Here is a 55,858-nt window from a genome sequence, read left to right on the forward strand (position 1 = left end):
TATTGCCTTCGTTCGCCGGGTAGCTCACTTCACGTCGGTCGAGCCGACCTCTGGGCGCGGCGACTCCGAGGCCGGCACTCGAACCTATCGTGTGCGTGGCGAACTCTTCTTCGCGTCGAGCAATGACCTTGTCCACCAATTCGATTACGCCAACGACCCCGACGATGTGGTGATCGACATGTCGCGCGCGGTCGTTTGGGACGCATCCTCGGTGGCCGCCCTCGACGCGATCCGTCACAAATACACGTCCCGAGGCAAATCTGTTCGTCTGACTGGCCTCGACAACGCGAGCCTGGAACGGCTGGGCAGGCTGTCGGGTCTGCTGCGAATCTGAAGGGTGTGTAGTGCCTAACTCGGATCGCAGATGACGACCGGGATCACCCGGTCGGTCCAGGATTTGTAGTCGTCGAATGACGGATACATGGCCGCCAACTTCGGCCAGTACTCTTCGCGCTCCGCTTCGGTGGCGTCGCGCGCCTGCAACTGCAGCACCTCGTCTTTAATCTGCACCGTCACTTTGGGATTGGCCTTGAGGTTGAGGTACCACAGCGGGTGCTTGTCGCTGCCGCCCCGGGAAGCAACCAGTAGCACGCGATTGCCCTCGCGCAGATAGAGCAGAGGGCTCACCCGGGGTTCGCCGGTCTTGCGGCCGGTGGTGGTCAGCAGCGCGACCGGAGCCTTCTGGAAAGTGCCGCCGAGTTTCCCGTTGCTGCGCCGGTAGATCCAGGTATTGCCCTTGGACATCCACTTGATGAAGAAGCCGACCACAGGTGAATTGAGAGATTTTGGTTTTTCCATGACGTGTCCCTAGCGCTGAATGAACGGGTGAAACCGAACCTTGATGTGGTGGATTTCTGCTTGCCCGCTTGGACTTTCGGCGGGGATCACGAATGTCTCGTCAACCCGCGCGGCCAGACGCCGGGTGCCGAACGCCACCTTGGTCAGCACCGCGTAGGCGGCATGCACCTCGTCGCCGGTGATCGAAAACTCCGGCGGCGTCGTCTCGGCAAGGAGCCGGTACTGGGGTCCGCGATTGAGGCCGCGCCGCAGATGGTTTCCGGAAAACCCGTTCTTGATCCCCTGCTCGACCCGGGTGCACCCGACCGCGAAGGGCACGCCATCACCCTGATGGCTGACAAGCGCATCGATATATGCCTGCGCCGCGGCGACGCGGCTCTCCTCGGAGACGAGCACCGCTTGCGCTAGATCCGCTCGATGATGGTGCCGGTGGACAGCGCGCCGCCGGCGCACATGGTGATCAGTGCGGTGCTCTGATCGGTGCGCTCCAGCTCGTGCAGCGCGGTGGTGATCAACCGGCTCCCGGTGCTGCCCACCGGGTGTCCGAGGGCGATCGCGCCGCCGTTCACGTTCACCCGGGACATGTCGGCCTCGTGCACCCGCGCCCAGGACAACACCACCGACGCAAACGCCTCATTGATCTCGACGAGGTCGATGTCGCCCATCTTCATCCCGGCCTTCTCCAGCACCTTCGCCGTCGACTGGACCGGACCGTCCAAGTGGTAGTAGGGCTCCGCACCGACCAGCGCCTGGCTGATGATTCGGGCCCGCGGCTTGAGCCCCAGTGCCTTGGCCTTGTCCTCGTCCATCCACAAGACTGCTGCCGCGCCGTCGGAGATTTGCGACGACGTTCCCGCGGTGTGGATCCCACCCTCCAGCACGGGCTTGAGCGATGCGAGGCCCTCGAGCGTGGTGTCCCGCAGGCCCTGGTCGCGCGTGACGACGTGACGGTCGCTGGTGGGCTGCTTCTGCTCGTCGAGCACGGGTGCCTCGATGCCGCTGATCTCGCGGTCGAACCGCCCTTCGGCCCACGCCTGCTTGGCCTTGCGTTGCGAGTCGAAGCCGAACTGGTCGATGTCTTCGCGGGTGATGCCGCGACGCTTGGCGATCCGCTCGGCGGCCGTGAACTGGTCGGGCAGATCGATGTCCCACGACGCGGGGCGCAGGATGCCGCGATCGGGGCCGGCGTTGGCGCCGAGGCCGACCCGGCTCATGGCCTCGATGCCGCAGGCGATGCCGACGTCGATGGCGCCCGCGGCGATCAGGCCGGCGATCAGGCCGTTGGCCTGTTGGCTGCTGCCGCACTGGCAGTCCACCGTCGCGGCGCCAACGTGTTCGGGTAACCCGGCGACCAGCCAGCTGACCCGAGTGATGTTGTTGGACTGCTCGCCGAACTGCGTGACGCAGCCGCCGATGACCTGCTCGACATCGCCGGCGTCGATGCCGGCCTTCTCCACGACAGCTCTCTGCGTGGCCCCCAGTAACTCGGTGGCATGCAGACCGGACAGCCATCCGTTTCGCTTACCGATGGGGCTACGTGTGGCTTCAACGATGACAGGGTTACCCATTCCGTCAGGCTAGAACACGTTTCATTACTCTGACAAGCGAGGATGGTGACCTGCCTTTTATCTGCGCAGAGGTCGTGTTTTACTGGAACTAGAACACGTTGCAATTGAGGAGCGCATACACATGGCACCCCCCAACATTCCTGCCGACTTCGACTTCCTGGATCCGGATGTCAACCTCGCTGGGCTGCCCGTCGCGGAGCTCGCCGAGCTGCGCCAGGCGGAGCCCGTTCACTGGGTCGACATCCCGGGTGGCTCGGGTGGCTTCGAGGACGACGGATACTGGCTCGTCACCAAGCATGCCGATGTCAAGGAGGTGTCGCGCCGCAGCGACGTCTTCTCGAGCTGGCAGAACGGCGCCATCCCGACCTGGCCGCCGGAGATGAAGCGCGAGCAGGTCGAGCTGCAGCGCAGCGTCATGCTCAACATGGACGCACCGCATCACACCCGGCTGCGCAAGATCATCTCGCGCGGCTTCACGCCGCGGGCCATCGGGCGGCTGGAGGCCGAACTCGCCGAACGCGCTGAGAACATCGCCAAAACCGCGGCGGCGGAGGGCTCCGGCGACTTCGTCGAACAGGTCTCGTGCGAGCTGCCGCTGCAAGCGATCGCGGGCCTGCTCGGTGTTCCCCAGGAGGACCGCGACAAGCTCTTCCGCTGGTCCAACGAGATGACCGGTGGCACCGACCCCGAGTACGCCACCGTCGATCCCGCGCAGTCGTCGATGGAACTGATCATGTACGCGATGGCTATGGCCGACGAGCGGGGGAAGAACCCCACCGACGACATCGTCACGACCTTGATCGAGGCCGACATCGACGGCGAGAAGCTCTCCGACGACGAGTTCGGCTTCTTCGTGGTGATGCTCGCGGTGGCAGGCAACGAGACGACGCGCAACTCGATCACCCACGGCATGATCGCGTTCGCGAACAACCCCGATCAATGGGAGCTCTTCAAGAAGGAGCGCCCAGTCACCACGGCCGACGAGATCATCCGGTGGGCCACCCCGGTATCGGCGTTCCAGCGCACGGCCAATGAGGACATCGAATTGAACGGCGTAGCGATCAAGACGGGGCAGCGGGCGGTGATGTCCTACCGGTCGGCCAACTTCGACGAAGAGGTCTTCGAAGATCCGCACTCGTTCAACATCCTGCGTGACCCGAATCCCCACGTCGGGTTCGGCGGCACCGGCGCCCACTACTGCATCGGCGCGAACCTGGCCCGCATGACCATCAACCTGATCTTCAACGCCGTCGCCGATCACATGCCGGACCTCAAGTCGATCGGCGAGCCCGAGCGGCTACGGTCAGGGTGGCTCAACGGCATCAAGCACTGGCAGGTCGACTACACGGGAAAGAGCGTGGTTAAGTCCTGATGGATTTCGATCTCACTGCGACACAACAAGCTGTCGCGGATGTGGCCACGTCCGTACTCGACCGGGACAACTCCTGGAAGGCTCTGGTCGAAGGTGGGGTGACGGCGCTGCCGGTGCCCGAACGCCTCGGCGGCGACGGTGTCGGACTTCCCGAGGTCGCCACGGTCCTGACCGAAGCGGGCCGCCACGGCGCCATCACGCCGGCGCTCGCCACGCTGGGCTTCGGCGTTCTGCCGTTGGTGGATTTGGCATCCGATGACCAACAGGACCGGTTCCTGGCCGGCGTCGCCAAGGGCGGGGTGCTGACCGCAGCGCTCAACGAACCCGGTGCCGCGCTGCCCGACCGGCCCGCCACCACCTTCGCCGATGGTCGGTTGTCGGGCACCAAAGTCGGTGTCGCCTATGCCGAACAAGCGGAGTGGATCATCGTGACGGCCGACACTGCCGTCGTCGTGGTGTCGCCGAAGACCGATGGTGTGGAGCTGGTTCGCACGCCGACGTCGAATGCTTCGGAGGAGTACACGGTCACGTTCGCCGCGGTCGCGGTTCCCGACACCGATGTGCTGGCTGGCGCCACCGCGCGCCGGGTCAATGAATTGGCCTTGGCGGCGATCGGCGCCTTCACCGACGGGCTGGTGGCCGGGGCGCTGCGGCTGACCGCCGATTACGTGGCCGGGCGCAAGCAGTTCGGCAAGCCGTTGTCGACCTTCCAGACCGTGGCGGCGCAGCTGGCCGAGGTCTACATCGCCTCGCGCACCATCGATTTGGCGGCGAAGTCGGTGGTCTGGCGCCTGTCCGAAGGCCGGGACGCCGACGACGATCTGGACGTGCTCGGGTATTGGATCACTTCGCAGGCCCCGCGGATGATGCAGATCTGCCACCACCTGCACGGCGGCATGGGGATGGACATCACCTACCCGATGCACCGGTACTACTCGACGATCAAGGACGTGACCCGGCTGTTGGGCGGGCCATCTCATCGTCTCGACCTGGTGGGAGCGCAATGTTCATAGAACTGACTCCAGAGCAGCGTCAGCTGCAAGCGGAGCTACGCGAATACTTTTCGAATCTGATTTCGTCTGACGAGGCGAAAGCGATGGAGTCCGACCGTCACAACGAGGCCTATCGCGCGGTGATCCGGCGGATGGGCCAGGACGGCAAGCTCGGGGTGGGGTGGCCAAAGGAGTTCGGCGGCCACGGCTTCGGGCCGATCGAGCAGTCGATCTTCGTCAACGAGGCGCATCGGGCCGACGTGCCACTGCCCGCGGTGACGCTGCAGACGGTCGGCCCGACCCTGCAGCGCTTCGGCAGCGAGCTGCAGAAGAAGAAATTCCTGCCGTCGATTCTGGCCGGCGAGGTGCACTTCGCCATCGGCTACACCGAGCCGGAGGCCGGCACCGACCTGGCGTCGCTGCGCACCACGGCCGTGCGCCACGGCGACGAGTACATCGTCAACGGCCAGAAGGTTTTCACCACCGGCGCCCACGATGCCGACTACATCTGGCTCGCCTGCCGCACCGACCCGGAAGCTGTGAAGCACAAGGGCATTTCGATCCTGATCGTCGACACCAAGGATCCCGGCTATTCCTGGACGCCGATCATCCTGTCCGATGGCGCCCACCACACCAACGCCACCTACTACAACGATGTGCGGGTTCCCGCCGACATGCTGGTCGGCGAGGAGAACGGCGGATGGCGGCTGATCACCACACAGCTCAACAACGAGCGGGTGATGCTCGGCCCGGCGGGCCGTACTGCCGGCATCTACGACCGGTTGCACGCGTGGGCGTCCAAGCCCGGGGGCGATGGTGTCACGCCCATCGATCACTCCGATGTCAAGCGCGCACTCGGCGAGATCTACTCGATGTGGCGGATCAACGAGCTGCTCAACTGGCAGGTCGCAGCCGCCGGCGAGGACATCAACGTGGCCGACGCTGCGTCGACGAAAGTCTTTGGTACCGAGAGTATTCAGTACATCGGCCGGCTCGCCGAGGAGATCGTCGGCAAATATGGCAACCCGGCCGAATCGGACACCGCCGAGTTGCTCGACTGGCTCGACTCGCAGACCAAGCGCAATCTGGTGATTACCTTCGGTGGAGGTGTGAACGAAGTGATGCGTGAGATGATCGCTGCGGCCGGCCTCAAAGTGCCGAGGGTGCCTCGATGACCGACATCCGGGAGTCAATCGCGGAAATCACGTCCACTGTCGTCGCCAAGCAACGCGACGCCAGGGATCCGGTGAACGAGCCGACGATCAAGACCTGGGTGGAAGCTCTCGGGGACCGCAACCCCATCTACACCGATGAGGCCGCCGCCCGCGCGGCCGGACATCCGGGACTTGTCGCCCCCCCGGCCATGATTCAGGTGTGGACCATGTTCGGCCTGAGCGGCGAGCGTCCAACCGACGATCCCATGGGTCCGCTGATGGAGCTGTTCGACGGCGCCGGGTACGTCGGCGTGGTGGCCACCAATTGCGAGCAGACCTACCATCGGTATCTGCGGCCCGGCGAGCAAGTCAGCATCGCCTCCGAGATGCGCGACGTGGTCGGACCGAAGCAGACCGCGCTCGGCGAGGGCTGGTTCATCAACCAGCACATCACCTGGCGTGTCGGTGACGAGGATGTCGCTGAGATGGCTTGGCGCATACTGAAATTCAAGCCCCGCGAGTCCGGTGCTGTTGGGGCCGCAGCCGTGCCCGCAGATCTGGACTCCGACGCGATGATGCGCCCCGCGTTGTCGCGGGACACCGCCTTCTTCTGGGAGGGCGTCGCGGCACACGAACTGCGTATCCAGCGGCGACCCGACGGCACCCTGCAGCATCCGCCGGTGCCCGCGGTATGGCAGGACAAGGAACAGCCGGTCGACTATCTCGTCGCCGGCGGCAAGGGCACGGTGTACAGCTTCGTGGTGCACCACGCGCCCAAGGTGCCGGGCCGCACCCTGCCCTTCGTCATCGCCTTGGTCGAGCTCGAAGAAGGCGTACGCATGCTGGGTGAGCTGCGCAACGTCGATCACGCCGACGTGACGATCGGAATGCCGGTTCACGCAACCTATATCGACTTCCCGGCCGGTGACTCCGGACCGGAGTGGACACTGTACGCCTGGGAGCCTGAGGCATGAGCGCACCGGCCATCGAAGTGGGCACGACACTGCCCGAACTCAAGATCTACGGCGACCCCACCTTCATCATCTCGACGGCCATTGCGACCCGGGACTACCAGGATGTGCACCACGACCGGGACAAGGCGCAGGCCAAGGGATCCAAGGACATCTTCGTCAACATCCTCACCGACACCGGTCTGGTGGAGCGCTTTATCACCGACTGGGCCGGGCCGTCGGCGCTGATCAAGTCGATCGGGCTGCGCCTGGGGGTGCCGTGGTACGCCTACGACACGATCACCTTCTCCGGTGAGGTGACCGCCGTGGAGAACGGGCTGATCACGGTGAAAGTGTTCGGCCGCAACAGTCTCGGCGATCACGTCATCGCGACTGCCACGCTCACGATTGGGGACAATTGATGCTGTCGGGTAAGGCGGCGATCGTCGGCATAGGTGCCACCGACTTCTCGAAGAACTCCGGCCGAAGCGAGCTGCGGCTGGCCGCCGAAGCGGTGCGTGCCGCTCTCGACGACGCGGGCCTGAGCCCTTCCGACGTCGATGGCTTGACCACCTTCACGATGGACACCAACAACGAGACCGCGGTGGCGCGGGCGGCCGGCATCGGGGACCTGAAGTTCTTCGCCCAGACCGGATACGGCGGGGGTGCCGCGTGCGGGACCGTGTTGCACGCGGCGATGGCCGTCGCGACCGGTGTGGCCGACGTCGTGGTCGCGTACCGCGCGTTCAACGAGCGGTCCGGTATGCGGTTCGGCCAGGTGCAGACCCGCTTGGCGGGAAGTGCTGGCGTGCAGGCTGATTCGACGGCGGCCGACAATTCCTTCTCGTATCCGCATGGGCTGTCGACGCCGGCGGCGCAGGTCGCGATGATCGCTCAGCGTTACATGCACTGGTCGGGTGCGACCAGCCGCGACTTCGGTGCCATTTCGGTGGCCGATCGCAAGCACGCCGCCAAGAACCCCAAGGCTTACTTTTACGAGAAGCCGATAACGATTGAGGAACACCAGAATTCGCGGTGGATTGCCGAGCCGCTGCGGCTGCTGGACTGCTGCCAGGAGACCGACGGCGCGGTCGCGATTGTGGTGACGTCGGTGGAGCGGGCGAAGGATCTCAAGCAACGCCCCGCGGTCATCGAGGCGGCGTCGCAGGGCTCCAGCCCCGACCAGTACACGATGGTCAGCTACTACCGCCCCGAACTGGGCCTGCCCGAAATGGGTGTGGTGGGTCAGCAGCTGTGGCAGCAGTCGGGTCTTTCGCCGGCCGATATCCAGACCGCCGTGATCTACGACCACTTCACACCGTTCACCCTGATTCAGTTGGAGGAGTTGGGTTTCTGCGGCAAGGGTGAAGCCAAGGATTTCATTGCCGACGGTGCTGTCGAGATTGGCGGACGGCTGCCCATCAACACACATGGCGGTCAACTCGGCGAGGCCTACATCCACGGCATGAACGGCATCGCGGAGGGTGTACGGCAACTGCGGGGCACCTCGGTGAACCCAGTGCCCGACGTCGAGCACGTACTCGTCACCGCCGGAACCGGCGTGCCCACCTCCGGCCTGATCCTCGGCTAGCTCTCCGCCCTCCTTCCTTTTCCTTTCCGCCGAGCGTGCGGCCTGCCGCGCACTCGGCGATCTGTGCACGGCTGAAGTGACGGCGTCCGCGCAGCCTGAGACGCTGCCGTCGTGCGAGAACCGTTCATCGGTAGCGAGGCCATCGCCACCGGCATATTGACCAAGGCCCAGTTGGCGTCGCGGTGCCGCCGACTGTTTCCGGACGTCTACGTGCAACGTGGTGTCGGCGTCGATGCCGAATCGCGGGCAAAGGCCGGATGGCTATGGACTCGGCGCCGAGGTGTGATCGCGGGCTTCGCCGCGGCCGCTCTGCATGGCAGCAAGTGGGCCGGTGACGCGCCCGTCGTTGACCTGATTCACGACAATCGGCGCAGCGCGCCAGGAATCCAGACGCATCGAGACGTGATCGCGGACGACGAGATCGAGATGACTGCCGGTATGCCAATCACCTCGCCAGTCAGGACGGCATTGGACTTCGGCTGTTGGTACCCAACCACGACTGCTGTCGCGGCTATCGACGCGCTGGCAAGAGCAACGGAAATCAAAGCGGCCGATGTCGAGCTGCTCGCTGGCAGATATGCCGGGCGCAGGTTCATCGCGCGGGCACGCCAAGCTGCGGACCTGTTCGATGCGGGCGCTCAGTCACCCAAGGAGTCTTGGCTGCGGGTCATCTTGATCCAGGCGGGCCTGCCGCGGCCGCAGACACAGATTCCGGTGCTGAACGAATTCGGCAATGCGATCGCGTATCTCGACATGGGCTGGGAGGACGTCAGAGTCGCCGTCGAGTACGACGGTGAGCAGCACCGCCGTGATCGTCGGCAATACACCTGGGACGTGAGGCGATTGGAGATGCTGGAGCGAATCGGCTGGATCGTGATTCGAGTGGTCGCGGGGGACCCGCCCGCCGATATCATTCACCGCGTGCGTGCGGCATTCGCCCGGCGAGTGTGCGGCTAGCCGCACCCTGGGCCGCGAATGTGCGGCTGGCCGCACACTCGGCGCAAAGAATGGCCGACGCCTAGGCGGGGACGAGCTCGACGCCGCTGAGCACCACGGCGTTGTCCCGCGACGGCGCGACAACGCTGGCCAGGAAACGGCCATCTTCCTTCCACACGTTGACTTGCAACGTCTCACCGGGATACGCGACACCGGCAAAGCGCGCGCCATAGGCGGCCACAGCTGTCGCGTCGCCGTCCAGCAGCGCGTCGGTGATCGCCTTACACGTCATGCCATAGGTGCACAGGCCATGCAGAATCGGCCGGGAAAATCCTGCGGCAGCAGCGAATTCGGGATCCGAATGCAATGGATTGCGATCGCCGCACAGCCGATACAGCAGTGCCTGTTGCGGCAGGATCGGCACGTCGACCTCGAGGTCTGGAGCCCGGTCGGGTGCACCGTCCGACGATGACGGCCCGCGCTCGCCGCCGAATCCGCCTTCACCGCGAGCGAAGATCGACCGCCGCTGCGTCCACAACAGGGTGCCGTCCGGCGCGGTCGCCGTCGTCTCGCTCCAGATCACCGCGGCCTTGCCCTTGTCCCAGATATCCGTGAACCGGGTGACCGCCGTGGCGGAACCCGACGGTGGTAGCGGCGAGGGCACTTCGATCCGCTCACTGGCGTGCAGCACCTTGCTCAGCTCGATGTCGATGCCGGGGAACTGGACCGTCGGCGGCTTGGTCATGTGAAAGGAGGCCGCGACATTGCCGAACGTCGGCAGCACCTGCGGGGTGTCGTCGATCAGGTAGCGCAACTCGCGCTGATCCATCGGGTCTTTCCCGGCGCCCAGCCCAAGATGGTAGAGCTGGATATCGCTGCTGCTCCAAGAGAATTCGAGGGGTTCAAGCTCAGCGGCCAGCGCCACTTCCACATCGATCGGCATATCAGTTCCTCCCGGCCTGATCGGCAATGTGCAGCGCGGCGAGGTATCCGAAGGTCATCGCCGGTCCAATCGTGCCGCCCGGACCCGGATAGGTGTGCCCCATCACCGGTGCGCTGACGTTGCCCGCGGCGTAAAGGCCGTCGATGATGCTGCCGTCGTCACGCAGCGCCCGGCCGTGGACATCGGTACGGATGCCGCCCTTGGTACCCAGATCGCCGGGCACCATCTTGGCGGCGTAATACGGTCCATGGCTGAGCTCGCCGAGATTCGGATTGGGCTTGTTGGTGGGGTCGCCGTAATACCTGTCGTAGGCGCTCTCACCGCGGTGGAAGTCCTCGTCGACACCCGAGCGGGCGAAGCCGTTGAACCGCGCCACGGTTGCGGTGAACTCGGCGACCGGCAGGCCGGCGGTGTCGGCCAACTCCTCGAGCGTGTCGGCCCGGATGATGACGCCGGACTCCATCCATTTGCGCGGAATACGCTGTCCGGGTTGCAGTCCCGCGAAGATGTAGCGGTCGCGATACTGCTGGTCGAAGACCAGCCACGCCGGGATGTTCTCACCCGGACCCGGTCCCTGGCCGTGGTCGCCGCCATACATGTGGTGGCAGGCCTCGACGTAAGGCATCGATTCGTTCATGAACCGCTTCCCGGACATGTTCACGATGATCGACCCCGGCGAGTTGCGCTCCGACAACGCGAACCACGGTGCGCCGACCAGCGGCACCGTCGGGCCCCACCAGGCGTCCTCCATGACATCCAATGCGGCACCGAGCTTTTCACCCGCGATAATGCCGTCGCCGGTGTTCGCCTTGGCGCCGACGGTCCATTCGGCGGTGATCGGGGCGCGCTGGTATTTAACCCGCATCTGCTCGTTTCGTTCGAAACCGCCCGAAGCCAGGATCACCCCACGGCGGGCCCGGACCAGCTGCGGCTCAGCGGATTCCGGTGCGCCGGTGTCGTGGACATAAACCCCGCGCACGACGCCGTCCTCGACGTACAGGTCGGTAAGCGCGGTGTTCAGCGTAACCGGAACGCCGGCCCGCTGCAGCCCGAGCCGTAACGGCCCAATCAGGGCCCGGCCCATGCCGACGAGGTTCTTGCCGGTGGCCTTCGCCCACATGGTGCGGGCGCCGACCTTCAAGCTGCGCAGCACTCCCCGCGGGTGCCGCTTCAGCATGTTCAGTCGCACGTAGTCCTGCTGCATCACAACGACGTTGAGCGGCACTTTGCCGTAGGCCGGCTCCAGCCCGGACTCGTCGGGACCGAGCTTGCGCGCATTGAACGGCTTGGGCTCGATCGAACGCCCCTCCGCGCGGCCGCCCGGCGCCTCCGGGTAGTAGTCGGAGTAACGCGGCACCCAGCACATCTTCAATGGCGTGTGCTTCAGCACGAACGACAGCATCTCGGGACCGCGGTCGAGGTAGGTGTCGATGCGCTCCGGCGGGACGACATTGCCGACGATCCCGTGCAGGTAGGTGCGGGCCGCCTCAGCAGTGTCGCGCACGCCGTCGCGCTTGAGGACCTCGTTGTTCGGAATCCAGACGCCGCCGCCCGACCGCGCAGTGGAGCCGCCGAAATGCGGGGCCTTTTCGATGACTACTGTCGAAAGGCCCCGGTGCGCGGCAGCCAGGGCAGCAACCATGCCGGCTGCGCCGCTTCCGACCACGACGACGTCGTACTCCTGCGCTGTCATGTAGAACACGTTATAGAATTGCCCAGGCTGGGCGCTACCGGCCCGGTCAAACGAACGAGGGGACTTCGGTAAATGCTCAGTGTGGCGATCCGCGACGAGCTGGCTGCCGACCTGGCCCAAGCCGAGCGCAGCCGTGAGCCGATCGCCCCGCTGACGTCCGCTCACCCGGATATCGACGTCGTCGACGCCTATGAGATCCAGCTGATCAACATCCGGCAGCGGATCGCCGAGGGCGCCCGGGTACTGGGCCACAAGGTGGGCCTGTCGAGCAAAGCGATGCAGCAGATGATGGGGGTCGACGAGCCGGACTACGGGCATCTTCTCGACGAGATGCAGGTGTTCGAGGACACCCCGGTCCCGGCGGGCAGATACCTGTACCCGCGGGTGGAGGTCGAAGTGGGCTTCATCCTGTCCGCCGACCTGCCGGGCGCCGGCTGCACCGAAGATGACGTGCTGGCGGCCACCGAAGCCTTGGTGCCCTCGATCGAGTTGATCGACACCAGGATCGCCGACTGGAAGATCGCGCTGTGCGACACCATCGCCGATAACGCCTCTTCGGCGGGTTTCGTGCTGGGTAAGGCCAGGGTGTCGCCGGGCGACATCGATGTGAAGACGATCGACGCGGTCCTCACGCGCAACGGCGAGGTCATCGCCGAGGGCCGCAGCGACGCCGTATTGGGAAACCCGGTGACCGCGGTGGCCTGGCTGGCCCGCAAGGTCGAGAGTTTCGGAGTACGGCTGCGAAAAGGTGACGTGGTGCTTCCCGGATCGTGCACCAGAGCGATCGACGCCCGCGCCGGTGATGAGTTCGTCGCCGACTTCACGGGGCTGGGTTCGGTCCATTTGTCGTTCGAATAGGCTCGCATTACTTTTGAATTAGTCAATATTGAGAGGCTTCGAAAAGGAGCATCATGCCGTCAAAGGCGAGTGTGGCGATTGTCGGGTCGGGAAATATCAGCACCGACTTGCTTTACAAACTACTGCGGTCCGAGTGGCTGGAACCGCGCTGGATGGTGGGCATCGACCCCGAGAGCGAAGGCCTGGCACGGGCCCGCAAGCTGGGTTTGGAGACCACCCACGAAGGCGTCGACTGGTTGCTGGCTCAGTCCGAAAAGCCCGACCTGGTGTTCGAGGCGACCAGCGCCTACGTGCACCGGGACGCGGCACCCAAGTACGAGGCTGCCGGGATCCGCGCCATCGACCTGACGCCGGCCGCGGTGGGCCCGGCGGTCATTCCGCCGGCGAACCTGCGCGCGCATCTGGATGCGCCGAACGTCAACATGATCACCTGTGGCGGCCAGGCGACCATCCCGATCGTGTACGCGGTCAGTCGCGCGTTGGTCGACAAAGGGGGAGTGCCCTACGCCGAGATCGTGGCGTCGGTGGCGTCGGTGTCCGCCGGCCCGGGTACCAGGGCGAATATCGACGAGTTCACCAAGACCACCAGCAAGGGCGTCGAGACCATCGGTGGGGCCGCACGCGGCAAGGCGATCATCATCCTGAACCCGGCCGATCCGCCGATGATCATGCGCGACACCATCTTCTGTGGCATCCCCGAGGACGCCGACCGCGATGCGATCGCCAAATCCATCCACGACGTGGTGGCCGAGGTGCAGACCTACGTCCCCGGATACCGGCTGCTCAACGAGCCGCAATTCGACGAACCGTCGATGCACTCCGGTGGGCAGGCGCTGGTCACGACGTTCGTCGAGGTCGAGGGAGCCGGCGATTACCTGCCGCCGTACGCGGGCAATCTGGACATCATGACCGCGGCGGCCACCAAGGTTGGCGAGGAAATCGCCAAAGAGACGCTGTCGGTCGCAGGAGGAACGCGATGACCACCGACATCTTCTTCAACCCGGTCTGGGACATCCGGATCACGGACACGTCGCTGCGCGACGGCTCACACCACAAACGCCACCAATTCACCAAGGATGAGGTCCAGGCGATCGTCTCGGCTCTCGACGCGGCCGGGGTGCCGGTGATCGAGGTGACCCACGGCGACGGGCTGGGCGGCTCATCGTTCAACTACGGCTTCTCCAAAACCCCCGAGCAAGAGCTGATCAAACTCGCGGCCGAGACGGCAAAAGAAGCCAAGATCGCGTTTCTGATGCTGCCCGGCGTCGGCACCAAAGAGGACATCAAAGAGGCACAGGACAACGGCGGGTCGATCTGCCGGATCGCCACGCATTGCACCGAAGCCGACGTTTCGATCCAGCACTTCGGTCTGGCCCGCGAGCTGGGCCTGGAAACCGTCGGGTTTTTGATGATGGCGCACACCATTCCGCCGGAGAAACTGGCCGCCCAGGCCCGCATCATGGCCGATGCCGGCTGCCAGTGCGTCTACGTCGTGGACTCCGCCGGCGCCCTGGTGCTCGACGGCGTGGCCGACCGCGTCTCGGCCCTGATCGCCGAACTCGGCGACGACGCTCAGGTCGGCTTCCACGGGCACGAGAACCTCGGACTCGGCGTGGCCAATTCGGTCGAGGCGGTGCGCGCGGGTGCCAAGCAGATCGACGGCAGCGTGCGCCGGTTCGGTGCGGGCGCGGGTAACGCGCCGGTCGAGGCGCTGATCGGGGTGTTCGACAAGATCGGCGTCAAGACGGGTATCGATTTCTTCGATATCGCCGATGCCGCCGAGGACGTGGTGCGCCCGGCCATGCCCGCCGAATGCATACTCGACCGCAACGCGCTGATCATGGGGTACTCCGGGGTCTACTCGAGCTTCCTCAAGCACGCCGTGCGTCAGGGCGAGCGCTATGGCGTCCCGGCTCACGAGCTGTTGCACCGCGCCGGCCAGCGCAAACTGATCGGCGGCCAGGAAGACCAGCTCATCGACATCGCGCTGGAGATCAAGCGTGAGCGGGACAGCGGTGCCGCGGTAACGCCCTGATTCCGCTGCTATTGCAGGCTGCTCTCGAACACAGTCAGGGCACAGCCCGGGCATAGCTGGCGCGGGTAACCTGGCCCGCATGAGCACATCCAACACACGCGGCCGCCCTGGCCGCAGGCTGTACGGCCTGCTCGCCGGGGGGCTACTGACTGCAACCGCCGCGACGGTGATCGCGCTGCCCGTGGCGGGCACAGCCAATGCTGATCCCTGCAATCAGACCGTCGGTGATTCCATCAACGCGTACCTAACCCGGCATCCCGACGTCAAGGCGTCGCTGTCCGCCAAGTCTCAGGCGGAGGGCGGCGGCCCCAACGTCATGGACTACCTGAGTCGGCATCCGGATGTCCGGCAGCACCTGATCGACCTGTCCCAGCAGTGCACCTCCTAGCGAGCGGGCCTCGTTAGCAAACGGCAGCGGCGACGCGCGGGAATGTTCGCCATTGACGAAAAAGTAGAACACGTTCTAGCGTCTAGGCGTGTTCTCTGATCCCCTTGCCTCCGCGATCGCCGAGGCCGAGCAGTTAGTCGCCGCCGCTCCCTTCATCGAGACCGAAGCCGATCTGCTCGAAGGACTGCAGTATCTGGCCGGTGGTATCTCGGCCTGCATCCATATGGCCGTCGACTACGACCGTGACCATCCCTTCCTGCAGTCGGGCACCGGGCCGTTCACCAAGATGGGCCTGGACAACCCCGACACCCTGTACTTCGGCACCCGATTGCACGCCAACCACGACTACGTCGTCACCGGTAGGCGTGGCACCACCACCGACTTGAGCTTCCAGCTGCTCGGCGGCGAGTACACCGACGACTTCGTTCCGGTCAGCCAGGCCGCGTTCGACGACCGTGAACTCGAGATCGCCGCGGACGGCAGCTTCGAGTGGCGGGTGCGCCCGACGAGCAACGGTCAGCTGGTGATGCGCGAGGTGTACGGTGACTGGTCCGCGCAGCGCGGCACGCTGGCGATCTCGCGGCTGGACACCGCCGGCACCGCGCCGCCGCCGCTGACCCGCCAGACCATCGAAAGGCGTTATGCCACAGCGGGAAAGCAGCTTGTGCAGCGAATCAAGACCTGGCTGCAGTTCCCGCAGTGGTTCTACGACAATCTCCCGGTCAACACCATGGTGGCGCCGCGGCTGACCCCGGGCGGGCTGTCGACCCAGTACTCGTCGGTCGGGCATTGGGATTTGCGGCCCGATCAGGCGCTGGTGATCACGATCCCGGTATCGGATGCGCCTTACCTCGGCTTCCAGCTCGGCAGCCTGTGGTACATCTCGCTGGACTACATCAACCACCAGACCTCGTTGAACAACACTCAGGCTCAAGCGGACCCGGACGGCAAGGTCCGCATCGTCGTCGCCGACGGGAATCCGGGGGTCACCAACTGGGTCGAGACGCTCGGCCATCGCCGTGGCTATCTGCAGTTCCGGTGGCAACGGGTGTCGCGTGAGCTCATCGACGCCGACGGTCCGACCGTCGAACTGGTCGACCTCGACGCGGTGGCGAGCAAGTTGCCCTATTTCGAGCAGAACAAAATTTCCGAGGACGACTGGCGCGAGCGAATTGCACTGCGCCACCAACAAATTCAGGCGAGGATGCTGGGATGACGAAGTTGCTTGACGGCAAGGTTGTGGTGATCAGTGGTGTTGGCCCGGGTCTGGGGACGACGCTGGCACACCGATGCACCCGGGAGGGTGCCGATCTGGTGCTGGCGGCTCGCACCCCGGAGCGTCTGGACGACGTCGCCAAGCAGATCGCCGACGTCGGGGGCCGCGCCACGACGGTGCGCGCCGACATCACCGACGATGACCAGGTGAGCAACCTCGTCGCGCAGACGTTGGAGGCCTATGGCAGGGTCGATGTGCTGATCAACAATGCCTTCCGGGTGCCATCGTTGAAGCCGTTCTCGGGCACTAGCTTTCAGCACATTCGCGACGCGATCGAACTCAGCGCGCTGGGCGCATTACGGTTGATCCAGGGCTTCACGCCGGCGCTGGCCGAGTCCAAGGGTTCGGTCGTCAACGTCAACTCCATGGTGATTCGGCACTCTCAGGCCAAATACGGCGCCTACAAGATGGCCAAGTCCGCGCTGCTCGCGATGTCGCATTCGCTGGCCACGGAACTGGGCGAGCAGGGGATCCGGGTCAATTCCGTTGCACCGGGCTACATCTGGGGTGAGACGCTGCAGGGCTACTTCAATCACCAGGCCGGCAAGTACGGCACTTCGGCAGAGCAGATCTACCAGGCCACCGCGGCCGACTCCGACCTCAAGCGGCTGCCCACCGAAGACGAGGTGGCATCGGCCATTCTGTTCATGGCCAGCGACCTGTCCAGCGGCATCACCGGGCAGACCCTGGACGTCAACTGCGGGGAGTACCACACCTGATGACAGAGCGCACCGACGTCGGCACCGTCGAGGATATGCACGCGTCAGCGACCAAGCTGGTCGGGCTCGACGATTTCGGCGTCGACGACGACAACTATCGCGAAGCGCTGGGCGTGCTGCTGGACTCCTACCAGCGCGACGCGGGCCTGACTTCGTTGGGCAGCAAGATGAATCGGTTCTTCCTGCGCGGCGCGCTGGTGGCCAGGCTGTTCTCCGAGTCCGCGTGGAAGCAGTACCCACAACACGCCGACGTCGCCATCGAGCAACCGATCTTCGTCACCGGGCTGCCGCGCACCGGCACCACGATCTTGCACCGGCTGCTGGGCGCCGACCCGGTGCACCAGGGTCTGCACTTGTGGCTGGCCGAGTTCCCGCAGCCGCGCCCGCCCCGCGACACCTGGGAATCCAACCCGTGGTACAGCACGCTGGACGCGCAGTTCACCCAGCATCACCAAGAGAACCCGGAGTACACCGGCCTGCACTTCATGGCCGCCTACGAGCTCGAGGAATGCTGGCAGCTGCTGCGGCAGTCGCTGCATTCGGTGTCCTACGAAACGCTGTCGCACTTACCCACCTACTCACAGTGGCTGTCGCGACAGGACTGGACCCCGTCATATCGCCGGCACCGCAAGAATCTTCAGTTGATCGGTCTCAACGACGCTGAAAAGCGTTGGGTGCTCAAGAATCCCAGCCATCTGTTTGCGCTGGATGCGCTGATGGAGACTTATCCCGATGCGCTGGTGATCCAGACCCACCGACCGGTGGAGACGATCCTGGCCTCGATGTGCTCGTTGGCTCAGCACACCGCCGAGGGATGGTCTACGACCTTTGAAGGCGCCGAGATCGGTGCTGACGCAATGGAAACCTGGTCGCGCGGGCTGGAGCGGTTCAACACCGTACGCGCCAAGCACAATCCGGCCCAGTTCTGCGATGTCGACTACCACGATTTGATCGCCGATCCGCTCGGAACGGTCGCCAACGTGTACCGCCACTACGGCCTGGCGCTGACTGACGAGGCTCGAAAGGCCATGGAGGACAGCCATGCTGAGAGTCAGACCGGCGCCCGGGCGCCGAAGCACAAGTACTCACTGGCCGATTACGGGCTTACCGCTGAAGAGGTCAAAGAGCGCTTCGCGGGGCTGTAAACCTAGTCCTCGACCGGACGCTCGAGGTAGCCTTCGGCGACCGCATGTTCGATGCTGTCACTAAGCCTTGGGCAAGACCTGGTCCGTGCCGTGTCCCCGCCGGACTCACGCACTTCGGCGAAGTGGGCACACCGCTGCGACGCCCCCGCATTCCATTGCACCGCAGTGTGTCCGGGCCCCAGTCTCCGGACGTTCACCGTGACATGGCAGAAGCGGCAATCCACCGGCTGCAGGCCCGACGAGAGGTAGCGTTCCCGGTCGGCGCGACTGGCCTCACGGACCGAGGCAGCGCGTTGCGGGTCGTCGGCGAAATCTCTCGACTTCGACCAGGATCCAGACCCGCCGTTGCGGGCGGGTTTGTCCTCGTGGTCGTGCCCGTCACCATGCAGCAGTAGCATCGACCGGGCGAGCCGATCGACGTCGGGAAGCGCCGACTGATCATCAGACATGGCGTCAGTGTTGTTCGGCTGGAACTTCTTCGGCCGCAGGGGCTTCGGCATCCTGTGCCTTCAGGTTCTGTTCGACCTCGGTGTTCCAGTATTCGTTGGCGCGGCTGGTGTCCACCTCGATCTCGAAGCGTTCCACCATCTCCGGCTCTACGTCGGCGGCGTCGACGTAGAACTGCTGATACCAGCGGCGGAGCTGATAGACGGCACCGTCCTCCTCGACCAGCAGCGGGTTGTCGATCCTGGTCTTGTGCTTCCAGATCTCGACGTCCTGCAGAAAGCCCTTGCTGACCCCTTCGGTGAAGACTCGGGACAGCTTCTCGGTCATCTTTTCGTCCATGCCCTTGGGCTTTTCGACGATGACGCCCCACTGCAGGAGGAACGAGTTCTGGGTGACCGGGTAATGGCAGTTGATCAGGATCGACTCGGCCTTGAAGCCGCCGTAGCTGTTGTGCAGCCAGTTGATCATGAACGACGGCCCGAAGTAGGACGCCTCGGAATCCAGGTGTGCCTCGCCGTAGGACGTTCCCAGGTCGTTGACGTCGGGGCGGCCCACGTTGTGCAGATACTGCGAGGCAACGTGGCCCTCGAAGACGTTCTTGAAGTACGTCGGCAACCCGAAATGGATGTAGAAGAAGTGCGCCATATCGGTGACGTTGTCGATGATGTCGCGGCAGTTGGAACCCTCGATGAGGATGCTGTTCCACCGCCACTCGGTCCACTCATCGCTGGCGACTTCGGGGATCTCGGGGATCTGGACCGCGGGGTCAGGGGGATTGCCCTCGTGGTCGTGCCAGACGAACAGCAGGCCGCCGCGCACGTCGGTCGTCCAGGCGCGGGTGCGAGCCGTCTTCGGCGTGCGCTTGGCGTACGGCACCAGCTTGCACCGGCCATCGCCGCCCCAGCGCCAGTCGTGGAACGGGCAGGCGACCTCGTCGCCCTTGATGGTGCCCTCAGACAGGTCGCCGCCCATGTGCCGGCAGTACCCGTCGAGCACCTTCAGGTCGCCGTTCGAATCGGCGAAAACCACCAGCTTGGTGCCGAACGCCTGAATCGAGTGCGGGTTGCCGTCCCGGAAGTCCTGCGCGACGCCCAGGCAGTGCCAGCCCCGGGCATATCTGGTCGGTAAGGCGCCGGGATCGATTTCCCGGATGCCGACCGTTTTGGTGTCGGTACTCACCTGTCACCTCCAACTTCTAGCCCTCTAACTAGAACACGTTACAGTTTTTTGCTACGTGCGCGCAACGACAGCGGGTCTAACCACGGGATATTCCTGCTGGGGTATATCTAGACGATGCCACTGTTCGCTTTCGAGGGTCGAGCGCCACGGATCGATCCGACAGCCTTCGTGGCGCCGACCGCGACCCTGATCGGCGACGTCACGGTCGAGGCCGGGGCGTCGGTGTGGTTCAACGCCGTACTGCGCGGCGACTACGGGCCGATCGTCGTGCGGGAAGGCGCCAATGTGCAGGACGGATCGGTGTTGCACGCCCCGCCAGGGATTCCCGTCGATATCGGACCCGGTGCGACGGTGGCGCACATGTGCGTCATTCACGGGGTTCACGTCGGTGCCGAGGCACTGATCGCCAACCACGCCACTGTTCTCGACGGCGCGGTAATCGGTGCGCGCAGCTTGATCGCGGCCCATTCTCTGGTGACGGCCGGCACGCAGATTCCGGCCGGGGTGCTCGTCGTCGGGTCGCCGGCTCAGATCAAGGGCCCGATCGCGGGGACCGGCGCGGAGATGTGGATCAAACTCAACCCGCAGGCCTACCGCGAACTGGCGCAGCGCCATCTCGCCGGGCTGGAGCCGATCTAGACCTTCCGGGTATTGGCGGCCGCGCGGTCCATCTCCCAATATGCGCGTAGCGCGACCAGTTTGCCCTCGTCGTTGGCCTTATAGGTGAACACGCCCTCGGCGGTGGTGAGGTAGTCGCCCGTCGTGATCAGGATGTGCCCGACGTTGGCTTCCTCGTTGCCGCACTGATAGGTGTCGCGGAAGACGAACTCGATCTTGGCGGTGGGGGCGATGGCCTGGTCCCAGAACGCCGAGATCGCGTCGCGGCCCCGGTGTCCCTTGCCTTCGGGGTCGAACGCCGACGGTCCGATGGGGTCCTCAACAATGGCGTCGTCGGTGAACACCGCCAGCCAGGCTTCTTTGTCCCTGGCGATCACCGCCTCGCGCGAGCGACGGCCGGCCTCGTGGGCCGGGCGCTCAGTCATGCGTCTACTTTTGTGGGCTTGTCAGCGCCGACCACCCACATGGAGTAGTACTGCGAACCACCACCGTAGGCATGTCCCAACGCTTTTCGGGCGCCGGGCACCTGGTGGTCGCCGCCCTTGTTCATCACCTGGATGGCCGACTCGGCGAAGCGAATCAGGCCCGAGGCGCCGATCGGGTTCGACGAGAGCACGCCGCCCGAGGGGTTCACCGGGAGCTTTCCGCCTATTGCGGTCTCGCCGGCTTCGGTGAGCTTCCAGCCTTCACCTTCGGCGGCAAACCCCAGGTTCTCCAACCACATTGGCTCGAACCAGGAGAACGGCACGTAAATTTCGGCGACATCGATCTCGTCGATGGGGCTGGTGATACCGGCGCCCTTCCATAAAGCCGCGGCCGCGTCGCGGCCGGCCTGCGGGCTGACCTGATCGCGTCCGGAGAACTGTAGGGGCTCGGTGCGCAGCGCGGTGGCATGGATCCACGCCACTGGACGTCCTTCGGCCAGTTGGGCATCGGCGATTTCCTCGTTGCCGATCACTATCGCGGCCGCGCCATCGGAGGATGGGCAGGTTTCGTCGTAGCGAATCGGATCCCACAGCATGGGGGATTGCATCACCTTCTCAACGGTGATGTCGGCTTGCTGCAGGTGCGCCAACGGGTTACGGCTGCCATTGAGCCGGTCCTTGGTCGCCACGATGGCACCGATGTTGAGTGGCGCGCCCGAGCGTCGGATGTACGACCGTACGTGCGGCGCAAAGTAGCCGCCCGCTCCGGCACCGACCGGCTTGATGAAGGGGATCGGAATCGACAACGCCCACATGGCATTCGACTCCGACTGCTTCTCCCAGGCCATGGCCAGCACGCGCCGGTACTTCCCGGACTGCACCAGGCTGGCGGCCACCACCGCGGTGGACCCGCCGACCGAACCCGCGGTGTGTACCCGGATGAGCGGCTTGCCGGTGGCGCCCATGGCATCGGCCATGAACAGCTCCGGCATCATGACGCCCTCGAAGAAGTCCGGCGCCTTGCCGACCACGACCGCGTCGATGTCGTCGAAGGTGCTACCCGAGTCGGCCAGCGCACGATCGATAGATTCGCGCACCAGGCCATTCATCGAAACGTCTTTGCGCTTCGCGACATACTTGGTCTGCCCGGTACCCAGTACCGCCGCGAGGTGCGCTCCTGCACCGGCCATCAGTTCTTCCCTTCCATGACCGCGACCAGGTTCTGTTGCAGCGCAGGCCCGCTGGTGGCGTGTGCCAGCACCCGCTCGGCTGATCCGCTCCAGATGTGTTGTGCTGCAAAGCCGATACGCTCCAGACCGGCGACGAACATCGGGTTGGCCGACAGTGCACCGCCGGACGGATTGACTTTCGTCTTGTCCGGGACCCCGATGGCCTCGGCCAGGATCAAATGCTGGTGAGTGAAGGGCGCATGAATCTCGGCGACGTCGAGGGTGCCGCTGTTGCCTCCGGCCGCCTTGGCTGAAGCTGCCGTCGACGGCGACTCGGCGAGGTTGCGTGCACCGAGCACCGGGGTTTCGATGCGGTGCTCGATTCCGGTGATCCAGGCCGGGTTCTCGCGCATCTCGCGGGCGCGGGCGTCGGCCGCGAGCACGATCGCTGCCGCACCGTCGGTGATCGGCGCGATGTCGTGACGCCTCAGCGGGTCGTTGAAGAACGGCCGGGCCAGCAGCTCGTCGATGCTCTTGGCCGGCTTCTCGGAGTCGGTGCGCTCGGACTGGGCGAACGATTCGAGGGCGACCTGGGCCATCTGCTCGTGCGTCCACTTGCCGGAGTCCAGACCGATGCGGGCCTGCAGCCCGGCGATCGACACCGAGTCCGGCCACAGCGGCGCGACGGTGTAGGGATCGGTCTGCCGGGACAGGATCTGACGCAGGATTCCGGCCGAGGACTTGCCGAAGCCGTACACCAGCGCGGTGTCGACCTCGCCGGTCAGAATCTTGATGTAGGCCTCGTAGAGGGCCCAAGCCGCGTCCATCTCGACGTGCGACTCGTTGATCGGCGGAACGGCGCCAATGGAGTCGATGGCCGAGATGAACGAAAAGGCCCGTCCGGCAAGGTAATCAGACGATCCGGAACACCAGAAGCCGATGTCGGTCCTGGTGATGCCCAGCTCCTCGTACAGCTCGGCGAAGCACGGTATCAACATCTCGACGCCGTTGGTGGTGCCGTCGGTGCGGCGGACATGCGGGGCGTGGGCAAAGCCGACCACCGCAACATTGCGTTCGCTCATGTGCAGGTAAACCCTTTACAGGTGGTGCTTGTAGGTGTCGTACTCGGCGTCCGGCTCGCCGGTAGGCCGGAAGTACTCGATGTTGTCGATGCCAAAATCCCACTCCTCGCGGGGCCGCCAAATCGCTTCCACCCGCATGCCCATCCGCACCTCGTGCGCGTCGATGTCGGCCACCAGATGCAGGAAGGGGATGTCGGCCCCGTCGAGCAGCACGTAGGCCGCGACATACGGCGGCTTGATGCGCTGACCCTGGAACGGAATGTTGATGATCGCGAACGTCGTCACGGTGCCCTTGTCGGGCAGCTCGAGGAACTCGGTGGTGGGCTGGCCGGTGGCCGGGTCCGCACCATGCGGCGGGAAGTAGACCTTGCCGTTCTCGCCGGTCTTCGCGCCCAGCAGCTTGCCTTCGGCAATGGCGCGCAGGTAGGCGCTTTCCTCGTGCGAGGCGGTGTGCTGAATGGTCAGCGAAATCGGCGTGACGATCATGGTCACCGGATCCTGATCGCTGGCGGATCCCTCGGGTTCGGCGTCCTCGCCGATCGCGAAGTACGCGATGTCGGTGATAGCGCCGACCGTTTCGTCGGCCCAGTGCACATGCACCCGCGCGCCGGAGCGGATCGCCTCGGGCGTGCCGGCGTCGACCGCGTGGATCAAGGGGGTGTCGGCGCCGTCCAGTGTGATCAGCGCCCAGGCGAACGGCCGGTCCAGCGGCTGGCCCTCCAGCGGCTCGGGCTGCCAGGTCCAGGAGACCACGGTGCCGACGGCCGATACCGGTACCATTTCGCCCAGCGGTTCGTAGGTAACCGGGTCGTATTCCGCCGGTGGCACATGCACTCGGCCATCCGATCCGCGCACCCCGAGGACGCGGCGTTCACGCAATGCGGTGAAGAACTTACCTAGCGTGGAACCAACTGAACGGGTGTAGTCGAAGGACAGAGTTAACGGCGCGGAGAGGGGCGGCTCGGAGTGATCGATCGTGGTCGGGCCGCTCGAAGTGGCTGTCACGCCTTCGAGTAGAACAGGTTCTAAGAACCGTTTCAATATCGGGTCCGGTTCAGCCGGGAAAGGCAGAGAAATGAAGCTGGGTTTGCAGCTGGGATATTGGGGCGCTCACCCGCCGGAGAACGCCGGAGAACTCGTTGCCGAGGCGGAGGCCGCCGGATTCGACGCGGTGTTCACCGCCGAGGCGTGGGGTTCCGACGCCTACACGCCGCTGGCCTGGTGGGGTTCCTCGACGCAGCGGGTGCGGCTGGGCACCTCGGTGGTTCAGCTCTCGGCGCGGACGCCGACGGCGTGTGCGATGGCCGCGCTGACCCTCGACCACCTCAGCGGAGGCCGGCACATTCTCGGACTCGGGGTGTCCGGACCGCAGGTCGTGGAGGGCTGGTACGGCCAGTCGTTTCCCAAGCCGTTGGCCCGGACCCGCGAATACATCGACATCATCCGGCAGGTGTGGACCCGTGAAAAGCCGGTGACCAGCGATGGCCCCCACTACCCGCTGCCGCGGACCGGGGAGGGCACCAGCGGCCTGGGCAAGCCACTCAAGCCCATCACGCATCCGCTGCGGGCGGACATCCCGATCATGCTGGGCGCCGAAGGGCCGAAGAACATCGCGCTGGCCGCCGAGATCTGCGACGGCTGGCTGCCCATCTTCTACACGCCGCGGATGGCCGACATGTACAACGAATGGCTCGACGAGGGGTTCGCCCGGCCCGGCGCCCGGCGCAGCCGCGAGGACTTCGAGATCTGCGCGACCGCGCAGGTCGTGGTCACCGAGGACCGGGCGGCCGCGCACGCCGCGATCAAGCCCCATCTGGCGCTGTACATGGGCGGCATGGGCGCCGAAGACACCAATTTCCATGCCGACGTCTATCGCCGGATGGGCTACGCGCAGGTGGTCGACGACGTCACTCAGCTGTTCCGCAGCAACCAGAAGGACAAGGCCGCCGAGATCATCCCGGACGAGCTCGTCGACGACGCCATGATCGTCGGCGACATTGACTACGTCCGTAAGCAGATCGCCGCGTGGGAAGCCTCCGGCGTCACGATGATGGTAGTGTCCGGTCGCACTCCGCAGCAGGTCCGGGACCTCGCCGCGCTGATCTAGGCCGGGGCTTGCCCCGTCGATAGAACGCGTTCTAGATTGGCCCGATGACAGCATCGCAGCACACCATCGCCGGCACGGTGATCACGATGCCGGTGCAGATTCGCAAGGCAAATCAGCACATGGCGATGTTCTCGGTGGACGCCGACGCCGCCCAGCACCTGATCGACTACAGCGGCCTGCAGGTCTGCCGTTACCTGCCCGGGGGCGCGATCGTGGTCCTGATGCTGATGCACTACATCGACGGCGACCTGGGCCAGTACTACGAGTTCGGCACCAGCGTGATGGTCAACCCACCGGGCACAGCGCCCGGATCAAAGGCGAGCCCGCGCGCCCTGCAGTCGGCCGGCGCCTTCATCCACCACCTGCCCGTCGACCAGCCGTTCACGCTGGAGGCGGGCACCAAGATCTGGGGCTACCCGAAAGTCATGGCGGACTTCACCATTCGAGAGGGCCGCTCGTTCGGGTTCGACTGCGTGATAGACGGGCAACTGGTGATCGGCATGGACTTTCGTCCTGGTCTGCCGATTCGGCTGACGCCGCGCCAGCAGGCGCAGCGCAGCTACTCGCACCGCGACGGCGTCACCCGCGAGACCGCCTTCGAGCACACGCTGGACGGTGTGCGGAACCGGCTTGGCGGCGTGCGCGTCCGGTTGGGCGATCATCCTTACGCGAAAGAGTTAGCGTCGCTTGGTCTTCCGAAGCGCGCGATGCTGTCCAGCTCTGCTGAGCAGGTACAAATGACATTCGGCGACGCCCAGGAGATCTCATGACGATGACCAGACCAGACGTCGACCTGACTGACGGCGCTTTTTACGCGGATCGTCCCGCGGCCCGCGAAGCCTACCGCTGGATGCGAGAGAACGAGCCGGTGTTCCGCGACCACAACGGGTTGGCCGCGGCGACGACGTATGCGGCCGTTATCGATGCCGAGCGGAACCCCGAGTTGTTCTCGAACGCAGGCGGCATCCGCCCCGACCAGGATGCCCTGCCGATGATGATCGACATGGATGATCCCGCACATCTGTTGCGCCGCAAGCTCGTTAACGCCGGCTTCACGCGAAAGCGTTTGAAGGTCCAAGATGCGTCCATCGGCGCGTTGTGCGACGTGCTCATCGACGCCGTATGCGAGCGCGGCGAATGTGATCTGGTCAGAGACCTTGCGGCACCGCTGCCGATGGCGGTCATCGGCGACATGCTTGGCGTGCTCCCGGACGAGCGAGAGTTGTTCCTGAAGTGGTCCGACGAAATGATGGTCGGCCTCAGTTCCACTGTGTCCGAGGCTGATATTCAGGTCACGATGGATGCCTTTGTTGCGTACAACGACTACACCCGCAGCAAGATGGAACAGCGTCGCTCCGAGCCGACCGAGGACCTGATCAGCGTCCTGGTGCACTCGGAGGTCGATGGTCAACGGCTGACCGACGACGACATCCTTCAGGAGACGCTGCTGATCCTCGTCGGCGGCGACGAGACAACGCGTCACACGATATCCGGTGGAATCGAGCAGCTGATACGGAACCGCGACCAGTGGGATCTGCTGCGGAACGACTCCGACCTGCTCCCGGGCGCAATCGAGGAGATGCTGCGCTGGACGTCGCCGCTGAAGAACATGTGCCGCAGGCTGACCGCAGACACCGAATTCCATGGCACCCAGTTACGTCAGGGCGAGAAGATCATGCTGATGTTCGAATCGGCGAACTTCGACGAAGCCGTCTTCGGAGACCCGGACAACTTCAATATTCAGCGAGATCCGAACAGCCACTTAGCGTTCGGGTTCGGCACACACTTCTGCCTCGGTAATCAGTTGGCCCGAATCGAGCTCATAAACATGACGGGCCGGGTGCTGCAGCGGCTGCCTGATCTGCGGCTTGCCGACGGCGCGGACTTGCCGCTGCGGCCGGCGAACTTCGTGTCCGGCCTTGAGAAGATGCCGGTGGCATTCACGCCGACCGCGCCGTTGGGGTAAAGGCTGTTCCGCCTTTTCTTACTCTTCGCCGAACGTGAACCCACTGCGAAAAATCGATTGAAAACTCGCAGTCACTTCACGTTCGGCATGCCCACGCCGCGCCCACCCGTCGCAGGATGCCGCCCGGCACGTCTTCGACCGTGACGCGCACGATGATCCAACCAAGTTCGGTCAGCGCTTCGAATCGGGCGATGTCTCGATTGAATTGTCTGCGGTCCGTCCGATGGTGATCACCCTCGTACTCCACCGCGACTTTGATGTCCTCCCAACCCATATCGACGATCGCGACTAACGCGCCGAACTGGTCGCGGACCGTGATCTGAGTCTGCGGCCGTGGATAACCCGCCTTGATGAGGACTAGACGTAACCAAGTTTCGCGGGGTGATTCGGCTCCGGCGTCGACCAAATGCAAGGCGCTCCGGGCGCGCCTGATGTTGCGATGTCCTTTGTAGCGTTCGGTGAGCGGTTCGACGTCGGTGACATTGAGCCTCGTGGCTCTTGCCAGCGCGTCGATGGCGGCCACGGCCGTGCCGAGGGGATTGCGACAAGCGAGGTCGAACGCAGTACGTGCCGGTGTTGTCGCCAGCACATCCCCAATCATTTCGACCTCGTCGTCAGCAACCTGATCCGACCAGGTACGAATCCCCTTCGGGGGCCGACGGTGCTGGTAAATCAGTTGGGCCGGCGCCCTATCGTCGACCCACTTGGCGCCATGCAATGCCGATGCAGACTGCCCCGCCACAACGCCACGGCGTCGCGACCACAGCCAAGCGGCACGAGCGCGCGACGTGGCGGTGAGGTCCGTGCCGAGCGGCAGGTAGACGTCGCGATGTACCGCAACGCATCGGCTTCGCAGCCGATAGGCCGTCAACGCTCCGGATTTGATGGCTTCAGTGCCGAGGAATGGTTCTCCCACGGACGAAGTGTGGCGCGGCGGTCTGACAACGACGCCGAGTGTGAACCCACTGCGAAAAATCGATTGAAAACTCGCAGTCACTTCACGTTCGGCGAGGGAAGGGGGGAGGGAGGGAAGGGGAGGGAGGGAAGGGGGAGGCGAGGGGAAGGGGGACGCGAGGGACCCGGGGTTACTTGTTCTGGAAGCTGGGCTTGCGCTTTTCGGCGAACGCCCGCGGGCCTTCCTTGGCGTCGTCGGACAAGAACACCTTGATACCGATCTGTGTGTCGATCTTGAAGGCATCGTTCTCGTTCATGCCCTCGGTTTCGCGAATTGCCCGCAGGATCGCCTGCACGGCGAGCGGCCCGTTGTTCTCGATCAGCTCGGCGATCTCGAGCGCCTTGGTCAGGGCCTGGCCGTCGGGCACCAGGTACCCGATCAGGCCGATCTCCTTGGCCTCGGCGGCGGTGATGTGCCGGCCGGTGAGCAGTAGGTCGCAGGCGACCGTGTAGGGGATCTGGCGCACCAGGCGCACGGCCGAGCCGCCCATCGGGTACAGGCTCCACTTGGCTTCGGAGATGCCGAACTTGGCGCTTTCGCCGGCGACCCGGATGTCGGTGCCCTGCAAAATCTCGGTGCCCCCGGCGATCGCGGGCCCTTCGACGGCAGCGATCAGCGGCTTGGTCAGCCGGCGGCCCTTCAACAGCGCGTCGATCCGCGACGGGTCGTAGCTGCCGTCTTTGAAAGAATCGCCCGGCGGCTTCTTGGTTGCTGACTTGAGGTCCATGCCCGCGCAGAAGTAGCCACCGGCCCCGGTCAGGATGCAGCACCGGATGTCGTCGTCGTTGTCGACGCGGTCCCAGGCCTGCACCATGATTTCCATCATTTCGGTGCTCAGCGCGTTGCGGGCGTGCGGCCGGTTCAGGGTGACGATAAGCGTGTGACCGCGCTGCTCGACGAGAGCGTCCGGTCCGGATTCCACGTTTGCTGGAGCCTCGACCACGGCCATTGTCCTTCCCTCGTCATCGAGCATGAACTTGTCAAGAAATGTAACACGTTCTAATTTGGTGGCCGTGGCCCTGAATATTGCTGACCTCGCCGAGCACGCCATCGACGCCGTGCCTGACCGTGTAGCCCTCATCTGCGGCGATCAGCAGCTGACCTACGCCGAACTCGAGGAGAAGGCCAACCGGTTAGCGCACTACCTGATCGAACAGGGCGTGCAGAAGGACGACAAGGTCGGACTCTACTGCCGCAATCGCATCGAGATCGTCATCGCCATGCTCGGCATCATCAAGGCCGGCGCAATCCTGGTGAACGTCAACTATCGCTACGTCGAGGGCGAGCTCCGCTACCTCTTTGACAACTCCGACATGGTCGCGCTGGTCCACGAGCGCCAGTACTCGGACCGGGTCGCCAACGTGCTGCCCGACACTCCGAACGTCAAGACGATCCTCGTCGTGGAGGACGGCTCGGATGTTCCAGACAACGCTTTCCAGCGCTACGGCGGCGCCGAGTTCTACTCCGCGATCGCCCAGAGCTCACCCGAGCGTGACTTCGGCGAACGCAGCTCCGACGACATCTACCTGCTCTACACCGGCGGCACCACCGGATTCCCGAAGGGCGTGATGTGGCGCCACGAGGACATCTACCGCGTGCTGTTCGGTGGGACCGACTTCGCGACGGGCGCATTCATCGAGGACGAGCACGACCTGGCCAAGGCCGCCGCGGCTAACCCGCCGATGGTCCGCCACCCGATTCCGCCGATGATCCACGGCGCCACCCAATCGGCCACCTGGATGTCGATCTTCTCAGGCCAAACCACCGTTCTCGCACCGGAATTCAACGCCGACGAGGTGTGGCGCACGATTCACGACCACAAGGTGAACCTGCTGTTCTTCACCGGCGACGCGATGGCGCGACCTTTGCTGGATGCGCTGCTGGCACACCAGGACAAGGGCAACGAGTACGACCTGTCGTCGCTGTTCCTGCTCGCCTCCACCGCGGCACTGTTCTCACCGAGCATCAAGGAGAAGTTCCTCGAGCTGCTGCCCAACCGGGTCATCACCGATTCCATCGGATCTTCGGAAACCGGGTTCGGCGGCACCAGCATCGTTGCCAAGGATGCGCCGCACAGCGGCGGCCCGCGCGTGACGATCGACCACCGCACCGTCGTCCTCGACGACGACGGCAACGAGGTCCAGCCAGGCTCCGGAGTCCGCGGCTTCATCGCGAAGAAGGGCAACATTCCCGTCGGCTACTACAAGGACGAGAAGAAGACCGCCGAGACGTTCAAGACCATCAACGGCGTCCGCTACGCCATCCCCGGCGACTACGCCACGGTCGAGGCGGACGGGACGGTCACGATGCTGGGCCGCGGTTCGGTCTCGATCAACAGCGGCGGTGAAAAGATCTACCCCGAGGAGGTCGAAGCCGCGCTCAAGGGGCACCCCGACGTCTTCGACGCTTTGGTGGTTGGCGTGCCCGATGCCCGCTACGGCCAGCATGTGGCCGCCGTCGTGCAGGCGCGGCCCGGGACCCGTCCGTCGCTGTCGGACCTGGATACCTTTGTGCGTTCCGAGATCGCGGGATACAAAGTCCCGCGCAGCCTTTGGCTGGTCGACGAGGTGAAGCGCTCGCCGGCCGGGAAGCCCGACTACCGGTGGGCCAAGGAGCAGACCGAGGCGCGGCCCGCCGACGATGTGCATGCGGCTCACGCGACGGCCTGACGCCCCGGCTGTGTGACCGACTTCGTCAAACACCACCCGGGCGCGCCCGCCGGCTTCTTCGAGTGGGAGGCCGCCGGGCTGCGCTGGCTCTCCGATGTCGACGACGGCGTGCCGTGTGCGCAGGTCGTCTCTGTTGACGCCACCAGCCTCACGCTGCGGCGGCTCGACTCGGTGGCTCCGAGTTCGGAGGCGGCGGACGCGTTCGGCCGCCGGCTTGCCGTCACGCACGACGCCGGCGCCGCGGATTTCGGCGCGGGGCCCGACGGCTGGGGCGGACCCGGATTCTTCGGGCCGCTGGCGCAGCCACTGCCGATGTCGTTGCGGACCCACCCGCGCTGGGGCGATTTTTACGCCGCCGAGCGGCTGAGCCCGATGGCCGAGCTCGCGGCGGCCCGGCTCGACGCGCAGACCCGTGCCGCGATCGATTCGGTTGCGGCCCGGTGCCGCGCGGGTGACTTCGACGACGGTGACCACCCGGCGCGGCTGCACGGCGATCTGTGGAGCGGCAACGTGATGTGGACGGCCGACGGCGTGGTGCTGATCGACCCGGCCGCGCACGCCGGCCACCGCGAGACCGACCTGGCGATGCTCGCGCTGTTCGGCTGCCCGCACTACGACGCCGTCCTCGCCGGCTACCAGCGGGTGCGATCGCTGAACCCCGGCTGGCGCAACCGCATCGGCCTGCACCAGCTTTTTCCGCTGCTGGCCCATGTCGTGCTGTTCGGCGGCGGTTATGCGGCGCAGACGCATGCTGCCGCGCGCGCCGCGCTGGCCGCCTGACCTCAAGCGAGGTCTAGAGTCGAAGCGCGATGACGATCGATGTGTGGATGCAGCATCCGACTGCGCGGTTTCTGCGCAGCGACATGTTGGCTTCGCTGCGACGCTGGACCGGCGGGTCGATACCGGACGCCGACATCCCGATCGAGGCGACGATCGCAGCGATGGATGCGGCCGACGTCGAGCTGGGCCTGCTGAGCGCATGGCACGGCCCTAACGGTCAGGACCTCATTTCCAATGACGAGGTAGCGCAGTGGATTGCGTCGCATCCGAAGCGATTCGCCGGCCTGGCCACCGTCGATCTGGACCGTCCGATGCAGGCGGTCCGTGAGCTACGGCGCCGGGTCGCCGAGGGATTCGTCGGCCTGCGGATAGTGCCCTGGCTGTGGAACGCGCCGCCCACCGATCGCCGCTACTATCCGCTTTTCGCCGAGTGCGTCGAGGCCGCCGTTCCGTTCTGCACGCAGGTCGGTCACACCGGTCCACTGCGGCCCTCGGAGACCGGACGCCCTATTCCCTACATCGACCAGGTGGCCCTGGACTTTCCCGAGCTGGTGATCGTGTGCGGACATGTCGGCTACCCGTGGACCGAGGAGATGGTGGCCGTCGCGCGCAAACATGAAAATGTCTACATCGATACGTCGGCCTACACTGTGCGACGGCTGCCGGAAGAATTGATCCGGTTCATGAAAACCGGTACCGGACAACGCAAAGTCTTGTTCGGTACCAACTACCCGATGATCACTCACGCGCACACTTTGGCCGGTCTCGACGAACTCGGGCTCGACGACGAGGCCCGCCATGATTTTCTGCACGGCAATGCCGAACGCGTGTTCAGACTGGAGGCAAACAGGTGAACGGTGCTCAGGCTCTGATCAACACGCTGGTCGATGGTGGGGTGGACGTGTGCTTCGCCAACCCCGGCACGTCGGAGATGCACTTCGTGGCCGCGCTGGACACTGTTCCGGAAATGCGTGGCGTGCTAGCCCTTTTCGAGGGTGTCGCCACCGGAGCGGCCGACGGATATGCCCGCATCGCCGATCGACCGGCCGCGGTGCTGCTACATCTGGGACCCGGATTGGGCAACGGCCTGGCCAATCTGCACAACGCGCGCCGGGCGCACGTGCCGATGGTGGTCGTCGTCGGCGACCACGCCACCTATCACAAAAAGTACGACGCCCCACTGGAATCCGATATCGACGCGCTTGCGGGCACCGTGTCGGGATGGGTGCGCCGCACGGGGGCCGCCGCCGACGTCGCACTCGACGCCGCCGAGGCGATCGCCGCGAGCCGGGCCGGCTCGCAGATCTCCACGCTGATCCTGCCCGCCGACGCATCCTGGTCGGACGGCGCCCAGCCCGTGGCCGCGACGCCTGCGCGGCCGGCGGGCGCCGACTCGATGCTGGCGCCCGAGGTGATGGAGGTACTGCGATCGGGCGAGCCCACGGTGATCATGGTCGGCGGCGACGCCACCCGCGCCCGCGGTCTGGCCGCGGCGGCGCGGATCGCCGAGGCGACGGGGGCCCGCTGGCTCTGTGAGACATTCCCGACGCGTCTGGAGCGAGGTGCCGGTGTCCCCGCCGTCGAGCGGTTGGCGTACTTCGCCGAGGCCGCCGCGGCCCAGCTGGACGGCGCCAAGCATTTGGTGCTGGTCGGCGCCAAATCACCGGTGTCCTTCTTCGCCTACCCGAACATGGCCAGCGATTTGGTTCCGGCCGGCTGCGAGGTGCACGTGCTCGCCGAGCACCACGGTGCCGCCGACGCGCTCGAGGCATTGGCCGACGAGATCGCGCCCGGCACGGTTGCCCCGCTGGCCGTCGAGTCGCGCCCGCAATTGCCGACCGGCGCGCTGACCTCCGCCTCGGCAGCCGACGTGATCGGCGCGCTGATGCCCGAACGGGCGATCGTCGTCGACGAGTCGAACACCTCCGGTCTGCTGCTGGCGCAAGCCACCGCCGGGGCGCCGGCCCACGACTGGTTGACCCTGACCGGCGGGGCGATCGGCTATGGCATCCCCGCCGCGGTGGGTGCCGCGGTGGCCGCCCCGGATCGTCCGGTGCTCTGTCTGGAATCCGACGGGTCGGCGATGTACACGATTTCGGGACTGTGGACCCAGGCGCGCGAGAACCTCAACGTGACGACCGTGGTGTACGACAACAGCGCCTACGACATCCTGCGGATTGAGTTGCAACGTGTCGGCGCCGGGTCCGCTCCCGGCCCCAAGGCGCTGGATCTGCTCGACTTATCACGTCCCACAATGGATTTCGTCAAGATCGCGGAAGGCATGGGGGTGCCGGCCCGGCGCGTGAACACTACCGAGGAGTTAGCTGATGCGCTGCGCCACGCGTTTAGCGAACCCGGACCGCATCTGATCGACGCGGTAGTGCCGTCAATCGTGGGCTAGACAGTGCGGATTCGACGATGTGTGGCGTTCTTTCGCATGCAGCATCTTCTGCTCCGGCAAATCGGCAATACACAGCAGCACGTTTGCCAGCGCTGTCGGCCTGGAAAGAAATGGCGAGTGACCGCCGGGAAGTTCGACGATATCGGCGTGAAGCCGTTCGCGAGCGACACGTCTGGACCACTCCGGCCCGACCAACCGATCGTCAGCGCAAATCACGGAAGTAGACCTCACCGAAGGGAATTGACTGAGCGGGAACGCAACGTTGATCGGATGGTGGGCTTGCGGGCGAAGTCGATCGATCGCACGCTCCGCTGTGGCGTCGTCACAGTCACCGAAGAGCATCTCTTTCGCGAGAGCGCGATCGACCCACGCTTGTGCACCTTGTGTATCGAACTCGCCCATCCCAGCCGTCCACGCGAAATCGGTCATACCCATTTCGGTCGTAAACTGCTCCTGCAGACTCTTGCCGAGGGCGGGTGTCAAGGCGCAGAGGTACACCAGGTGCCGTACCGGCCGACGAGCCGCGGCCAAGGCGGCCGCGGAAGCGTTCAGCGAGTGCCCCACCAGCACAACGTCGTCATCGCAGCCGTCGATGGCGGCACACACCAAGTCGGCATAGGTGTCAAACGTTGCCGATCCATCTCCGGCGGGCAGATCCATTGCCACCACATGGTGGCCGGCCTCCTCGAGCAGGGGGGTCAACAACTCCCAACACCACGCGCCGTGCCAGCCGCCGTGTACCAACGCGAACGTTGTCATCGCAGCCCCCTATCCGTGTAAAACCTCGGAAATCTAAGTGGCGCAGTCAATTCTACGTACCACGCGATCACTATGGCCCACGCTGGCCTGCGATTTTCGAAATCACATCGGTCGTTGTCAACGCGTGCCGAAACCCGTACCGAATCGGCCCCGATCAATAGCGGGCCAGCACCGGAACCCGGCTGATGAGCCAGTCCACCACCGTGTTGACGACCTCGACTCCGCTTTCGAAGCCGCCATCGCGAACTTCGGCCGCCACTGCGACGCCCCACTGCCCCGAAGGAGTGGGCAAGATTCCGAATTGCCGGACCAGGTACTCGCCGTTTACTCCCGGCCCCCAACCGCCTTTTGCCGCAGAGCCATTGGTGGCCAGCCCCCATCGATGATCGGGAGTGAGATCGTGCATGAGCTCGATCACGTCCGCCGCGCCGGGGACTAAAGACAACTCCGCGGCAAACCGCGCTTGCCGCTGCAAAGTCCACTCCGTTTGGCCAAATGCGGTGTAGCCACGACGAAGCCGGCGCGATTCGACCACCGTGGCGGTGTCGCCACCTTCAGCCACGACGCCCTGCACCTTGCGTGCCGCGTCCGCCGGCTCGCCCAGCAGTGACCACAACTGCTCGGACGCGTGATTGTCGGATTCGGTGATGGCCTTGGCGACCAGTTCGCGGGCGCTGAGCCAATCGCTGCGCAGTGCCGCGATCGCCAGGGGCACTTTGATCGTCGACCAGGCGACGCCAGACCACCACCGGCCCAGCGAATAGGTGCGGTCCGGACGGGCTATCGCAACACCAATGTTGGCCGGTACCAGGTCGGAAAGCTGTTCAAAGCTTGCTTCCAGCGCTAGCTCAAGGGGTCGGGACGTCATCGAGTTACCGGGGTATCGGCCATACCCGATCATCGCAGTCGACACCTTCGGCCGCCAACTGCCGCTTGAGCACCTTGAATGTCACCGTCCGCGGGAGTTCCGCGCTGATCCTGACGTACGACGGCCATTGTTTGGCCCCCAGGTCGGGCTGCTCGGCCAGGAAGGCCCGAAATTTCTCGGTATCGAACTCCGTGCCCGGCGTCACCACCAACGCGGCCATCACCTGGTCGCCGACCACAGGATCGGGGATCGGATACACCGCAACCTCGGCCGCGTCGGGGTATCGCAGCAACACCCGCTCGATCGGGGCGGCGCCAAGATTCTCGCCGTCGACCCGCATCCAATCGCCAAGTCGCCCGGCGAAGTACGCGTACCCGGCCTCATCTCGATAGGCGAGATCGCCGCTGTGGTAGACCCCGCCCGCCATTCGCTCGGCTTCGGCGGCCGCGTCGTTGTAGTACCCCTCGAAACGGCCTGGCCCGGCGGTATTCACCAGCTCGCCGACCACTCCCACCGGGCAGGGTTTGCCGGTATCGGGGTCGACGATCTCGAGCCCTTCAGTCAGCGGCCCCAAGGCGCCGGGCGATGTATCGGGGGTGCGGGCGATCGCGACCCCGCCTTCGGTCGACCCGAACCCGTCCTGGACGGCGCACCCGAATCTGCGCCCAAAACGTTCGATGTCGGCGGGCACACCCTCGTTGCCGTACACCGCCCGTAACGGGTTGTCCGCGTCGTCGGGTTGTTCCGGCGTGGCCAGCACATAGGACAGTGGCTTGCCCACGTAGTTGGCGTAGGTGGCGCGGTAACGGCGCACATCCACCAGGAAGTTCGATGCTGAGAACTTACGCCGCAACGCCAATGAGCCTTGGCACGCCGCTGCCACGGCCCAGCCGACCAGAACCGCGTTGGAGTGAAACAACGGCATCGACACGTAGCAGACGTCGTCGCTACCGAGGTCGAACCGCTGTGCCATCGTCGTTCCGGCGGTCGCGACCTTGCCGTGGCTGCACTTCACCGCCTTCGGCTCACCGCTGGTGCCCGACGTGAAGATCAGCATGAAAAGGTCTTCGGCCGACGCGTGCTGGAAACGCAGCTCGGCGTCGCGATGTGCGTCGACTTCACCTGCCCATTGCGCGGAATCGACATTCAGGTGGTCGATATCGTCCAGTGTCGCAGCCGATTTCGCGTCGGCCAGTACCAGCTGGCAGTCGGCCCGGTCGATGTCGCGGGCCAGCGCCTCGCCGCGGCGCACCGGGTTGAGGCCGACCGGCACGATTCCTGACAGCCCGGCCGCCACCAACATCGCCGAAAAGAACGGGGTGTTTTCCAGCAGCACGCCGACGTGCGGTGGCCGGCTCGGGTCGAGACGCTCGCGCAGCGCCGCCGCAATCGCGGCGCCGTGTTGCAGGTGATCGCGCCAACTGGTGAACGAATCCTCGAAGTAGACGCCCCGGTCGTCGATCTCAGCCAATGGCCCCAGCAGTTTGGTGACGGTGGGGTCCGGAGGAAGCACGAAGCTAGGCAGGGGTTTCCGCCAGCTCACGACCGATCCGGCGGAGCTGCCCGGTGGCACCGCCCAGCGCGAACTCGATCTCCTTGGCGGCCAGGAAGTAGCGGTGCGCCGGGTGGTCGGTGTCGACGCCGACGCCGCCGTGCACGTGCACGATGGTGTGCGCGACCCGATGCCCGGCATCAGCGGCCCAGAATGCCGCACTGGCTACGTCGATTTCGGCAGCAATGTCCTCGGAGACCTTCCAGGCTGCCTGGGTGAGCGTCAGCCGCAACCCCTTGACGTCGATGTAGCCATCGGCCAGCCGCTGCGACACCGCCTGGAAACTACCGATCGGACGGTCGAATTGCTCACGCTCGCGGGCGTATTCGGCAGTCATCCGCAACCCTCGATCGAGCACCCCGAGTTGATACGCGGTGCGTCCCAAGGTGCCGAGCGTGCCGAGCCAGGCGGCGACTTCGATTCCGCCGACCCGGCGCGCGTCGTCGACCGCAACACCGTCCAGCGCCAGGTGCCCGATGCTGCCCAAGCCGGTGGTTCCCAGCGCGGTCAGTTTGACACCAGGATCATCGGCGGCAACCAGGAAAACTGCTGTGCCGGAATCGGTTTCGGCAGGAACCAGGAAAGCGTATGCCACCGGGCCGAAGCCGACCTGGGTGCGGGTTCCGGTCAGCCGATAGCCGTCACCGGCGCGGGCGGCCTGTACGGGCCCCTCACCCATCTCGCCGTCGAGGGCGACCGTCAGGATCTTCTCGCCGTTGACCGCCGGTACGCCCCAGCCCTGCTGCAGTTCCTCGGAACCGAACCGGGCCAGCACTCCGGCACCCAACATCACCGACTCCAGATACGGCACGGCGGCAAGCTGATGGCCCAGCGCAACTAAGATCGCGACCTGTTCGAGGGCACCGAAACCGTCGCCGCCCAGTGCGGAAGCCGATGCGCTGGTGAGGATGTCAGCATCGACGAGCTTGCGCCACAGGTCGCGGTCGAACCGTTGCTCGAGCCCGTCGAGTTCCCGTTGATGCTCCGGCGTGCACACCGAGTCCACGATCGTATCGACCAGGCCGCCGAGGTCGTGTGCCGCTTCGGTTGTCGTGAAATCCATGGATGTTCGTCCTTTGAGATAAGAGAGATGCTCAGCGGTTCCGGGGCAGGCCCAGCGCGACCATGCCGATGATGTCGCGCTGCACTTCGTTGGTGCCGCCGCCGAAGGTCAGGATCAGGCAGGCCCGGTGCATCCGCTCGACCCGGCCGCGCAGCAATGCGCCCGGCGAATCCTGGCGCACCGTCGCCGCCGTACCCAACACCTCCATCAGCAGCCGGTAGGCCTCGGTGGCCAGCTCGGTGCCGAACACCTTGGCCGCCGACGCATCCGCGGGCGACAGGGCCTCACTTGCCGCCGACGCCAGTTCCCAGTTGATCAGCTTGAGAACCTCGACCTTCGCATGCACCCGCGCCAGGTTCAGCTGTACCCACTCCGAGTCGATCAGCCGGGCACCGCTGGAGTCCTTGGTGTTCTGCGCCCACTCGCGAACCTCGCGCAAGGCCAGGAAGATCGGTTGCGCCGACACCAGGGCAACCCGCTCGTGGTTGAGCTGGTTAGTCACCAGCTTCCAGCCGCCGTTCTCCTCGCCGATCAGGTTGGTCACCGGGACTCGCACGTCGGAGTAATAGGTGGCGCTGGTGTCCACACCGGCCATGGTATGCACCGGCGTCCAGGAGAAACCCTCCGCGGTGGTCGGCACGGCCAGCATCGAAATGCCGCGGTGCTTCTTGGCTTCCGGGTTGGTGCGCACCGCCAGCCAGACCCAGTCCGCGTACGCGATCAAGCTGGTCCACATCTTTTGGCCATTGATGACGTAGTCGTCACCGTCGCGGACCGCGGTGGTGCGTAGGTTCGCCAGGTCGGTGCCGGCGCTGGGCTCGGAGTAGCCGATGGAGAAGTGCAGTTCGCCCGCCGCGATCTTGGGCAGGAAGAACTTCTTCTGCTCGTCGGTGCCGAAGGCCATGATGGTCGGCGCCACGCTGTTGATCGTGAGGAACGGCACCGGCACGCCGGCGAGCGCGGCCTCGTCGGTGAAGATCAGCGAGTCCATCGGGGAGCGGTCCTGGCCGCCGTACTCCTTGGGCCAATTCAGGGTGAGCCACCCGTCCTTGCCCATCTGCGCGACGGTGTCGCGATACGCGTTGCCGGTCCCGACCTCGCCCTGGGTCGAGGTCAGTGCTGCCCGCCGCTCGGGGGTCATGAGCGTGGTGAAGTACGACCGCAGCTCGCGACGCAGCTCCTCCTGTTCCGGGGTGTAACTGATGCGCATTCCGGCCGTCCTTTGGTTAACGTGGCACGCTGTAACTCGACCAACGGCTACCCGTTCGCCTTCCCGGTTGTAACACGTTCTAGTCTGGGAATCCAGCGACCGTTTCCTCAGACGTACCGGGGCCCTATGGTGGAGCTACATTCTGATGGGACATGGGGCCAAATCCAGGGCCGGCTTCGAGGAGGATGTTGTGCGGGTGATTGTCGATCGTGACCGGTGCGAAGGCAACGCGGTGTGCTTGGGAATCGCTCCGGATATCTTCGACCTGGACGATGAAGACTATGCCGTCGTGAAGATCGATCCGATTCCGTCCGACCAAGAAGATCTCGCCGAGCAGGCGATCGCCGAGTGCCCGCGCGCGGCGTTGCTGCGCGAAGACTAGCGGCGAGGGTCCCCGAAACTAGAGGTATTCATAAATTGACTAGCAGCACGAACGCGTCCGATCTATCCGGAAAGGTCGCGGTGGTGACCGGCGCGGCCGCAGGACTTGGGCGCGCCGAGGCCCTCGGACTGGCCCGCCGCGGCGCCACCGTCGTCGTCAACGACATCGCCGCCGCGCTCGACGCCTCGGACGTCATCGATGAGATCGGGGCCCTCGGCGCCAAAGCGGTGGCGGTCACCGGCGACATCAGCGAGCGGGCCACCGCCGACGAACTGGTGTCCTGCGCCGACGGGCTCGGCGGCCTGAACATCGTGGTGAACAATGCCGGCATCACCCGCGACCGGATGCTGTTCAACATGTCCGACGAGGAGTGGGACCAGGTCATCGCCGTACATCTGCGCGGGCACTTCCTGCTCACCCGCAACGCCGCGACCTACTGGCGCAGTAAGGCCAAAGACGCCGGGGGATCGATCTTCGGCCGGATCGTCAACACGGCGTCCGAAGCCGGGCTGGTGGGCCCGGTGGGGCAGGCCAACTACGGCGCCGCCAAGGCGGGCATCATCTCGCTCACCCTGACGGCCGCTCGAGCGCTGGGTCGCTACGGCGTGTGTGCCAACGCGATCTGCCCCCGCGCGCGCACCGCGATGACGGCCGACGTGTTCGGCAGCGCGCCAGATATAGAGGAAGGCGGCGTCGACCCGCTGTCGCCCGAACACGTTGTGAACCTGGTGCAGTTCCTGTCGTCTCCGGCAGCCGCAGAGGTCAACGGCCAGGTGTTCATCGTTTACGGTCCTCAGGTGACATTGGTCTCAGCCCCGACCGCCGAGCACAAGTTCACCGCGGACGGCGCCGCGTGGGAGTCGACTCAACTCAGCAGCACGTTGCAGAACTACTTTGCTGGTCGCGATCCGGAACGCAACTTTTCCGCGTCCGCTTTAATGGAACAATAGCGGCATAAAACGGCTTCTCGGGAGGGGAATCAGCCAGTAGAACGTGTGTCAGATTGGCAATACCGCAAGGGCGCTGACCAGGACAATTAGCGCTTTAGATAGAGATAACCTGTTCATTGACACGGTGAACTTCTTCTGAGTTAATATGATCCGGCTCACACGGAGCCGGGTGCGACCGAAGGCAACGCAAAGGCGACGCACTGGGCTTCGCCGTGAGCAGCAAGGGGGGTACCGAGTTTGCTTCAACAACTTGCGGTTCCGGCCCGTGCTGTCGGTGGGTTTTTCGAAATGATGATCGATACGGCCCGTGCAGCTTTCCGGAGGCCGTTTCAATTCCGCGAGTTCCTGGATCAGACATGGATGATCGCACGCGTGTCCTTGGTTCCGACGCTTCTGGTGTCCATCCCCTTCACCGTTCTGGTGGCATTCACCCTCAACATTTTGCTGCGCGAAATCGGCGCGGCTGACTTGTCCGGTGCCGGAACGGCGTTCGGCACTATCACCCAGCTGGGCCCGGTGGTGACGGTGCTCGTCGTCGCGGGGGCAGGCGCCACCGCGATCTGCGCCGACCTTGGTGCGCGCACCATCCGCGAAGAAATCGACGCGATGCGGGTGCTCGGCATCGACCCGATCCACCGGCTGGTGGTACCCCGCGTTCTGGCGTCGACCGTTGTGGCACTGCTGCTCAACGGTTTGGTGTGCGCCATCGGCTTGTCCGGCGGCTACGTGTTCTCCGTCTTTCTTCAGGGCGTCAACCCGGGTGCATTCATCAACGGGTTGACCGTATTGACCGGACTGCGCGAGTTGATGCTTGCGGAAGTCAAGGCGCTGCTGTTCGGCGTGATGGCCGGGCTCGTGGGGTGTTACCGCGGCCTCACCGTCAAGGGTGGGCCCAAGGGCGTCGGCAACGCGGTCAACGAAACAGTCGTCTACGCGTTCATCTGTCTGTTCGTCATCAACGTGGTGATGACCGCCATCGGCGTACGGTTCTCGACGAAGTGACGACGCGATGAGTTACGACGTCACCTACCGGTTCCGCAATATCGCGGCAAGACTCCAAGGCCCGATTGACGACTTCGGCGAGCAGGCACTGTTCTACGGCCAGACCATTCGCTACGTCCCCAACGCGCTTACCCGATATCGCAAGGAGACGATCCGGCTCATTGCCGAGATGACGCTGGGCGCAGGAGCGCTCGTCATGATCGGGGGCACGGTCGGCGTTGCGGCGTTCCTGACGCTGGCCTCCGGTGGGGTCATCGCCGTCCAGGGTTACTCGTCACTGGGCAACATCGGTATCGAGGCTTTGACCGGCTTCCTGTCGGCATTCCTGAATGTGCGCGTCGTCGCGCCGGTCATTGCCGGCATCGCGCTGGCGGCGACGATCGGTGCCGGTGCCACCGCCCAGTTGGGTGCCATGCGGGTGTCCGAGGAAATCGACGCCGTGGAATGCATGGCGGTGCACTCGGTGTCCTACCTGGTGTCGACGCGGCTGATCGCCGGCCTGGTCGCGATCATTCCGTTGTATTCGCTGTCGGTGCTCGCCGCGTTTTTCGCGGCCCGCTTCACCACGGTGTTCATCAACGGGCAGTCGGCTGGCCTCTACGACCACTACTTCAATACCTTCCTCATCCCGTCGGACCTACTTTGGTCGTTCCTGCAGGCCATCGTGATGTCCGTCGCGGTGATGCTGGTCCATACCTATTACGGTTACAACACCAGCGGCGGGCCGGTCGGCGTGGGCATCGCCGTCGGTCAGGCCGTGCGGACCTCGCTGATCGTCGTGGTCGTCATTACTTTGTTCATCTCGCTGGCGGTCTACGGCGCATCCGGTAACTTCAACCTCTCTGGGTAAGGGGATCGCTTAAAAACATGGCAGAGGGCGGAGCACGACGTTCAACAGTCCGGCTGGCAGCGGCGCTGCTGGCCAGTTTGTTGGTGGCGTTTTCCGTGTTGACTTACCTGTCCTACACAGCGGCTTTCACCTCCACCGACACGGTTACCGTGTCGTCGCCGCGGGCCGGGCTGGTGATGGACTTGGGCGCCAAGGTCAAGTTCCGCGGCATCCAGATCGGCAAGGTCACCGACATCAGCTACAGCCGCGATCAGGCGCGGCTGACGCTGGCGATCAACAGCGATGCCATGCACTACATCCCCTCCAACGCGGCGGTGCATATCGCGGGCAACACGATCTTCGGCGCGAAGTCGGTGGAATTCCTTCCGCCCCAGACACCGTCGCCGACGTCGCTGCGTCCGGATGCGCACGTTGAGGCCTCAGCGGTGCAGCTGGAAGTCAATACCCTGTTTCAATCGCTGATGGATCTGCTGCACAAGGTCGATCCGGTCGAATTGAACGGCACGTTGAGTGCGCTGTCCGAAGGCCTGCGGGGTCATGGCGACGACCTGGGCGCTCTGTTCTCAGGGCTGAATACCCTGACGCGACAGGCGAATCCGAAGCTGCCCGCCCTGCAGGAGGATTTCCGCAAGACCGCGGTCGTGACCAACATCTACGCCGATGCCGCCCCGGACCTGAACACGATCTTCGACAACCTGCCGACCATCAGCAAAACCGTCGTGGACGAGCAGAAAAACCTCAACGACACGCTGTTGGCCACGATCGGCCTCTCCAACAACGCCTATGAGACGTTGGCGCCGGCCGAGCAGGACCTCATCGACGCCATCAACAGGCTGCGGGCCCCGGTCAAGGTGGCCGCCGATTACTCACCGGAATTCGGCTGCTTGTTCGCGGGAATCGAGCGTGGCATCAAGGAGTTTGCCCCGTTGCTCGGTGTCCGCAAAGCGGGCCTGTTCACGTCGTCGAGCTTCGTCTTGGGCTCGCCGGCGTACACGTATCCGGAGTCCCTGCCGCAGGTCAACGCCTCCGGCGGACCGAACTGCCGAGGATTGCCCGACATCCCGACCAAGCAGACGGGCGGGTCGTTTTTCCGCTCGCCATTCCTGGTCACCGATAACGCCAACATCCCGTACGAGCCGTTCACCGAACTGCAGTTTGACGCGCCGTCGACGTTGCAGTTCTTGTTCCACGGCTCTTTCGCGGAACGGGACGACTTCTGATGGCCAGCTCGGAGTTGCCGTCGCACCGGTCGATGGTGATCAAGGTCAGCATCTTCGCGGTGGCGATGCTGCTGGTGGCCGCGGGCCTCGTGGTGGTCTTCGGCGACTTTCGGTTCGGGCCTGAAAGTACTTACCACGCAACGTTTATCAACGCGTCTCGGTTAAAGTCCGGCCAAAAGGTCCGCATCTCCGGGGTGCCGGTCGGCGCGGTGTCCGGTATCAAACTCAACTCGGACAACAGCGTCGACGTGGCGTTCGGAATCGACAGCCGCTACACGCTGTACTCGTCGACCCGCGCGGTCATCCGCTACGAAAACCTGGTCGGTGATCGGTTCCTGGAGATCACGTCGGGACCAGGCGAGCTGCGCAAGCTGGCGCCGGGCGGGACGATCAACGCCCAACATACCCAGCCCGCACTGGATCTGGATGCGTTACTGGGCGGACTACGGCCCGTGCTCAAGGGCTTGGACGCCGACAAGGTCAACACGATCAGCAGCGCGGTCATCGAGTTATTGCAGGGCCAGGGTGGAGCGTTGTCGAACGTGCTGGCCGACACCAGCGCGTTCTCGACGGCGCTGGGCCAGCGCGACCAGCTCATCGGTGACACGATCACCAACCTGAACACGGTGCTGGGCACCATCGACCAACGCAGCGCGCAATTCTCGGCCAGCGTCGACCAGCTGCAGCAATTGATCAGCGGGCTGGCCAAGAACAAGGACTCGATCGCGGGAGCCATTCCGCCGCTGGCGTCGACAACGGCGGATCTCACAGAGCTGCTGAAGAATTCACGCCGGCCGCTGCAGGGCATCCTGGAGAACACTCGGCCGCTGGCCACCGAGCTGGATAACCGTAAGGCCGAGGTGAACAACGACGTCGAGCAGCTGGGCGAGGACTATCTGCGCCTGGCCGCACTCGGTGCCTACGGGTCGTTCTTCAACATCTACTTCTGCTCGGTGACGATCAAGATCAACGGACCGGCCGGCGGCGACATCCTCTTGCCCCTCGGCGGCCAGGTGGATCCCAGCCAAGGGAGGTGCGCTTTTGTCAAGTAATCCCAAGCGCGAACGCGACCCGCTGCGCACCGGGGTCTTCGGTGTGGTGCTAGTCGTCTGCGTCGTGCTGATCGCCTTCGGCTACTCCGGTTTGCCGTTCTACCCACAGGGAAAGACGTACGACGCGTACTTCACCGACGCCGGCGGCATCTCGCCCGGCAACTCCGTGTACGTGTCGGGCTTCAAGGTCGGCAAAGTGCAGTCCGTCGGCCTGGCCGGAGACAGTGCCAAGGTGACCTTCTCCGTGGATCGGCACGTCGCGGTCGGTGACCAGTCGTTGGCCGCGATCCGCACCGACACCATCCTCGGCGAGCGCTCCATTGCGGTGTCTCCGGCGGGTCACGGCAAGGCGACCACCATTCCGCTCAGCCGCACGACCACGCCGTACACGCTGGCCGGCGCGCTCGAGGATCTGGGTCAAAACGCGAACAATCTGGACAAGCCGCAGTTCGAACAAGCCTTGAACGTCCTCACCGACACGCTGCACGATGCCACCCCGGAGCTGCGCGGCGCGCTGGACGGAGTGACGTCGCTGTCGCGCACTCTGAACCGGCGTGATGAGGCACTGCAAAGCCTTCTGGCCCATGCGAAGTCGGTGACATCGGTGCTGTCTGATCGCGCCAACCAGGTGAACAAGTTGGTCGACGACGGGAACGAGTTGTTCGCTGCGCTCGACGAGCGCCGCGCCGCGCTGAGCCAGCTGATCGGGGGCATCGACGATGTCTCCACACAGATCTCCGGCTTCGTCGCCGACAATCGCAAGGAGTTCGGCCCCGCACTGAGCAAGCTCAACGATGTACTGAGCAATCTCAATGAGCGCCGCGACTACATCACCGAGGCACTCAAACGGCTGCCCACCTATGCGACCGAGCTCGGCGAGGTTGTTGGTTCCGGACCCGGATTCAATGTCAACGTCTACGGCGTGATACCGGCGCCGTTGCTTGCGGCGATGTTCGACTTCTTCTACCAACCGGGCAAGCTGCCGGCCAGCCTTTCCGACTACCTGCGCGGGTTGATCCAGGAACGCTGGATCATCAGGCCGAAGTCACCATGATGCGGAATCTCGATGATTAAGCGGACTTTCGGCGGCCCGGGGCTGCGTAACGTCACCATCATCGCGCTGGTCGCGGTGCTGATCGGTGGTGTGTACGCGCTGTCCTCGTCCAACGGCGGCGGCCGAAAAGTCATCGGCTACTTCACGTCTGCTGTCGGGCTGTACCCCGGAGATCAGGTCCGCATCCTGGGGGTCCCCGTCGGCACGATCGACTCGATCGAGCCGCGGCCTTCCGACGTCAAAATCACCATGTCGGTGTCCAGCGACGTGAAGATCCCGAAGGACGCCAAGGCCGTCATCATGTCGCCAAACCTGGTGTCGGCCCGTTTCATTCAGCTCACGCCGACATACAGTGGCGGAGCGGTGCTGCCGGACGGCGGCAGCATCGATCTGGCCCGTACCGCGGTTCCGGTGGAATGGGATGAGGTAAAAGAAGCACTGACCCAACTGGCCGTCCAGCTGGGTCCGGCGACCGGATCGATGCAGGGCGCATTGGGCGCGGCGATCAACCAGGCCGCGGACACGTTCGACGGCAAGGGCGAGTCGTTCCACAACGCGTTGCGTGAGTTGTCGCAAGTTGCTGGGCGACTGGGGGATTCGCGCGGTGACATCTTCGGTACGGTCAAGAACCTGCAGGTTCTGGTCAACGCACTGTCGGCGAGTAACGAACAGATCGTGCAGTTCGCCGGAAACGTCGCGTCGGTATCGCAGGTGCTGGCCGACAGCTCGCGGCATCTCGACGGCACACTGGGCACCCTCAACAAGGCGCTCACGGACATCCGAGGGTTCCTGCATGAAAACAACTCGACGTTGGTCGATACCGTCAACCAGCTCAACGACTTCGCCAAGACGCTGAGCGACCAAAGCGACAACATCGAGCAGGTACTGCACGTCGCTGGCCCCGGTATCGCCAACTTCTACAACATCTATGACCCGGCGCAGGGCACGCTGAACGGCCTGTTGTCGATACCTGAATTCGCCAACCCTGTGCAATTCATCTGCGGTGGTTCCTTCGAAACCGCCGGCGGCCCACGTGCACCCGACTACTACCGGCGCGCCGAGCTCTGTCGTGAGCGGCTGGGGCCGGTGCTGCGCCGGCTGGCGGTGAATTACCCGCCGATCATGTTCCACCCACTCAACACGATCACGGCGTACAAGGGTCAGATCATCTACGACACCCCGGCCACCCAAGCCAAGGCGCAGACGCCGATTCCGCAGCTGACCTGGATACCGGCCAACGGTGTGCCAGCGCCGGCCACCCAGAATCCCGCGGACCTGCAGGCCCTACTTGTCCCGACCGCACCGCAGGCTGTGCCTGCACCGGGATCGCCGGCTGGAGGCCCCGCGCCTGCCCCGGGTCCCGGCCCCGGATCGGCGTTCGGTCCCCTGCCGGGTCCGCCGCAGGGCCCTTCCGCGGGGCTGCAAAATGGTCCGGGCGGTGGCGGATGAGCCGAATCTGGTTGCGCGGCGGCGCATTGGCGGCAGGTAGTGTGCTGCTTGCTGGTTGTCAGTTCGGCGGGTTGAACTCCGTGTCGATGCCCGGTACCGCCGGACATGGCAGTGGCGCGTATTCGATCACCGTCGAAATGCCCGACGTGGCGACGCTGCCACAGAACTCACCCGTCATGGTCGATGATGTGACTGTCGGCAGTGTCGCCGGCATTTCAGCTGAGCAGCGCTCTGACGGATCCTTTTATGCCGCAGTGAAGTTGGCGTTGGAAAAAGGCGTGGTGTTGCCGGCCAACGCGACCGCAACGGTCGCCCAGACGTCGCTGCTGGGTTCGATGCACATCGATTTGGCTCCTCCCAAGGACAAGCCGGCGACCGGCAGGCTGGTTAACGGGTCGAAGATCTCCGAGGCCAACACGGGGCGCTTTCCCACCACAGAAGAGGTGTTTTCCGCCCTCGGTGTGGTGGTCAACAAGGGCAATCTCGGTGCGTTGGGGGAGATTACCGATGAGACCTACCAGGCCTTCGCGGGCAGGCAACACCAGTTCGTCGACTTGCTTCCCAGATTGTCTGAGCTGACTGCGGGACTCAATCGACAGGTCGGCGACATCATCAACGCGGTCGACGGCCTGAACCGGTTCTCTGCGAGTCTGGCGCGCGACAAGGACAACCTGGGCCGGGCACTGGACACCCTGCCTGAAGCACTTCGCGTCCTCAACAAGAACCGCGACCACATCGTCGACGCGTTCGCTGCGTTGAAGAAGTTGGCGACGGTGACCTCGAACGTGCTCTCAAAGACCAAGGTGGACTTCGCCGAAGACCTCAAGGGCCTGTATTCGGTCGTCAAGGCGCTCAACGACAACCGGAAGAATTTCGTCACCTCGCTGCAGCTGTTGCTGACGTTCCCGTTCCCGAATTTCGGTATCAAACAGGCCGTGCGCGGTGACTACCTCAACGTGTTCACCACCTTCGACCTCACCCTGCGCCGACTCGGTGAGACGTTCTTCACCACCTCGTATGCACTTGATCCGAACATGATGCACATGAGTGAGATTCTCAACCCGCCCGACTTCTTGACCGGCGAATTGGCCAACCTGTCCGGACAGGCGGCCGACCCGTTCAAGATTCCGCCCGGCACGGCGTCCGGGCAATAAGGGGCGGCGCAGATGATAGACAGACTGACCAAGATTCAGCTCGGCATATTCGGGGTGATCACCGCCATCACGCTGATCATCATGTCGATCTACTACCTGCGGCTGCCCGCCACGTTCGGCATCGGGACCTACACCGTGACCGCCGACTTCGTCGCCGGCGGCGGTTTGTACAAGAACGGCAACGTCACCTACCGTGGCGTCGCCGTCGGCCGAGTGGAGTCGGTGAGCTTGAATCCGAACGGCGTTACCGCCGGAATGCGGCTGAACAGCGGGACTCCCATTCCGTCGAACGTCACCGCCACCGTGAAGAGCGTGTCGGCGGTCGGTGAGCAATACATCGACCTGGTGCCGCCGAACAACTCAACATCGACCAAGTTGCACGACGGGTCTCGGATCGATCGGGCTAATACCCGGATCGGCCAAGACGTCGCCGACTTGCTGAAGCGGGCGGAGACGCTGGTCAACAGTCTCGGCGACACCCGGTTGAAAGAGCTGCTCCATGAGACGTTCATCGCGGCCAACGGTTCCGGTCCCGAGCTGGCCCGGCTGATCGAGTCCGCGCGGCTACTGGTGGACGAGGCCAACACCAATTACCCGCAAGTCTCACAGCTGATCGACCAGGCGGGTCCGTTCCTGCAGTCCCAGATTCGCGCCGGCGCTGACATCAAGTCACTCGCCGACGGGTTGGCGCGGTTCACCTCCGAGGTGCATCAGGCTGATCCGCAGCTTCGTTCGACGTTGGACATCGCTCCGGGCGCGGCCGACGAGGCCAGCACCGCCTTCTCCGGCATCCGGCCCTCGTTTCCAGCGCTGGCGGCCAGCCTGGCGAACCTGGGCCGAGTGGGCGTGATCTACCACAAGTCGATCGAGCAGCTGTTGGTGGTCTTGCCGGCGTTGTTCGCCGCGATCTCCACTGCCGCGGGTGGCGCGCCACAAGACGAAGGCGCCAAGCTGGACTTCAAGCTCGACCTCAACGACCCGCCGCCGTGCGCCGTTGGTTTCTTGCCCCCGCCGCTGATGCGCACGCCTGCCGACGAGACGGTGCGCGAGCTGCCGAGGGACTTGTACTGCAAGGTCGCTCAGAACGATCCCAGTACCGTGCGAGGTGCCCGCAATTATCCGTGCCAGGAGTTCCCCGGCAAACGGGCACCGTCGGTTCAGCTGTGTCGTGACCCGAAGGGTTACGTGCCGATTGGCCGCAACCCCTGGCGTGGTCCGCCGGTGCCATACAATACGCCGGAAACAAATGGGCTGAACACGCTGCCGCCCAACAAGTTTCCGTATATCCCGCCGGGCGCTGATCCCGATCCGGGCGTTCCCATCGCGGGGCCTCCCCCGCCCGGTGTAGTGCCCGGTCCCGGACCGGTGCCGCGTCAGCCGGCGTTCGATCCGCCGCCACCCAACGACAGCGGGCCGCCGCCGGGCAACCCGTCATGGATGCCGCCGGGAGTCCCGCCGGTGCCGCCCCAGATCCCGTATCCGAAGTGGCTGCCGCCACCGCCGGCCGGCGCGCCACCGCAGGCCAGCGGCCCGGCCTACACCACCTATGACCAAACCACCGGAGCCTTCAGGGATCCGGCAGGCGGCACTGGTACTTTCGCGGCCGGCGCCAACACCTCCAGCGCCGAGAATTGGGTGGACCTCATGCTTGATCCGAGGCCGATGTAGTGGCTTCTGCAGTTAGTGGCGAACAATCCACGACACAGCGTGTTCGTCGCCGGGCATCGCGCGCGGCCGGACCGGCGACGAGCGAGCCGAGCCCGGCCACCACGGTTGCGGTCGACGTTCCGACCGAGCCGAAGCCGTCGGCGAAACGCGTCAAAACCCTCAAGGCGGTCAAGCCGCCACCACGGCGCCGCCCGAACCGGGTCATGGTCGGCTGGATTTCGTTCGCCGCCGCGCTGTTGGCAATCGGCGCGCTGACCGGTTGCCTGACCATCCTGGTCTTGCAGCACCAGCACGCCCAAGCACAACAATCCCGCGATCAGCACTTCGTCGACACGGCCACGCAGACAGTGGTCAACATGTTCAGCTACAAGCAGGACAACATCGATGACAGCGTGAACCGTTTCTATAACGGCACCAGCGGCCCACTGCGCGGAATGCTAGGCGCCAACAACAACATTGAGAACCTGAAGGCTCTATTCCGCACCACCAATGCGACATCGGAAGCGGTGATCAACGGTGCCGCTCTCGAGGGCATTGACACAGTTACCGATAACGCCTCCGTACTGGTGTCGGTGCGTGTCACGGTGGCCGACATCGACGGCGTCCACAAGCCGTCCATGCCATATCGGCTGCGGGTCATCGTGCACGAGGACGAGCGGGGACAGATGACCGGATACGACCTGAAATATCCGGACGGGGGTAACTGATGCGGTGGCGGCGGTGGCTGCTGGTCGTCACGGGTTACCTGTTGGTCGCGGGCATTGTCGGGTTGTCCGCTGCGGCCGGCTGGTTCTACTGGGATCGGGTGCAGACTCGTGGCGAGCAGGCGGCGCGGGCGTTGTTGCCTCAGTTGGCCGCCAAGGAGATTCCGGAGGTCTTCGCCTACGACTATCAGACCGTCGAACGCAGCCTCGCCGCGGCCTATCCGCTGCTGACGCCCGACTACCGCCAGGAGTTCCAGAAAAGCGCCAACACGCAGATCATCCCGGAGGCGAAGAAGCGCGAGGTGGTTGTCCAGGCCAACGTGGTTGGCGTCGGGGTCATGTCCGCGAAGCGCGAGTCGGCGTCGGTGATGGTTTACCTGAACCGCACCGTGACCGATAAGTCGCGCCAGCCGCTTTATGACGGCAGCCGGTTACGGGTGGACTTCAAGAGGATCGGCAACAAATGGCTGATCGCTTACATCACGCCGATCTAGGTAAGCGTTCCTTGCGTCCGACGTCTCAGTAGCAGATCGCAATGTCGTTGCACTGCAACGGATACCGCTGGATCGGGCTGGGCGGCGGTCCGTTCAGCTGCAGGGAGAACGGTTGCTTTGTCATCGACGGCTGCAAGCCACATACGGCGCCGTGCAAACTGGTGTGCGTGCCGGTGAGCGACCCGTCGTCGAACGCGTAGTTTTCCGTCGACGGCCCGGTGCCGCCCCCCGGGCAGGAAACCCCGTCGGCCACGCCCACCTGGAACGCCCACCGTCCGCTCACCAGTCGGGCCCGTCCGCTGTAGTTCTGCAGCTTGTCCTGGCGGCTGATCCGTTCGTCGGTCGAGCTGACTATGTTCAGGACACAAAAGTCGGCCTGAATGTCCGGGTTGGAATAGTCCTTGTAGTAGCGGCTTCCGTTGACTTGATCGCACAGCGCGCTGACCGCCCAGGTCACCCCGGACACGCCGGCCTGGATGAACGAGTAGTTGCCGTCCGGCGGCGGTGCGACCGCACCCGCCGGTTCACCCGACTCCAGTGCGATTCCGAGGGCAACAGCCGAGCAGATGCCGGCACCAGCGGCCAGCCCGCGACGGAGATTCACGTGTTGCTCCCTTCACCCTGCATCGAGTATCACAGCGATTCGGCGTCAACACCACGGGTTGGCCAAGCTAGCTGGTGCCCGGTGGATGTGCCTCGGCCAACGCATCAAGAAACGATCGCGCCCAGCGGTCCACGTCATGAGCGAGCACCTGGCGACGCAGCGCCCGCATCCGGCGCCGACCTTCGTCGACCGACTGGTTCAGTGCCGCCTCGATCGTGTCCTTGACCCCTTCGAGGTCGTGCGGGTTGACTAGGTAGGCTTGCCGCAGTTCGGTTGCGGCGCCGGTGAATTCGGACAGAACAAGCGCACCGCCGAGATCACTGCGGCACGCGACGTACTCCTTGGCCACCAGGTTCATCCCGTCCCGCAGCGGGGTGACCAGCATGACGTCGCTGGCCACAAAGAACGCGATCAGTTCGTCGCGAGGAACCGCGCGATGGATGTAATGCACCACGGGATGACCCACTTCGGCATATTCGCCGTTGATGTGTCCGACCTCGCGTTCGATGTCGTTGCGCAGAATCTGGTAGCTCTCCACACGTTCGCGGCTCGGTGTGGCCAGCTGGACCAGCACCGTGTCGTCGCGTTTGACACGACCCTCGGCGAGCAGCTCCGAGAAGGCCTTCAACCGCACGTCGATGCCCTTGGTGTAGTCGAGCCGGTCGACGCCGAGCAAGATCTTGCGCGGGTTGCCCAACTCCGCGCGGATCTCTTTCGCGTGGCGCCGGACGTCGCGATGCCGGGCCGACTGGTCGAGCGCGCCGGAGTCGATGGAGATGGGAAAGGCGCCCACTCGAACGGTGCGGGATTCCAGCTGCACCTCGCCGAACCGCGACCGCACGCCGACCGTCCCGCGCGAGGTATTGGCGCCGAGCAGTTGCCGGGACAGATACAGGAAGTTCTGTGCACCGCCGACCAGATGGAATCCGACCACGTCGGCACCGAGGAGGCCTTCGATGATCTCTGTGCGCCACGGCAACTGCATGAACAGCTCGACCGGTGGGAACGGGATGTGCAGGAAGAACCCGATCGTCAGGTCCGGCCGCAACGTGCGCAGCATTTGTGGGACCAGCTGCAATTGGTAGTCCTGGACCCACACCGTGGCGCCGCGAGCGGCAGCGCGGGAGGTGGCTTCGGCAAAGCGTTGGTTGACGTCGACGTAGCGGTCCCACCATTCGCGGTGGTAGATCGGCTTGACGATGACGTCGTGGTACAGCGGCCACAGCGTGGCGTTGGAGAACCCCTCGTAGTATTGGGCGACGTCGTCGGCGGACAGGCGCACCGGGTAAAGGTGCAGGTCATCTTCGGCGATGGGCTCGTCATCGACGTCAATCTCCTCGTCGACAGCGCCCGGCCAGCCGACCCAAGCCCCGCGGCGACGGCGCAGCAACGGCTCTAAGGCTGTGACCAACCCCCCTGGGCTGCGCTTCCACGTTGTGGTGCCGTCGGGCAGCCGCTCCAGATCAACCGGCAGCCGATTGGCAACCACCACGAAGTCGGAATTCCCGAAGTGCGAAGTCTTCGAGGGCTGGCGTCCCCTGGGAGCCATTTATGCGTCGAGTTTCGCCGGTCCAATACCAAGCATGGACAAGAAAACGCGGCACTCGTCAGCATCGGTCGCGTATGCGGCGACAACGCGCCTGGCCTGGCTTGCGGTGCTGTCAGCCAGCGGGGCGACATCGCCGATTTCGCCAGGATCAGATTTCGTAGGCATGACATAACTCTATGCGACGCCGCTATTCGCCCGCAGCCATCTCGGGCGGGCGGCCCGCGGTCCGGTCGCTGGGCCTGCTTAAATCTGCTGCCGCGCTCCTGGCGGCCGAACTCGATCGGCCGTAATTCGGCCGGCGCAACCCAACTCGGACCCGCTTACAGAGTCGCCGTAATGTGTAAACAAGGCGGATTCAACGACGAACGAGGTAGGCGGAATGACAGTGTCCGAGCAAGCCGACGCCGCGGCGGCCAACGCCAGCGCCAACGAGTTGGTGGCCTACGAAACCCTCGACGAGGGCCGCATCGCGCGGATTTGGCTTAACCGGCCCGACGCCCACAACGCACAGAATCGCGGATTGCTGGTTCAGCTTGACGAGGCGTTCGGCCGGGCCGAGGCCGACGACACCGTGCGCGTGGTGATTCTGGCGGCCCGGGGCAAGAACTTCTCCGCCGGCCACGACCTGGGCTCCGAGCAGGCACTGGCGGAGCGGGCGCCCGGACCGGGGCAGCATCCGAGTTTCCGCTCGCGCGGTGCGACGCTCGAGCCGATCATGGAGAAGCTGTATCACCAGGAGTGGCACTACTTCTTCGAAAATACTTGCCGCTGGCGTGATCTGCGCAAGATCACGATCGCCCAGGTGCAGGGCAACGCGATCTCGGCCGGCCTGATGTTGATCTGGGCGTGCGATCTGATCGTCGCGGCCGACAACGCGAAGTTCAGCGATGTGGTCGCGGTCCGACTGGGTATGCCGGGCGTCGAATATTACGCCCACCCTTGGGAATTCGGGCCGCGTAAGGCCAAAGAGCTGTTGTTGACCGGTGATTCGGTGGACGCCGACGAGGCGTACCGGCTGGGCATGGTGTCCAAGGTTTTCCCGGTCGACGAATTAGAGGAAAAGACACTCGAATTCGCGCGGCGCATCGCCGAGCGGCCGACGATGGCGTCGCTGCTGATCAAGGATTCGGTGAACGCCGCCTCCGACGCGATGGGTTACACGGAAGCGCTACGGCATGCGTTCCACATTCATCTGTTGGGGCATGCGCACTGGGCCGCGTTCAACGAGAACAGGTGGCCGGTCGGCCAGCCGCCGCACGTCGAGGACTGGCGCAACGCGAAGCCGACCAAGGTGGCTCACCGCGATACGCCGTAGCACCGGCCGCACGCGTCAGAAGCGATCGTCGACCCGCCCACCTCCGAGCAAGGTCAATGGGGCGGCAATAATCGTGGCGGGGGTCACATGGTTCTATATCTAGAACCTGTTCCAGTTTGAGAGGGCCTCGCGTGCAGCTATCTTTCGAAGACCGGACGTATTTGATCACCGGCGGCGGCAGTGGAATCGGCAAGGGTGTGGCCGCCGGGCTCGTCGCGGCCGGGGCCTCCGTCATGATCGTCGGCCGCAACCCCGACCGTCTGGCCGGCGCCGTCGAGGAGGTCCAAGCGCTGGCCGGCAGTGCCGGCAAAGGCGGCGCGATCCGCTACGAGCCCACCGACGTCACCAACGAGGACGAGGTCGCCCGTGCGGTCGACGCCGCGACGGCATGGCACGGTCGGCTGCACGGCGCGGTGCACTGCGCCGGCGGTTCGCTGACCGTGGGACCGATCACCCACACCGACTCCGAGGCATGGCGACATACCGTCGACCTCAATGTCAACGGCACCATGTACGTGCTCAAGCACGTCGCACGGGAGTTGGTGCGCGGCGGCGGTGGTTCGTTCGTTGGGATCTCGTCGATCGCGGCCAGCAACACCCACCGTTGGTTCGGGCCCTACGGCGTCACCAAGTCGGCCATCGACCACATGATGATGCTGGCCGCCGACGAGCTCGGGCCGTCGTGGGTGCGGGCCAACAGCATTCGCCCCGGTCTGATTCGCACCGATCTTGTTGACGCGAGC

The 55,858-nt window shown here is 64.8% G+C and carries 58 protein-coding genes (2 of these 58 only partly in view); 37 read left to right on the forward strand and 21 right to left on the reverse strand.

Annotated elements, in window-relative coordinates; translation table 11 throughout:
• Positions 1-334, forward strand: partial view of a SulP family inorganic anion transporter gene (locus ACTXG5_RS08945; protein WP_445163322.1) — the final stretch only. 1,184 nt of this gene lie to the left of the window's left edge; only the last 334 of its 1,518 coding nucleotides appear in the window; the start codon falls outside the window, past its left edge; it ends in the stop codon at positions 332-334.
• Between the two features lie 14 nt (positions 335-348).
• Here the strand turns inward: ACTXG5_RS08945 and ACTXG5_RS08950 are convergent, their stop codons facing one another.
• Genes ACTXG5_RS08950 through ACTXG5_RS08960 form a run of 3 tightly spaced genes read right to left on the reverse strand, consistent with a single transcriptional unit; the run spans position 349 to position 2,366 of the window.
• On the reverse strand, positions 349-798 hold the full coding sequence (locus tag ACTXG5_RS08950; RefSeq protein WP_445163323.1) for a nitroreductase family deazaflavin-dependent oxidoreductase: 450 nt from the start codon (positions 796-798) through the stop codon (positions 349-351).
• A gap of 9 nt (positions 799-807) precedes the next feature.
• A complete protein-coding gene (locus ACTXG5_RS08955) occupies positions 808-1,194 on the reverse strand; it encodes a hypothetical protein (protein WP_445163324.1) in 387 nt (128 codons plus the stop codon).
• Positions 1,195-1,202: 8 nt separating this feature from the next.
• Positions 1,203-2,366, reverse strand: coding sequence for a steroid 3-ketoacyl-CoA thiolase (locus ACTXG5_RS08960; protein WP_445163325.1), 1,164 nt, complete (start codon positions 2,364-2,366; stop codon positions 1,203-1,205).
• A gap of 121 nt (positions 2,367-2,487) precedes the next feature.
• Here ACTXG5_RS08960 and ACTXG5_RS08965 point away from each other — a divergent pair, with 121 nt between their 5' ends.
• From ACTXG5_RS08965 to ACTXG5_RS08995, 7 genes are all read left to right on the forward strand, one after another.
• Positions 2,488-3,738, forward strand: a complete 1,251-nt coding sequence (locus ACTXG5_RS08965; RefSeq protein WP_445163326.1) for a cytochrome P450 — start codon at positions 2,488-2,490, stop codon at positions 3,736-3,738.
• On the forward strand, positions 3,738-4,751 hold the full coding sequence (locus ACTXG5_RS08970) for an acyl-CoA dehydrogenase family protein (protein ID WP_445163327.1): 1,014 nt from the start codon (positions 3,738-3,740) through the stop codon (positions 4,749-4,751). Before ACTXG5_RS08965 ends, ACTXG5_RS08970 begins: the two co-directional genes overlap by 1 nt.
• On the forward strand, positions 4,742-5,905 hold the full coding sequence (gene fadE29, locus ACTXG5_RS08975; RefSeq protein WP_445163328.1) for an acyl-CoA dehydrogenase FadE29: 1,164 nt from the start codon (positions 4,742-4,744) through the stop codon (positions 5,903-5,905). Before ACTXG5_RS08970 ends, fadE29 begins: the two co-directional genes overlap by 10 nt.
• Complete coding sequence (locus ACTXG5_RS08980; protein WP_445163329.1) at positions 5,902-6,858, forward strand: bifunctional MaoC family dehydratase N-terminal/OB-fold nucleic acid binding domain-containing protein; 957 nt, start codon at positions 5,902-5,904, stop codon at positions 6,856-6,858. Before fadE29 ends, ACTXG5_RS08980 begins: the two co-directional genes overlap by 4 nt.
• Positions 6,855-7,256 (forward strand): MaoC family dehydratase, encoded by a 402-nt coding sequence (locus ACTXG5_RS08985; protein ID WP_445163330.1) that lies wholly within the window; start codon positions 6,855-6,857, stop codon positions 7,254-7,256. Before ACTXG5_RS08980 ends, ACTXG5_RS08985 begins: the two co-directional genes overlap by 4 nt.
• Positions 7,256-8,425 carry a lipid-transfer protein gene (locus ACTXG5_RS08990; protein ID WP_445163331.1) on the forward strand — a complete coding sequence of 390 codons (1,170 nt, stop codon included), beginning with the start codon at positions 7,256-7,258 and terminating at the stop codon, positions 8,423-8,425. Before ACTXG5_RS08985 ends, ACTXG5_RS08990 begins: the two co-directional genes overlap by 1 nt.
• 111 nt (positions 8,426-8,536) lie before the next feature.
• A complete protein-coding gene (locus tag ACTXG5_RS08995; protein ID WP_445163332.1) occupies positions 8,537-9,382 on the forward strand; it encodes a DUF559 domain-containing protein in 846 nt (281 codons plus the stop codon).
• Positions 9,383-9,443: 61 nt separating this feature from the next.
• On the opposite strand, the gene ACTXG5_RS09000 is transcribed toward ACTXG5_RS08995, so the two are convergent.
• Positions 9,444-10,304: a MaoC/PaaZ C-terminal domain-containing protein gene (locus ACTXG5_RS09000; protein WP_445163333.1), complete on the reverse strand. Its 861-nt coding sequence runs from the start codon at positions 10,302-10,304 to the stop codon at positions 9,444-9,446.
• Between the two features lies 1 nt (position 10,305).
• Positions 10,306-11,997: a 3-oxosteroid 1-dehydrogenase gene (kstD, locus tag ACTXG5_RS09005; protein WP_445163334.1), complete on the reverse strand. Its 1,692-nt coding sequence runs from the start codon at positions 11,995-11,997 to the stop codon at positions 10,306-10,308.
• 72 nt (positions 11,998-12,069) lie between these two features.
• Here kstD and ACTXG5_RS09010 point away from each other — a divergent pair, with 72 nt between their 5' ends.
• From ACTXG5_RS09010 to ACTXG5_RS09040, 7 genes are all read left to right on the forward strand, one after another.
• Positions 12,070-12,855: a 2-keto-4-pentenoate hydratase gene (locus ACTXG5_RS09010; protein WP_445163335.1), complete on the forward strand. Its 786-nt coding sequence runs from the start codon at positions 12,070-12,072 to the stop codon at positions 12,853-12,855.
• Between the two features lie 53 nt (positions 12,856-12,908).
• A complete protein-coding gene (locus ACTXG5_RS09015) occupies positions 12,909-13,835 on the forward strand; it encodes an acetaldehyde dehydrogenase (acetylating) (RefSeq protein ID WP_445163336.1) in 927 nt (308 codons plus the stop codon).
• Entirely contained in the window at positions 13,832-14,890 is a 1,059-nt protein-coding gene (gene dmpG, locus ACTXG5_RS09020; RefSeq protein ID WP_445163337.1) for a 4-hydroxy-2-oxovalerate aldolase, read from the forward strand. The genes ACTXG5_RS09015 and dmpG overlap by 4 nt, the downstream gene beginning before the upstream one ends.
• Before the next feature lie 79 nt (positions 14,891-14,969).
• Complete coding sequence (locus ACTXG5_RS09025; protein ID WP_445163338.1) at positions 14,970-15,278, forward strand: hypothetical protein; 309 nt, start codon at positions 14,970-14,972, stop codon at positions 15,276-15,278.
• Positions 15,279-15,366: 88 nt separating this feature from the next.
• Complete coding sequence (locus ACTXG5_RS09030) at positions 15,367-16,494, forward strand: hypothetical protein (RefSeq protein WP_445163339.1); 1,128 nt, start codon at positions 15,367-15,369, stop codon at positions 16,492-16,494.
• Positions 16,491-17,273, forward strand: coding sequence for an SDR family oxidoreductase (locus tag ACTXG5_RS09035; protein ID WP_445163340.1), 783 nt, complete (start codon positions 16,491-16,493; stop codon positions 17,271-17,273). The genes ACTXG5_RS09030 and ACTXG5_RS09035 overlap by 4 nt, the downstream gene beginning before the upstream one ends.
• Positions 17,273-18,418 carry a sulfotransferase family protein gene (locus ACTXG5_RS09040; RefSeq protein WP_445163341.1) on the forward strand — a complete coding sequence of 382 codons (1,146 nt, stop codon included), beginning with the start codon at positions 17,273-17,275 and terminating at the stop codon, positions 18,416-18,418. The genes ACTXG5_RS09035 and ACTXG5_RS09040 overlap by 1 nt, the downstream gene beginning before the upstream one ends.
• A gap of 2 nt (positions 18,419-18,420) precedes the next feature.
• Here the strand turns inward: ACTXG5_RS09040 and ACTXG5_RS09045 are convergent, their stop codons facing one another.
• Positions 18,421-18,867 (reverse strand): hypothetical protein, encoded by a 447-nt coding sequence (locus ACTXG5_RS09045; protein ID WP_445163342.1) that lies wholly within the window; start codon positions 18,865-18,867, stop codon positions 18,421-18,423.
• A gap of 4 nt (positions 18,868-18,871) precedes the next feature.
• Positions 18,872-20,044 (reverse strand): Rieske 2Fe-2S domain-containing protein, encoded by a 1,173-nt coding sequence (locus ACTXG5_RS09050; protein ID WP_445163343.1) that lies wholly within the window; start codon positions 20,042-20,044, stop codon positions 18,872-18,874.
• Between the two features lie 114 nt (positions 20,045-20,158).
• On the opposite strand from ACTXG5_RS09050, the gene ACTXG5_RS09055 reads away from it, so the two are divergent.
• Positions 20,159-20,683 (forward strand): gamma carbonic anhydrase family protein, encoded by a 525-nt coding sequence (locus ACTXG5_RS09055; RefSeq protein ID WP_445163344.1) that lies wholly within the window; start codon positions 20,159-20,161, stop codon positions 20,681-20,683.
• Here ACTXG5_RS09055 and ACTXG5_RS09060 read toward each other — a convergent pair.
• From ACTXG5_RS09060 to ACTXG5_RS09075, 4 genes are read right to left on the reverse strand one after another with little or no spacing between them, the layout of a single operon-like run.
• Positions 20,680-21,087 (reverse strand): nuclear transport factor 2 family protein, encoded by a 408-nt coding sequence (locus ACTXG5_RS09060; protein WP_445163345.1) that lies wholly within the window; start codon positions 21,085-21,087, stop codon positions 20,680-20,682. The two genes, ACTXG5_RS09055 and ACTXG5_RS09060, sit on opposite strands and share 4 nt — an antisense overlap.
• Positions 21,084-22,277, reverse strand: coding sequence for a thiolase domain-containing protein (locus ACTXG5_RS09065; protein WP_445163346.1), 1,194 nt, complete (start codon positions 22,275-22,277; stop codon positions 21,084-21,086). The genes ACTXG5_RS09060 and ACTXG5_RS09065 overlap by 4 nt, the downstream gene beginning before the upstream one ends.
• Complete coding sequence (locus ACTXG5_RS09070; protein WP_445163347.1) at positions 22,277-23,338, reverse strand: thiolase domain-containing protein; 1,062 nt, start codon at positions 23,336-23,338, stop codon at positions 22,277-22,279. The genes ACTXG5_RS09065 and ACTXG5_RS09070 overlap by 1 nt, the downstream gene beginning before the upstream one ends.
• A gap of 15 nt (positions 23,339-23,353) precedes the next feature.
• Entirely contained in the window at positions 23,354-24,343 is a 990-nt protein-coding gene (locus tag ACTXG5_RS09075; RefSeq protein ID WP_445163348.1) for a Zn-ribbon domain-containing OB-fold protein, read from the reverse strand.
• Between the two features lie 70 nt (positions 24,344-24,413).
• Here ACTXG5_RS09075 and ACTXG5_RS09080 point away from each other — a divergent pair, with 70 nt between their 5' ends.
• From ACTXG5_RS09080 to ACTXG5_RS09090, 3 genes are read left to right on the forward strand one after another with little or no spacing between them, the layout of a single operon-like run.
• Positions 24,414-25,445, forward strand: a complete 1,032-nt coding sequence (locus tag ACTXG5_RS09080) for an LLM class F420-dependent oxidoreductase (protein ID WP_445163349.1) — start codon at positions 24,414-24,416, stop codon at positions 25,443-25,445.
• 44 nt (positions 25,446-25,489) lie between these two features.
• On the forward strand, positions 25,490-26,215 hold the full coding sequence (locus ACTXG5_RS09085) for an acetoacetate decarboxylase family protein (RefSeq protein ID WP_445163350.1): 726 nt from the start codon (positions 25,490-25,492) through the stop codon (positions 26,213-26,215).
• Positions 26,216-26,217: 2 nt separating this feature from the next.
• Entirely contained in the window at positions 26,218-27,411 is a 1,194-nt protein-coding gene (locus tag ACTXG5_RS09090; RefSeq protein WP_445164334.1) for a cytochrome P450, read from the forward strand.
• 76 nt (positions 27,412-27,487) lie between these two features.
• Here the strand turns inward: ACTXG5_RS09090 and ACTXG5_RS09095 are convergent, their stop codons facing one another.
• The gene (locus ACTXG5_RS09095) at positions 27,488-28,327 is read right to left on the reverse strand and encodes a hypothetical protein (protein WP_445163351.1); all 840 of its coding nucleotides are present in this window, start codon (positions 28,325-28,327) and stop codon (positions 27,488-27,490) included.
• A 169-nt stretch (positions 28,328-28,496) separates the two neighbouring features.
• Entirely contained in the window at positions 28,497-29,288 is a 792-nt protein-coding gene (locus ACTXG5_RS09100) for a crotonase/enoyl-CoA hydratase family protein (protein WP_445164335.1), read from the reverse strand.
• Positions 29,289-29,373: 85 nt separating this feature from the next.
• On the opposite strand from ACTXG5_RS09100, the gene ACTXG5_RS09105 reads away from it, so the two are divergent.
• Genes ACTXG5_RS09105 through ACTXG5_RS09120 form a run of 4 tightly spaced genes read left to right on the forward strand, consistent with a single transcriptional unit; the run spans position 29,374 to position 34,216 of the window.
• Positions 29,374-31,035, forward strand: a complete 1,662-nt coding sequence (locus tag ACTXG5_RS09105) for an acyl-CoA synthetase (RefSeq protein WP_445163352.1) — start codon at positions 29,374-29,376, stop codon at positions 31,033-31,035.
• A 12-nt stretch (positions 31,036-31,047) separates the two neighbouring features.
• Complete coding sequence (locus ACTXG5_RS09110; RefSeq protein WP_445163353.1) at positions 31,048-31,815, forward strand: fructosamine kinase family protein; 768 nt, start codon at positions 31,048-31,050, stop codon at positions 31,813-31,815.
• 29 nt (positions 31,816-31,844) lie between these two features.
• Complete coding sequence (locus ACTXG5_RS09115) at positions 31,845-32,669, forward strand: amidohydrolase family protein (RefSeq protein WP_445163354.1); 825 nt, start codon at positions 31,845-31,847, stop codon at positions 32,667-32,669.
• Positions 32,666-34,216, forward strand: a complete 1,551-nt coding sequence (locus tag ACTXG5_RS09120) for an acetolactate synthase large subunit (protein WP_445163355.1) — start codon at positions 32,666-32,668, stop codon at positions 34,214-34,216. The genes ACTXG5_RS09115 and ACTXG5_RS09120 overlap by 4 nt, the downstream gene beginning before the upstream one ends.
• On the opposite strand, the gene ACTXG5_RS09125 is transcribed toward ACTXG5_RS09120, so the two are convergent.
• From ACTXG5_RS09125 to ACTXG5_RS09145, 5 genes are all read right to left on the reverse strand, one after another.
• A complete protein-coding gene (locus tag ACTXG5_RS09125) occupies positions 34,202-34,975 on the reverse strand; it encodes an alpha/beta fold hydrolase (RefSeq protein WP_445163356.1) in 774 nt (257 codons plus the stop codon). The two genes, ACTXG5_RS09120 and ACTXG5_RS09125, sit on opposite strands and share 15 nt — an antisense overlap.
• 154 nt (positions 34,976-35,129) lie before the next feature.
• The gene (locus tag ACTXG5_RS09130) at positions 35,130-35,843 is read right to left on the reverse strand and encodes a hypothetical protein (RefSeq protein WP_445163357.1); all 714 of its coding nucleotides are present in this window, start codon (positions 35,841-35,843) and stop codon (positions 35,130-35,132) included.
• Between the two features lie 4 nt (positions 35,844-35,847).
• Positions 35,848-37,356, reverse strand: coding sequence for a long-chain-fatty-acid--CoA ligase FadD17 (gene fadD17 / locus ACTXG5_RS09135; RefSeq protein WP_445163358.1), 1,509 nt, complete (start codon positions 37,354-37,356; stop codon positions 35,848-35,850).
• A gap of 4 nt (positions 37,357-37,360) precedes the next feature.
• The gene (locus ACTXG5_RS09140; RefSeq protein WP_445163359.1) at positions 37,361-38,458 is read right to left on the reverse strand and encodes an acyl-CoA dehydrogenase family protein; all 1,098 of its coding nucleotides are present in this window, start codon (positions 38,456-38,458) and stop codon (positions 37,361-37,363) included.
• A 31-nt stretch (positions 38,459-38,489) separates the two neighbouring features.
• The gene (locus ACTXG5_RS09145) at positions 38,490-39,668 is read right to left on the reverse strand and encodes an acyl-CoA dehydrogenase (RefSeq protein ID WP_313860539.1); all 1,179 of its coding nucleotides are present in this window, start codon (positions 39,666-39,668) and stop codon (positions 38,490-38,492) included.
• A 190-nt stretch (positions 39,669-39,858) separates the two neighbouring features.
• On the opposite strand from ACTXG5_RS09145, the gene ACTXG5_RS09150 reads away from it, so the two are divergent.
• The 12 genes from ACTXG5_RS09150 (at position 39,859) to ACTXG5_RS09205 (ending at position 51,647) form a co-directional block, all read left to right on the forward strand.
• Positions 39,859-40,050, forward strand: coding sequence for a ferredoxin (locus ACTXG5_RS09150; protein ID WP_445163360.1), 192 nt, complete (start codon positions 39,859-39,861; stop codon positions 40,048-40,050).
• Between the two features lie 35 nt (positions 40,051-40,085).
• Positions 40,086-41,000, forward strand: coding sequence for a 3-oxoacyl-ACP reductase (locus ACTXG5_RS09155; protein ID WP_445163361.1), 915 nt, complete (start codon positions 40,086-40,088; stop codon positions 40,998-41,000).
• A 237-nt stretch (positions 41,001-41,237) separates the two neighbouring features.
• Positions 41,238-42,002, forward strand: coding sequence for an MlaE family ABC transporter permease (locus ACTXG5_RS09160; RefSeq protein WP_445163362.1), 765 nt, complete (start codon positions 41,238-41,240; stop codon positions 42,000-42,002).
• Between the two features lie 7 nt (positions 42,003-42,009).
• Positions 42,010-42,852, forward strand: a complete 843-nt coding sequence (locus ACTXG5_RS09165) for an MlaE family ABC transporter permease (RefSeq protein ID WP_445163363.1) — start codon at positions 42,010-42,012, stop codon at positions 42,850-42,852.
• Positions 42,853-42,869: 17 nt separating this feature from the next.
• Positions 42,870-44,072 (forward strand): MCE family protein, encoded by a 1,203-nt coding sequence (locus tag ACTXG5_RS09170; RefSeq protein WP_445163364.1) that lies wholly within the window; start codon positions 42,870-42,872, stop codon positions 44,070-44,072.
• Positions 44,072-45,124 carry an MCE family protein gene (locus ACTXG5_RS09175; protein WP_445163365.1) on the forward strand — a complete coding sequence of 351 codons (1,053 nt, stop codon included), beginning with the start codon at positions 44,072-44,074 and terminating at the stop codon, positions 45,122-45,124. Before ACTXG5_RS09170 ends, ACTXG5_RS09175 begins: the two co-directional genes overlap by 1 nt.
• Positions 45,114-46,178: a virulence factor Mce family protein gene (locus ACTXG5_RS09180; RefSeq protein WP_445163366.1), complete on the forward strand. Its 1,065-nt coding sequence runs from the start codon at positions 45,114-45,116 to the stop codon at positions 46,176-46,178. The genes ACTXG5_RS09175 and ACTXG5_RS09180 overlap by 11 nt, the downstream gene beginning before the upstream one ends.
• Before the next feature lie 12 nt (positions 46,179-46,190).
• Positions 46,191-47,627 (forward strand): virulence factor Mce family protein, encoded by a 1,437-nt coding sequence (locus ACTXG5_RS09185; protein WP_445163367.1) that lies wholly within the window; start codon positions 46,191-46,193, stop codon positions 47,625-47,627.
• The gene (locus ACTXG5_RS09190) at positions 47,624-48,781 is read left to right on the forward strand and encodes a virulence factor Mce family protein (RefSeq protein WP_445163368.1); all 1,158 of its coding nucleotides are present in this window, start codon (positions 47,624-47,626) and stop codon (positions 48,779-48,781) included. The genes ACTXG5_RS09185 and ACTXG5_RS09190 overlap by 4 nt, the downstream gene beginning before the upstream one ends.
• A 12-nt stretch (positions 48,782-48,793) precedes the next feature.
• Positions 48,794-50,449, forward strand: a complete 1,656-nt coding sequence (locus ACTXG5_RS09195; protein ID WP_445163369.1) for a virulence factor Mce family protein — start codon at positions 48,794-48,796, stop codon at positions 50,447-50,449.
• Complete coding sequence (locus ACTXG5_RS09200; RefSeq protein ID WP_445163370.1) at positions 50,449-51,156, forward strand: mammalian cell entry protein; 708 nt, start codon at positions 50,449-50,451, stop codon at positions 51,154-51,156. The genes ACTXG5_RS09195 and ACTXG5_RS09200 overlap by 1 nt, the downstream gene beginning before the upstream one ends.
• Complete coding sequence (locus ACTXG5_RS09205; RefSeq protein ID WP_445163371.1) at positions 51,156-51,647, forward strand: mammalian cell entry protein; 492 nt, start codon at positions 51,156-51,158, stop codon at positions 51,645-51,647. Before ACTXG5_RS09200 ends, ACTXG5_RS09205 begins: the two co-directional genes overlap by 1 nt.
• Before the next feature lie 25 nt (positions 51,648-51,672).
• Here the strand turns inward: ACTXG5_RS09205 and ACTXG5_RS09210 are convergent, their stop codons facing one another.
• The 3 genes from ACTXG5_RS09210 to ACTXG5_RS09220 form a co-directional block, all read right to left on the reverse strand.
• Positions 51,673-52,251, reverse strand: coding sequence for a hypothetical protein (locus ACTXG5_RS09210; RefSeq protein ID WP_445163372.1), 579 nt, complete (start codon positions 52,249-52,251; stop codon positions 51,673-51,675).
• A 67-nt stretch (positions 52,252-52,318) separates the two neighbouring features.
• Positions 52,319-53,800: an alpha,alpha-trehalose-phosphate synthase (UDP-forming) gene (locus ACTXG5_RS09215; RefSeq protein WP_445163373.1), complete on the reverse strand. Its 1,482-nt coding sequence runs from the start codon at positions 53,798-53,800 to the stop codon at positions 52,319-52,321.
• Positions 53,801-53,965 carry a hypothetical protein gene (locus tag ACTXG5_RS09220; protein WP_313861148.1) on the reverse strand — a complete coding sequence of 55 codons (165 nt, stop codon included), beginning with the start codon at positions 53,963-53,965 and terminating at the stop codon, positions 53,801-53,803.
• 214 nt (positions 53,966-54,179) lie between these two features.
• Here ACTXG5_RS09220 and ACTXG5_RS09225 point away from each other — a divergent pair, with 214 nt between their 5' ends.
• Positions 54,180-55,115 (forward strand): enoyl-CoA hydratase, encoded by a 936-nt coding sequence (locus ACTXG5_RS09225; protein WP_445163374.1) that lies wholly within the window; start codon positions 54,180-54,182, stop codon positions 55,113-55,115.
• A 131-nt stretch (positions 55,116-55,246) separates the two neighbouring features.
• Positions 55,247-55,858, forward strand: partial view of an SDR family oxidoreductase gene (locus ACTXG5_RS09230; RefSeq protein ID WP_445163375.1) — the 5' portion only. 243 nt of this gene lie beyond the right edge of the window; the window shows 612 of its 855 coding nt (coding positions 1-612); it begins with the start codon at positions 55,247-55,249; the stop codon falls past the right edge of the window.

The sequence above is a fragment of the Mycobacterium sp. Dal123C01 genome (assembly GCF_052566995.1).

Bases quoted from the DNA above. Each gene is read 5' to 3' on its own strand.
- ACTXG5_RS09145 (WP_313860539.1), bottom strand. From the start codon at position 39,668: ATGCGCATCAGTTACACCCCGGAACAGGAGGAGCTGCGTCGCGAGCTG.
- ACTXG5_RS09140 (WP_445163359.1), bottom strand. From the start codon at position 38,458: ATGGATTTCACGACAACCGAAGCGGCACACGACCTCGGCGGCCTGGTC.
- dmpG (WP_445163337.1), top strand. From the start codon at position 13,832: ATGACCACCGACATCTTCTTCAACCCGGTCTGGGACATCCGGATCACG.
- ACTXG5_RS09015 (WP_445163336.1), top strand. From the start codon at position 12,909: ATGCCGTCAAAGGCGAGTGTGGCGATTGTCGGGTCGGGAAATATCAGC.
- ACTXG5_RS09080 (WP_445163349.1), top strand. From the start codon at position 24,414: ATGAAGCTGGGTTTGCAGCTGGGATATTGGGGCGCTCACCCGCCGGAG.
- ACTXG5_RS09090 (WP_445164334.1), top strand. From the start codon at position 26,218: ATGACCAGACCAGACGTCGACCTGACTGACGGCGCTTTTTACGCGGAT.
- ACTXG5_RS09060 (WP_445163345.1), bottom strand. From the start codon at position 21,087: ATGACTGAGCGCCCGGCCCACGAGGCCGGCCGTCGCTCGCGCGAGGCG.
- ACTXG5_RS09010 (WP_445163335.1), top strand. From the start codon at position 12,070: ATGCTCAGTGTGGCGATCCGCGACGAGCTGGCTGCCGACCTGGCCCAA.
- ACTXG5_RS09000 (WP_445163333.1), bottom strand. From the start codon at position 10,304: ATGCCGATCGATGTGGAAGTGGCGCTGGCCGCTGAGCTTGAACCCCTC.
- ACTXG5_RS09215 (WP_445163373.1), bottom strand. From the start codon at position 53,800: ATGGCTCCCAGGGGACGCCAGCCCTCGAAGACTTCGCACTTCGGGAAT.
- kstD (WP_445163334.1), bottom strand. From the start codon at position 11,997: ATGACAGCGCAGGAGTACGACGTCGTCGTGGTCGGAAGCGGCGCAGCC.
- ACTXG5_RS09185 (WP_445163367.1), top strand. From the start codon at position 46,191: ATGATTAAGCGGACTTTCGGCGGCCCGGGGCTGCGTAACGTCACCATC.
- ACTXG5_RS09045 (WP_445163342.1), bottom strand. From the start codon at position 18,867: ATGTCTGATGATCAGTCGGCGCTTCCCGACGTCGATCGGCTCGCCCGG.
- ACTXG5_RS09175 (WP_445163365.1), top strand. From the start codon at position 44,072: ATGGCCAGCTCGGAGTTGCCGTCGCACCGGTCGATGGTGATCAAGGTC.
- ACTXG5_RS09055 (WP_445163344.1), top strand. From the start codon at position 20,159: ATGCCACTGTTCGCTTTCGAGGGTCGAGCGCCACGGATCGATCCGACA.
- ACTXG5_RS09170 (WP_445163364.1), top strand. From the start codon at position 42,870: ATGGCAGAGGGCGGAGCACGACGTTCAACAGTCCGGCTGGCAGCGGCG.
- ACTXG5_RS09040 (WP_445163341.1), top strand. From the start codon at position 17,273: ATGACAGAGCGCACCGACGTCGGCACCGTCGAGGATATGCACGCGTCA.
- ACTXG5_RS09225 (WP_445163374.1), top strand. From the start codon at position 54,180: ATGACAGTGTCCGAGCAAGCCGACGCCGCGGCGGCCAACGCCAGCGCC.
- ACTXG5_RS09070 (WP_445163347.1), bottom strand. From the start codon at position 23,338: ATGAGCGAACGCAATGTTGCGGTGGTCGGCTTTGCCCACGCCCCGCAT.
- ACTXG5_RS09195 (WP_445163369.1), top strand. From the start codon at position 48,794: ATGATAGACAGACTGACCAAGATTCAGCTCGGCATATTCGGGGTGATC.
- ACTXG5_RS08965 (WP_445163326.1), top strand. From the start codon at position 2,488: ATGGCACCCCCCAACATTCCTGCCGACTTCGACTTCCTGGATCCGGAT.
- ACTXG5_RS08950 (WP_445163323.1), bottom strand. From the start codon at position 798: ATGGAAAAACCAAAATCTCTCAATTCACCTGTGGTCGGCTTCTTCATC.
- ACTXG5_RS09130 (WP_445163357.1), bottom strand. From the start codon at position 35,843: ATGACGTCCCGACCCCTTGAGCTAGCGCTGGAAGCAAGCTTTGAACAG.
- ACTXG5_RS09190 (WP_445163368.1), top strand. From the start codon at position 47,624: ATGAGCCGAATCTGGTTGCGCGGCGGCGCATTGGCGGCAGGTAGTGTG.
- ACTXG5_RS08980 (WP_445163329.1), top strand. From the start codon at position 5,902: ATGACCGACATCCGGGAGTCAATCGCGGAAATCACGTCCACTGTCGTC.
- ACTXG5_RS09025 (WP_445163338.1), top strand. From the start codon at position 14,970: ATGAGCACATCCAACACACGCGGCCGCCCTGGCCGCAGGCTGTACGGC.
- ACTXG5_RS08985 (WP_445163330.1), top strand. From the start codon at position 6,855: ATGAGCGCACCGGCCATCGAAGTGGGCACGACACTGCCCGAACTCAAG.
- ACTXG5_RS09065 (WP_445163346.1), bottom strand. From the start codon at position 22,277: ATGGCCGGTGCAGGAGCGCACCTCGCGGCGGTACTGGGTACCGGGCAG.
- ACTXG5_RS09205 (WP_445163371.1), top strand. From the start codon at position 51,156: ATGCGGTGGCGGCGGTGGCTGCTGGTCGTCACGGGTTACCTGTTGGTC.
- ACTXG5_RS09085 (WP_445163350.1), top strand. From the start codon at position 25,490: ATGACAGCATCGCAGCACACCATCGCCGGCACGGTGATCACGATGCCG.
- ACTXG5_RS09125 (WP_445163356.1), bottom strand. From the start codon at position 34,975: ATGACAACGTTCGCGTTGGTACACGGCGGCTGGCACGGCGCGTGGTGT.
- ACTXG5_RS09165 (WP_445163363.1), top strand. From the start codon at position 42,010: ATGAGTTACGACGTCACCTACCGGTTCCGCAATATCGCGGCAAGACTC.
- ACTXG5_RS08970 (WP_445163327.1), top strand. From the start codon at position 3,738: ATGGATTTCGATCTCACTGCGACACAACAAGCTGTCGCGGATGTGGCC.
- fadE29 (WP_445163328.1), top strand. From the start codon at position 4,742: ATGTTCATAGAACTGACTCCAGAGCAGCGTCAGCTGCAAGCGGAGCTA.
- ACTXG5_RS08960 (WP_445163325.1), bottom strand. From the start codon at position 2,366: ATGGGTAACCCTGTCATCGTTGAAGCCACACGTAGCCCCATCGGTAAG.
- ACTXG5_RS09115 (WP_445163354.1), top strand. From the start codon at position 31,845: ATGACGATCGATGTGTGGATGCAGCATCCGACTGCGCGGTTTCTGCGC.
- ACTXG5_RS09035 (WP_445163340.1), top strand. From the start codon at position 16,491: ATGACGAAGTTGCTTGACGGCAAGGTTGTGGTGATCAGTGGTGTTGGC.
- ACTXG5_RS09220 (WP_313861148.1), bottom strand. From the start codon at position 53,965: ATGCCTACGAAATCTGATCCTGGCGAAATCGGCGATGTCGCCCCGCTG.
- ACTXG5_RS08990 (WP_445163331.1), top strand. From the start codon at position 7,256: ATGCTGTCGGGTAAGGCGGCGATCGTCGGCATAGGTGCCACCGACTTC.